We start from the raw sequence: 57,671 nt of genomic DNA on the forward strand, positions 1-57,671 counted from the left end.
GTCGCCGTATCTGCCGATGGATTCGGAATACTCGTACGCAGCGCGTCACCGCGAAGCCGAGCGCGTTCGCCGCTCGCACTACATGCCGTTCGGCATGCCGCGTGACTGATCGAAGCTGAAGCGCTTCGGGCGGCGCGCGCCGTCCAACGCGTTTCTCCGGTCAGACCGCCAGGTCTTCAAGCAAGGCCGGCTCTCGCAAGAGAGCCGGCCTTGCTGCGTTTTTGGGGCGGCTGCAAGCCTCTGGCGCAACGGCAGCCGCGCGCGGCTCGTGTCATAGTGATGCCGCATCGAAATCGCTACGCCTCATCATGTCCAATACTTACTTCTACGATCCCGCCCAGGGCCATGGCCTGCCGCACGATCCGTTCAAGGCGATCGTCGCGCCGCGCATGATCGGCTGGATCGCCAGCCGCGCGAAAAGCGGCGCGCTCAATCTCGCGCCCTATAGCTTCTTCGGCGCGTTCGCCACATTTCCGCCGATCATCGGGTTCTGCAGCGAAGGCCGCAAGGACAGCATCAGCAACATCGAAGAGACCGGCGAGTTCGTCTGGAATCTCACCTCGAAGGCGCTGGCGCTGCAGATGAACCGCACCTCCGCGCCGGTCGCGGCCGACGTCGACGAATTCGCGCTCGCGGGCCTCACGGCCGCGCCGGGCCGCAGCGTCGCGGTGCCGCACGTGGCCGAGTCGCCGGCCGCGCTCGAATGCAAGCTGCTGCAGGTCGTGCGGCTCAACACGCTGGACGGCGCGCCCATGGACAACTGGCTCGCGCTGGGGCAGGTGGTGGGTGTGCACATTCGCGAGGAATTCCTGAAGGACGGCCTGTTCGACACGCACGCCGCCCAGCCCGTGATGCGCGCGGGCTATCGCGCCGACTTCGCGGAGATCGGCGAGATGTTCCAGATGGTGCGGCCGAGCGCGTAAGCCGCTGCGGGCGTGAGCAGATCGCGGCGTTGCCGCGTCCTGCCCGCCCGCCGATAATGGCCCGACAGCGCGAGGCGCGCAGGGAGGCAATCCATGCAATCTCCGACGGGATCGGTGGTGGCGCTCAGTTCTGCCGCCTCGACGATGTTTTCGATCGGCCTGATCGCGCTGGGCTACTGGGGGCTGCACGAGCCGTCGGCCTGGCGCATCGGCGACCGGGTGGTCGTCGGCATCGCGCTCGCGGGCTTCGCGTGCCTCGGCAGCGTGCCCTGGCTCGCCACCTCGCCCGCGAAACCCAACGACGAGTCGCGCTTTCTGATGGCGCGCCGCGCCTTTCTCTGCGGCGCGGCTGCCGTGTGGGTGTCGATTGCCCTGTCGCTCGTGCTGTGACCAGGAGCGTGATCAGAAGCGGGCGCGCAAGCCCACCGTGCCCACCACCTGATTGGCCGTCGTAGACGCGCCGCCCGCCGTGTTGATGAACGCCACGTAGTTGTGTCCCGAGGCGTGCTGGTACATGGCCTCGCCGTAGAGGTCGGTGCGCTTCGAGAGGCGGTACACGACCTGTGCGTCCACCTGGTTCCACTTCGGATCGGCGCCGTAAGTGGTCGTGTTGCTCACGTGGCCGTCCGTGAAGGTGTAGGCGAGGCCCAGGCTCCACGCCGGGTTCAACTGATACTTCCCGTTCACTTCGTAATTGTTGAAGCTCATGTCGCCGCCCTGCGAGCCGAACGAGCTGGTGCCCGCGTACTCGCTGCGCGTGAACACGAAGCCCGCGGTAGCCGGCCCGAACGTGTAGTTGATGCCGCCGCCGAACGAACGCAGCCGGTCGGCGCCGAGTGCGAAGCCACCCTTGCCGTTGGCCGTCGATTCCGCGAGATCCACCGCGCCCGGGCTGCTCGCCGTCGCGCCCTGGGTGCCGTTCAGCTGCAGATAGCCGGCCGCGATGGCGAGCGGCCCGTTGGTGTAGCTCGCGCCGAAGCTGTAGGCGCGGTTCACGGCGAAGTCGGTCTGGTTCGAGAACGCGTACAACGCGCCGAACTTCAGGCCGCTATACGTGTTGCTCGTGAACTTGACGGCGTTGCTCATGCGCAGCGAGTGGTTCAGGTTGTCGTTGTCGAACGGATGCGCGAAGCCCGTGTCGCCGAAGGTGCCTGCCGTGGCCGAGAGCGGCGCGACGAAATCGACGAGCGAGTCGTACTGGCGGCCGAGCGTGAGCGAGCCGAACTGGTCGCTCGCGAGGCCCACGTAGGCCTGGCGGCCGAACATGCGGCCGTCCTGGCCGAGCTTGCCGTTCTGCACGTTGAAGCCGTTTTCGAGCACGAAGACCGCATGCAGGCCGCCGCCCAGGTCCTCGCTGCCGCGCACGCCGAAGCGGCTGCCGTTCACGTTGCCGCTCGTTGCCTGCCAGAGCGCGCCGCCCGACTTGCCGCTCGCGACGTTGTTCGTGTACATGATGCCGGCGTCGATCAGGCCGTAGAGCGTGACGGAGCTTTGCGCGTGGGCCGCGGGCGCGGCGAGCGTGCCGAGTGCGCCGAGCACGGCGGCAGCGGTGGTGAGCGAGAGGGGGTTCTTCATTCGAGGTTCCTGTAGCGTTGTTGTTTCGTGGCGTGTGCAACAGCGACAGGAGTGTAGGGAGGGAAAGACTCCGGAAAAACCGGCTGTGACTGGAGAGGATTCTTCCTCGATCTGGAAGGATGATTTCATCTCCCTGTCATAAATCGACTCAGGCATCGACTCAGGCGATCGAGGGCTTGCGCCAGGCCCGAAGCAGGAGCGGCCTTGCGAGTTTGGTACGATTCACGCTTTGCCAGCCGACCCTACCTGCCGCGTGAAGCGTTACGTGCCGTTGATCCGCGATCGAATCGCGATGTCGTTGTCCCGCCTGAAGCCCGCCGCCGCGCGGCTGGGCGGGTTTATTCGCCCGCTGGGGGCGCGTGCGCTCCATCATCTGCGGCATCCCACGCGGCGCGGCGTGCTCATGACCATTGGCGCGTTGCCGGCGCTCGTCGTGCTCTACGTGCTCGTGCTGATTCCGTTCACGCCGAGCATTGGCGACATCCGCAAGGCGCGGGTGGACGAACCGGCCCAGATTCTGTCCGCCGACGGCAAGGTGCTCGCCGAGTTCAAGCCCTCGAACCGCGAATGGGTGCCGCTCGCGCAGATCTCGCCGCACATGGTCGATGCGCTGATTTCCACCGAGGATCACCGCTTCTACGAGCACCACGGCATCGACTTCAAGCGTACGGCGGGCGCGGCGCTGCACACGTTCTCGGGCGAGCGCCAGGGCGGCTCGACCATTACGCAGCAGCTCGCGCGCAATCTCTATCCCGATGAAATCGGCCGCGCGCCCACGCTCACGCGCAAGATCAAGGAAGCGATCACGGCGTTCAAGATCGAGGCGGTGTATAGCAAGCAGCAGATTCTCGAGACGTATCTGAACACGGTGCCGTTCCTCTACAACGCCTACGGCATCGAGATGGCGGCGCGCACTTACTTCGGCGTGTCGGCGGATCAGCTCGACATCCTGCAGGCCGCGACGCTCACCGGCATGCTCAAGGGCAACGCCTATTACAACCCGGTGATCAACCCCGAGCGCGCGCTCGCGCGGCGCAACACCGTGCTCGGCCAGATGGTGAAGTACGGCAAGCTCAGCGAGGCGCAGTACGCCACGCTCTCGAAGAAGCCGCTGCGCCTCGACTTCGAGCGTCAGACCGAGCCGCCCGGGCCCGCGCCGCACTTCGCGCTGCAACTGCGCAAGTGGCTGATTTCGTGGGCCGACCGCAACGACTACAACATCTATTCGGATGGCCTCGTGGTGCGCACCACGATCGATTCGCGTCTCCAGCAGATGGCAACCGCCGCGCTGCGCCAGCACACGAACCAGCTGCAGGGCATCGCCAACGGCGCATGGAGCGGACGCAACGGCTGCGTGGCCGGCAACGACCTGTTCGCGACGTTCATGCGCGAAACGCAGGACTACAAGAGCGCACGCGACGCGGGCGCGAACGACGCCGACGCGCTCAAGCAGCTCGCTGGCGACCGCACCTTCATGCGCAACCTCTGCAAGAGCAAGACCGCGGTGGAGGCGGGCTTCCTCGCCATCGACCCGCGCAACGGGCAGATCAAGGCGTGGGTGGGCAGCCGCGACTTTACCGACGAGCCGTTCGACCACGTGCAGCAGGCGCGCCGTCAGCCGGGCTCGACGTTCAAGCCATTCGTGTACGGCGCGGCCTACGCGGCGGGCGCGAAGCCGAGCGACACATTCATCGACCAGCCGGTGGAGATTCCGCTGGCGGGTGGCGAAATCTGGAAGCCGACCGACGACGTGCCGCCGAGCAATCGCCCGATGACACTGCGCGACGCGATCGCATTCTCGCGCAACCGCATCACCGCGCAACTCATGCAGACGGTGGGCCCGGACAAGGTTGCGCGGCTCGCTCGCGCGATGGGCGTGCGCGACAGCCAGCTCGACCCGGTGCCGTCGCTCGCGCTCGGCACGAGCCCGGTCACGTTGAAGGAGATGGTCTCCGCGTACAGCACCATCGCCAACGACGGCGAGTATCTCGAACCGCGCATGGTCACGAGTATCGAGGACCACAAGGGCAACGTGCTCGCGCAGTTCGAGAGCGCTTCGCCCGAGCGGGCGCTTTCGGCGGAGGCGGACCGCACGCTGCTCGACACGATGCGCGACGTCGTGAACCGCGGCACGGGCTCGGCCATCCGCACGCGCTTCGGCATTCGCGGCGACGTGGCGGGCAAGACCGGCACGACCCAGGGCAACACCGACGGCTGGTTCATCCTGATGGACCCGCAGCTCGTTGCGGGCGCGTGGGTGGGCTTCGACGACGGCCGCGTGACGCTCGACGACTACTGGGGGCAGGGCGCGCGCAGCGCGCTGCCGATCGTCGGCGACTTCTTCCAGCGTGCGTTGCGCTCGCGCCTCGTGGATCCGCGTGCGCGCTTCGACACCGAGGTGACGCCGGGCGCGTTCGAAGCCTTCCGCGAGAAGCTGCGCGCGTGGGTGGACAAGCTGTTCGGCAAGCACGAAGCGCCGCCTCCGGCCCCGCCGGTGCGGCATGCGCCGCCGCCGCGCGTGAGTGCGCCGGCAGCTGCCTCTGTGCCGGCTGCGGCTTCGGAGACGGGGGCATCGGCGCCTGCGGAGGCATCGGCGCCGTCTGCCGCTTCGGCGGCGGCCGCAGAGTCCGCCGCGCGCGCGATCATGGGCCTGCCGCCGATCATCGGGCCGTCCAGCGCGCCGGCGGCGCTTGCCCCGCAGCCTTCGTATCCGGCGCAGGCGCCGGCGCTTGCGCCGACCCCGACGCCCGACGAGGCGGACCCTGACACGCCCGGCGCGAGCGCGAGCTACACGCCGCCCGTGGCGCAGCCGCAGGGGCAATGAGCGCGGCGCCGCGCCGTTAAGAAAAAAGGCAGCGTCTCGTGACGCTGCCTTTTTTATTTGTTGGGCACTGCGAATCATGCCCTGAAGGTGCTACGCGTGCGTTACTCGCGCACCTTGAACACGGAAACAAGCTCGGCGAGCGCTGCCGCATGATCGTTGAGCGTGGCGGCGGCGCGCTCGGCGTCGCCCACGAGCGCAGCGTTCTGCTGCGTTGCCGCGCCGATCTGCGAAACCGCGATATTCACCTGCTCGATGCCGCCCGACTGTTCGCGCGAGGCTATGCTGATCTCGCCGATGATCGAGCGCACTTCATCGACGCGCGCAACGATGCCGCGCATGGTCGTGCTCGCTTCGCCGGCAATGCGATAACCCGTCTCGACCGTCGACGACGATTCGGTGATCAGCGCCGAGATTTCCTTCGCGGCCGCCGCGCTGCGCTGCGCGAGCGCGCGCACTTCGCTCGCGACCACCGCGAAGCCCTTGCCGTGCTCGCCCGCCCGCGCCGCTTCCACGGCCGCATTGAGCGCGAGGATGTTGGTCTGGAACGCGATGCCGTCGATCACGCCCGTGATCTCGGCGATCTTCTGCGACGCGCGGCTGATGTCGTTCATCGTTTCCACGACGCGGCTCACGGCGCGCCCGCCGTCGAGCGCGGCTTCGGCTGCGCTCGTCACCACGGTGTTGGCGCGCGTCGCGTGGTCGGCGTTCTGCTGCACGGTCGAGGTGAGTTCCTCCATGCTCGCCGCCGTCTCCTCCAGGCTGCTCGCCTGGCTCGCGATGCGCGAAGCGATTTCGCCGCTGCCCTGCGCGATGCGCGAAGTGTCCTCGCTCATCTGCGCCGTGGCACTGCGCACCTGCGCGACGATCTGCGCGAGGCCCACGCCGATGCCGTCGATGGCGCGCGTGAGGCGGCCGATCTCGTCGGCGGCCGCCGTGCCTTGCGCGTTCGCTGCATCGCCATGTCCGATGCCGTTGCGGCTGTTGTTGCCGATGCGCACCGTGAGGTCGCCCGCGGCGAGCTGGCCGGCGGCTCGCGCGGCGGCGTCGAGCGGCCGGCTCACGAGGCGGCGCGCCGCGTAGATCGACAGCGCCGCGAACAGCGCGACCAGCACGAGGCCGATGGCCGCGAAGCGGTCGCGCGTGGCGTTCACTTCCGCCATGATCTCGTCGCGCACGGCGACGCCGCCCACGAGCCATTGCCACTGCGGCACGCTGACGAACGAGACGAACTTCGCGCGCGCGTCGCCCTCGCCGCGTGTCGAGTCGGCGGAGGTGTAGTCGAGCGTGCCTTCGCGCGCTTCGAGCATGCGCGACCAGGGCGCGTCAGCGTCGTCGTAGTGCTTGCCAACGGCGCTCGGGTGCACGAGGAAGGTGCCGCGCGTCGGGCCGTTCGACGCGTCCATCACGAAGTAATAGCCGCTCTCGCCAATCTTGAGCTTGGCGATCTCGCTCTTGAGCGCGTCGATCTGCGCGCCCACGTCCACGCCGACGAAAAGCGCGCCGATCACGTGGCCGCTCGCGTCGAGAATCGGCTTGTACTGCGTGATGTACTGCTTGCCGAACAACTGCGCGAGGCCGGTGTAGGTGCGGTTGGCCATGACCGGGCCATACGCAGGGCCGTTGCGGTCTAGCAGCGTGCCGATCGCGCGCGAACCGTCCTGCTTCTTGAGCGACGTGGTCACGCGCACGAAGTCGTCGCCGCTGCGCGCGAAAACGGTGGCGATTTCGCCGCTGCGCGCGAGAAACTGGTCGGGGATCGTGAAGTCCAGGTTCAGCATGTGGTCGCCGGACTTGAAGACCGGCGTGGCCTTGCCGCCAATGTCGACCGTTTGCGTCGGGTCGAGCGCGAAGGCGCCGGGCAGGAAGCTCTCGAAGAGCTGCATGGCACGGTCGACTTCGGCTGCGAGCGCGCCGTCGATGAGCGAGATCGACGAGGCGACCGACTGGTCCTTTTCGGCAATGCGCGTGCGCACCTGTTCGCCGACCTGCGTCGCCGCCGAATGCGTGATCGCCCACGTGAAGGCGGCAAATATGGCTGCGACGAGCACGCACGATAGCAAGGCGAGACGCACGCCGACGCTCGCGCGGCTTGATAAGCGTGAAAGCATGAATTCGGTTCCGGAATAGAGCATGTGAGGAAGGAACCTGCGCCTTCGAGGCGCTGGCATGACGCATTACGGCGCGCGCGCGCGATCCTTTAGGGGCAGGTGTGAAAAACCTTACAGTCACGTAAAGATTACCGATCGGTCATGCCGTTTCGGTGTGCAGATTGTGGGATATTTCGGAATCCAAAAATAACGCCGCCACAAGGAAAAGGGCGCATGAAGCGCCCTTTCGTTATGTTTCGTGCGATACGTCGCGCCGTGAATTTCTGCGTTAGCGGCGGGCCTGCCACGTTCTGAGCAGCAGCGCGTTGGTCACGACGCTCACGCTGGAAAACGCCATGGCGGCGCCCGCGAGCATGGGATTGAGCAGGCCGAAGGCGGCGAGCGGAATGCCGATCAGGTTGTAGACGAACGCCCAGAACAGGTTCTGCTGGATCTTGCGCCACGTGCGCCGCGAAATATCGATTGCGGCGGCAACGAGCGCCGGGTCGCCGCGCATGAGCGTGATGCCAGCCGCGTGCATGGCGACGTCGGTGCCCGTGGCCATGGCGATGCCGATGTCGGCGGCGGCGAGCGCCGGAGCGTCGTTGATGCCGTCGCCGGCCATCGCGACGATGCCGCCGCTCTTGATCTTGAGGTCGCGGATCGTGCGTGCCTTGTCGTCGGGCAGCACCTGCGCGTGGACTTCGCCGATGCCGAGCTGCGCCGCCACGGCTGCGGCGCTGCCCGCGTTGTCGCCGGTCACGAGCACGCTGCGGACGCCCATCGCCTTGAGGCTCGCGATGGCTTCGCGCGCCGTGGGCTTCACGGTGTCGCCGAAAGCGAGCAGGGCGAGGACGCCGCCGTGCGGCTCGAATAGCCACGACACCGTATTGCCCGCCTCTTCGAGCGAACGCGCGCGGGCCGCGAGCGTGGGCGGTACGGCGAGCGCCAGTTCGTCGAGCCAGCGGCCGCTGCCGATTGCGAGGCGCCGGCCGTTCACTGCGGCTTCCACGCCGCGCCCTGGCACCGCGCGCGCATGGGCGGCGACAGCCAAGGCGCCTGGCGCCTGGGCTTTTACCTGGGCTTCATACGCCTGCACCACGGCTTTCGCGAGCGGATGATCGCTATGCCGCTGCACGGCGGCGGCGAGCGCGAGCGCTTCGCCGCGCGCGAGCCCCTCGGCCGCTTCGAACGCGGTGAGCGAGGGCTGGCCGAGCGTGAGCGTGCCGGTCTTGTCGAAGGCGACCACACTCACGTTGTGGGCGGTCTCCAATGCTTCGGCGTCCTTGATGAGCACGCCGTGGCGCGCGGCCACGCCGGTCCCGGCCATGATCGCGGCAGGCGTGGCAAGGCCGAGCGCGCACGGGCAGGCGATCACGAGCACGGCCACGGCATTGAGGATCGCCGTTTCGGCGCTCGCGCCCGCGAACAGCCAGCCGCCCAGCGTGATGGCCGCGATCACGAGAATCGCAGGGACGAACACGGCGCTCACGCGGTCGACGAGACGCTGGATCGGCGCCTTTTCGGCCTGCGCGCTTTCCACGAGGCGAATGATGCGCGCGAGCGTGGTTTCCGCGCCGATGGCCGTGGTGCGCACGGCCATCGCGCCTTCGCCGTTGATCGAGCCGGCCGTGACGGGATCGTCGGGCGCTTTCGGCACCGGCAGGCTTTCGCCCGTGATGAGCGATTCGTCGATGTGGCTGCGGCCTTCGAGCACGACGCCGTCCACGGGCAGGCGCTCGCCGGGGCGCACGACCACCACGGTGCCCACGCGAACCTGGGTGAGCGGGACTTCGCGCTCCTCTGTGTTGGCGCCATTTGCGCCATCGACGCGGATGCGCGCGCGATCGGGCCGCAGCGCGTTGAGGGCGCGGATCGCGTCGGTGGTCTGGCGCTTCGCGCGGGCCTCGAGCCACTTTCCGAAGCGCACCAGCGTGATGACCACCGCCGAGGCCTCGAAATACAGATGGGCCATGTCGCCGGGGTGCGCGAGCATCGCATAGACGCTCACGCCATACGCGGCCGAAGTGCCGAGCGCGACCAGCAGATCCATGTTGCCCGCGCCGGCGCGCACGGCCTTCCATGCGGCGCGGTAGAAGCGTGCGCCGAACACGAACTGCACGACGCTCGCCAGCACCAGCTGCGCCGCGGCGGGCAGCATCCAGTCGAAGCCGAGCCAGTGGCCGAACATCGGCAGCACGAGCGGGGCCGTGAGCAACGCCGAAATCAGCACGGCGCGCCACTCACGGCGCGCCTCGTCGCTGGCGGCGGCGCGTTTCGCCGGGGTGGCGGCGTCTTCGTCGGCGGCGAGCGGCGTGGCTTCATAGCCGGCCTTCTTGACTGCGGCGACGAGCAGGTCCTGCAATTCGCCCGTGAGCGGCGAGCGCGTGTTGACGGTGGCCTGCTCGGTGGCGAGGTTCACGCTCACGCCAGCCACGCCGGGTACGCGCGCAAGTGCCTTCTCGACCCGGTTCGCGCACGAAGCGCAAGTCATCCCGCCGATGGCGAGCGTGGTGGCTTCCGTGGCGACGGGCACGGCTTCATAGCCGGCCTTTTCGACGGCGGCGACGAGCGCGGCGGGCGCGACGCCGCCGCTGGCCTCGACGGTGGCCTTTTCCGTGGCGAGATTGACCGAGGCGCGCGTGACGCCCGGCACCTTGGCAAGCGCTTTCTCGACGCGCATGGCGCACGAGGCGCACGTCATGCCGTGGACCTCGAGTTCGGCCACGGCGGTATCGGTGCGCTCTGCTACGAGGGGTTCATTCATGATGGGGTGCGAGCACTGGCTGTCATCGATGTTAGGCAGTATCTACGTTCCCATCATGGGAAGGTCAAGGGGCGCGACACTACGTCCCTTTCGTTTCAGAGGGAAGTCCTGAGAGCAAGCTCTCGAGCTGTAACGCAATATTCCACGCTGCAGGCTTTTCAGGCCCATGCGCGAGCGATACGATACCAACCGGCGGCATTGGCGCCTTGCCGCGCGCATTTGACCACGGCCCTGGGGGGGCCCGCGCGCGGAGTGGCCAGCCGGTCGACGTCACTTCATGGACCGCCCGCACCGAATACAACCAACAAATGACAACAATACATCGAGCATTCTCTACGTACCGTAGCTGCTCCGCGCTTGCCTGTCTTGCCCTGATCGCCGGATGCGCCTCGGCGCCGGGCGACGTTGCGCCGAAGAGCAACGGCTGGATGAAGGACGAAGTCTCCGACTCCTATGTGTTCGGCTATCCGCTCGTGCTGATGGACGTGGCGCGCGAAGCCGCCACCGGCAGCGGGCCCGGCCAGGCCGCGCCGAACACGCTGCGCCACGCGCAGTCGCTGCCGCCCGTCGGGGCTTCGAGCCCGCCCGAACCCAACCTCGACACGCTGACTTCCAGCGGCTGGCTCGACGTTTCGAGCGAGCCGGTGCTCGTCACGCTGCCCGATACGCACGGCCGCTACATGGACGCGCGCGCGCTCGACATGTGGACGAACGTCGTCTGGTCGACGGCTGCCGCGCAGACCGGCGAACGTGTCAGCGGTCTGAAAGCGCAAACGATTGCATTTGTTCCGGCCGGCTGGAAGGGCACGCTGCCCGCGCGCGTGAAGCGCGTCGATGTGTCGACACGCTACGTGTGGTTCCTCGCGCGCATCCAGACGCGCGGCGGCGGCGACCTCGCGGCTGTGCGGCGGCTGCAGCACGGCCTGCAGGTCACGGCGCTTTCCGGGTGGGACGAGCGCGGCGCGCGCGGCAAGGCCGGCGCTCGCGGCGGCCGCGGCAACGAGCCGACCGGCGCCACGCAGAGCGGCGATCCGGTCGCGCCGGGCACGCCGTCCGCCCAGGTTGCGTCGCTCGACGCGAACGGTTTCTTCGACCGGCTCGCCCAGGCGCTGGAAGACAACCCGCCCACGGCGGACGACGCACACGCGCTCAAGATTCTCGGCGACATTGGCGTGCACCCGGGCGACCCGGCGCAGTTGCCCACGGGCGCGAAGGACGCCGCGGTCGTCAAGGCGGGTCTCGCCGATGGCCGCACGCGCGCCGCGACGCCGCCGGCCAACCTGCTGGCGGGCAACGGCTGGCTCTGGGTGGGCGACGACGCGGGCAACTACGGCCCCGACTACTCGCTGCGCGCCTATGCGGCGTACACGTCGCCGGGTCTGCCGACGACCCGCGACGAAGTGCGCGCCCGCGTGAGCCAGGACAGCGACGGTCATGCGCTCAACGGCGCGAACCGCTACACGATCCACTTCACGGCCAAGCAGTTGCCGCCGGTGCGCGGCTTCTGGTCGATCACGGCCTATACGACCGACGGCGCGCTCGATGCCGACGCGCCCGTGCGCGTGGCGTTCGGCGACCGCAGCGGCGCACGGCGCAACCGTGACGGCTCGCTCGACGTGCACGTGAGCGCCGAGCGGCCGCGCGGCGGCGCGAACTGGGTGCCGGCGCCGCATGGCGACTTCCGCCTCGTGATGCGCCTCTACGCCGCGAAGCCGCAGGCGACCGATGGCAGCTGGCAGCCGCCCGCCGTCGAGCGGCAGTAATCGCTGAGCCGGGCTGAACCAGGCGTTGGCGGGCCGCTGTCCCGCCAACGCTTTTTTTGCGCCGCATAAGCCCGCTCAAGCGCCACGCCCGGCTTTTCCGCCCGCATTTCATGCATTGCGCAACACGCGCGACGGACACCCCGCAATCGCCGGGCCATCGCCTTTGCGCTGTTACTTCTTGTTGCGCAATACCTGCGCCGCGGGCGGCGTTTTCCCGCCGTCCGATCTTCTATCGGACCTATACTTCCGGCTGTCGGCATCCCCGGATTTCCGACATCAGACCCACATCCCGCGGCGGGCCTGTTGCCGCCTCATCCGCAAGCAAGCATGGCAAGCCTCAACAAAGCGTCGCTCAACTCTTCCTTGCAAACGGTGCGCGCAGTCGCGCGTGCGCCCCGCACCCGGCGCATCCTCACGGGCGTCGTCATCTTTCTGATTGTGTTCGGTCTGGTCGGCTTCTTCGCCGCGCCGCCGATCATTCGCCACGTTGCCGAGCAGCAGTTGAGCAAGCAGCTCGACCGGCCCGTCACGATCGGCCGCATCGCGCTCAATCCGTACACGCTGCGTCTCGAAGCGGACCGCGTGCATATCGGCGAGCGCGGCGGCAACGGCGACTTCTTCGATGTCTCGCGCGCCGTCGTGCAGGCGTCGTGGTCGTCGATCTTTCGCGCGGCGCCCATCGTCGACGAACTGCGGCTCGACTCGCCGCGCGCCACGATCGTGCGGCTCGACGCCCAGCACTTCAACTTCTCGGACCTCATCGAGAAGTTCTCGACGCCCTCGAAGCCCAGCAGCAAGCCCACGCAATTTTCGGTTTCGAACATCCGCATCGAGAACGGCCAGATCACCTTCGATGACCGCCTGCTCAACGAAAAGCACGTGATCGACCGCTGGTCGCTCGGCATTCCGTTTATCGCCACGCTGCCTTCCAAGACCGATATCTTCGTTCAGCCGATGCTGCGCGCGCGCATCGACGGGGCGAGCACGCTCGCCATCGACGGCAGGACCAAGCCCTTTTCCGCGACGCGCGAGTCGGAAGTGGAGCTGCGCCTGACCGACCTCGACGTGCCGAAGCTCCTCACCTATGCGCCGACGAAGCTGCCCGTCACGGTGAAGAGCGGCAAGCTCTCGACCAACCTCAAGCTCGATTTCGTGATGTCGGGCGAGAAACCCACGCTGCGTGTGACGGGCACGACCGACCTGAACGACTTCGACTCGACCGACAACGCCAACGCGCCGTTCTTCGGCGCGCGCAGCCTGCACGTGGCGGCGGCCTCGCTCGAACCGTTCAGCAATGTCTATCGCTTCGACGACATCCGCCTCGACGCGCCCACCGTGTGGGTCGCGCGCGACAAGCAAGGCGTGCTGAGCGTCGAGAAGCTGATGGGCGCGCCGGCCGCGCAAAATGCGCCGGCCGCGAACGAGGCCGCCGGCAAGGCCGCGAGCGCCGCCGCGCCAGCCTCGGGCGCCTCGGGCGCCCAGAGCGCGCAGGCGGCGCCCGAGGAAGCGAAGCCCGCGCCGCTCGATCTCTCGATCCGCCAGTTCGCGCTCACGAACGGCACCGTGCACGTCGCTGACGATGTGCCGGCGCGGCCGGTGAACGTCGAGCTCACGCAGCTTTCCACCACGCTTACCAACTTCTCGACGACCGCTAAAGCGGGCGCGCCGTTCACGTTCGCGACGAACGCGAATGACGGCGGCACGGCCAAGGCGTCGGGCACGTTCAGCATGGCGGCCAAGAACGCCGAAGCCAACATCGCGCTCGAGCGCGTGAGTCTGCCGCAGGCGCAACCGTATATCGACAACCTGAGCGGCGCGCAGATTCTGGACGGCAAGCTCAATCTCACGTCCACGCTCAAGGCCGACTGGGCGCAGCAGCCTGCCGTCGTGCAGGTCGGCCAGAGCACGCTCGGCCTCGAATCGCTCAAGCTCGCGGCGCGCGGCGCGAAGGCGCCTGCCATCGCGCTCGCCCAGGGCACGGTGCAGGTGAGCGGCATCGACCTCAACGCGCGCAAGGCGCAGATCGCTTCGGTTGACGTGACCGGGCTCGTGGTGAACGCCGAGCGCCAGAAGGACGGCAAGCTCGACCTCGCGCAACTTGCCTCCACGCATCAGGCGGCGCCCGAGCGCACGGCGATTCACGCAGCCCAAAAGTCGGTGCAGGAAGGGCCGGCCTGGCGCTACACAATCGACGCTTTCACGCTGAACAACGCCACGATCAACTTCACGGACAGCTCGACGCCGCGCCCGGTGAAGCTCGCGATCACGCCGTTCGACCTGAAGATCCAGCAGATCAGCGACGACCTGCGGCACCCGCTGCCGATCGACCTGAAGGCGACCGTCAACCGTAAGGGCACACTCGCGCTGAGCGGCAAGATCAACCCGACGCCGCTCACGGCGCAGTTGAAGATCGACGCAAACCAGCTCGACGCCGCCGCGTTCGAGCCTTACTTCGGCAATCAGCTCAACGCGGTGATCGCGAGCGCGCTGCTCAACATGAACGGGCAGCTTTCGGTCGAGCAGGGCAAGGCGCTCAAGGCGAACTATCGCGGCGACGCGGCGCTCGTGGACGTGCGCATGCTCGACAAGGCCACGTCCGGCCCGTTCGCGGGCTGGCGCTCGCTCGCGCTCACGAACCTGAAGGCGAACTACGACGACGCGCGCGGCACCGACGTGGACGCGAGCCGCGTGACCTTCGCCGGCTTCTATGGCCGCGTGCTGCTCGACGCGCAGGGCAAGCTCAATCTCAAGGACGTGGTCGCGCATCAAACCGGCGCGGCGCAGTCGCTCACGCAGGACACGAGCGGCAAGCCAGGCGCGCACGAGCCGGTTCCGCTCACGCCGCAGGCGGCGAGCGCACCCGTGCAGACGGCGTCCGCACCCACGCCCGCTTCCGCGCCTGCCACGGTCGTGGCCGCACAGGCGCCGAAGAACCCCGTGCGCCTGCACTTCGGCGAGCTCGTGCTGCAGGACGGCCGCGTGAACTACACCGACAACTTCATCAAGCCGAACTACACCGCCGATCTCGTGCAGATCCACGGCACGGTGGGCGCGTTCGGCACGCAGTCGACGACGCCCGCGCCCGTGGATGTCTCCGCGAAGCTCGCGGCGAACGGTCCGCTCTCGATCAAGGGCACGGTGAACCCGCTCATCGAGAAGCCGTCGCTCGACCTCACGGCGAGCGCGCACGATATCGAGCTTACGAACCTCACGCCGTATTCGGCGAAGTACGCGGGCTACCCGATCACGAAGGGCAAGCTCAACGTCGATCTGCATTACCAGCTCGCGAACGACCAGCTCTCGGCGAACAACCATATCTTCATCGACCAGCTCACGTTCGGCGATCACATCGACAACGACACGGCCACCAAGCTGCCGGTGCGGCTCGCGATCTCGCTGCTCAAGAACCGCAAGGGTGAGATCGACGTGAATATTCCGGTGTCGGGCTCGCTCTCGAACCCCGAGTTCAGCCTGGGCGGCCTGATCTGGAAGGCGGTGCTCAACCTCATCGCGAAGGCGGTGACCGCGCCGTTCACGCTGCTCGCCAACGCATTCGGCGGCGGCGGCGAAGACCTGGGCTATGTCGAATTCGCGGCCGGCACGGCAACGCTGACCGATGCCGACCAGAAGAAGCTCGACACGATCATGAAGGCGCTCGACGACAAGCCTTCGATCAAGATCGATCTGATCGGCCGCGTCGATCCGGCCGTGGACACGCCCGCGCTGCGCGAGCAGTACGTGGATCGCCTCGTGCGGCTTCAGAAGGTGAAGGACACGGTGGGCAACGGCGAGAGCGTCGATACCTCGCAGGTCAAGGTGGACGACAAGGAGTACGAGAAGTACCTCACCAAGGCCTATAAGGATGCAGACTTCAAGAAGCCGCACAACATGATCGGCCTCACGAAGACGCTGCCCGTGGACGACATGAAGCAGGCGCTGGCCGACCACGCGCCGGTTGACGACGCCACCTTGCGCAACCTCGCTCAGGACCGTGCGCAAGCGGTGCAGCAGTACTTCGAAGGCAAGGTCGATCCGAGCCGCGTGTTCATCGTGGCGCCGAAGCTCGACGCCAAGGGCATCGACGACAAGGGCGCGACGACGCGGGTGGATTTCGGTCTGAAATAAGCGGCGCGCTTCTATGCAAAGGCGCAACTCGATGCAGCGGCGCGCTTGGGTCTAACCGGCGCGCCGCAGCTTTTTCGGGTTCGCAAACGCATGTTCCTCGATGACCTGCGCGAGCGTCGCAAAGGCCGGCGCGATTTCCTCGTGCGGTACGCACGCGTAACCCGTTAGCAATCCTTTTCGGTCCTGGCGCACGCTGTAGTAGGCCGCGAGCGGGCGCACGATCACGCCCGCGTCGTAGGCGGCCGCAGCGATGACGCGATCGTCGGTGTGGTCGGGCAGGCCGAGCACGAAGTGCAGACCCGCTTCGTCGCCCATGACGGGCAGCGCATCGCCGAAGTGGCGCGTGACCGCGTCGATCAGCAGCTGGCGCCGCTCGCCATAGAGCGTGCGCATGCGGCGCACGTGCGAAGTGAGATAGCCATCCATGATGAATTCGGCGAGCACGGCCTGCTGCATGAGCTGGCCTTCGCGATACAGCTCCGCCACGCCCGTGCGGAACGTGGCCGCGAGCCGCTCGGGTACGACCATGTAGCCGATGCGCAGACCCGGAAACAGCAGCTTGCCGAGGCTGCCCACGTAGATCACGCGGTCCGACTCGTCGAGACCCTGCAGCGACGCGAGCGGCCGGCTGCCGTAGCGGAACTCGCTATCGTAGTCGTCCTCGATGATCCACACCTTGTGCTGGCGCGCGTATTCGAGCAGCGTGCGGCGGCGCGCGAGGCTCATCACCATGCCGAGCGGGTATTGATGCGAAGGCGTGACGAGCGCGATGCGCGGCGGGTCGCGCAGGTCCTGCTCACGCGGATTGAGCCCTTCGTCGTCGACGGGAATCGGCGCGAGCTTCAGTCCCGAGGACTGCAACACACTGCGCGCGCCCCAGTAGCAGGGCTCTTCCACCCAGGCGCGGTCGCCCACGTCGGCGAGCAGGCGCACGGCGAGATCGATGGACTGGTGAATGCCGGTCGTGATGATGATCTGGTCCGGCGTGCAACGCACCGAGCGCGCCACACGCAGGTAGTCCGAAAGCGCCCGCCGCAGCGGCCGGTAGCCGCCGCCGGGCGCGTAGGTAAGCAAACCATGATTGGCCGATTTCCACAGCCGGGCCTGCAGGCGGCTCCACGTGCGCGCCGGAAATTCGGCCACGTCGGGCACGCCCGGCATGAAGGCGCCCCACTGCCTGGCGGACACGCCCGCCTCGTCGATGAGCCGTTGGCCGCGCATCGACATGTCGCCGCGCGGGGAAGCGCCGTTCGCGTCGTCATCCTCTTCGGCGGGGGCGGCGGCTGGCGTCGGCGTGCTCACGGCGGCCGAGTCGGGGCGCGTGTCGGCGACATAGGTGCCGCTGCCCGTGGTCGAGATCACGTAGCCCTCGGCGCTCAGCTGGTCGTAGACGTGCAGCACGGTATTGCGCGCCACGCCGAGGTCGCCCGCGAGCGTGCGCGAGCTGGGCAGCTTGGTGCCGGGCGCGAGCCGGCCCGTCAGGATGGCCTGCTGCATGAGCTGCAGCAGCTGACGGTAGGCGGGCTCGGCGCTTTCCTTGTCGAGTTGCGCCGCGAGCCATTCGGACAGGATGACCATGGCCAAGTGGTTCCATCGATAATAATGAAATGGCTCCATTGAATAGAGCCGGGACCATCTATAGTAATTCGCACGTCAGTTTCGGTTAATGCCTGCGACAGGATTTATTTAATCGCGTCAGAAGGGCCGGCCGGGAAAAAGAGCAAGCAAAGGAGACAGGGCGAATGAAGACCTCGGATGTGATCGTCAGCTTTCGCGGCGTGCGCAAGACCTACGACGGCGAAACGCTGGTCGTCAAACAACTTGATCTTGATATCTATCAAGGAGAGTTTCTGACGCTGCTCGGGCCGTCCGGCTCGGGCAAGACCACCTGCCTGATGATGCTCGCCGGTTTCGAGTTTCCCACCGGCGGCGAGATCCGCCTCGAAGGCAAGCTGCTCAACAACGTGCCGCCGCACAAGCGCGACATCGGCATGGTGTTCCAGAACTACGCGCTCTTTCCGCATCTCACGGTCGAGCAGAATGTGGCTTATCCGCTGGGCGTGCGCAAGGTGCCCACCGCCGAGCGCGCGCAGCGCGTGAACGACGCGCTCAAGACGGTGCGCATGGAAGGCTTCGCGAAGCGCTATCCCGCGCAGCTCTCGGGCGGCCAGCAGCAGCGCATCGCGCTCGCCCGCGCGCTCGTGTTCCAGCCCAAGCTCGTGCTCATGGACGAGCCGCTCGGCGCGCTCGACAAGCAGTTGCGCGAACATATGCAGTACGAACTGAAGTCGCTGCACGAAAAGCTCGGCGTTACGTTCGTCTATGTCACGCACGATCAGGGCGAGGCGCTCACGATGTCGGACCGCGTGGCCGTGTTCGACAAGGGCATCGTGCAGCAGCTCGACAGCGTGGACCGGCTCTACGAGTCGCCGTGCAACGAGTTCGTGGCGAACTTCGTCGGCGACAGCAACCGGCTGCGCGGCACCATTGCCGCCGTGGACGGCGAGTACTGCGAAATGCATCTCGCCGACGGCACGCGCCTCAAGGGCCGCAATGTGGCGGGTGCGCAGGCGGGTGCCGCGGCCATCGCCTGCATTCGCCCCGAGCGCATGAAGCTCGCGAACGGTTCGAAGGGCAACGGCGCGAACGCGCTGGCGGGCGAAGCGCGCGGTCTCATCTATTTCGGCGACCACGTGCGCATGCGCTGTGGCCTGCACCAGCAGGACGAGTGCTTCGTGAAGGTGCCGCTCGGCACCGAGGCGCTCGATGGCTTCGCGCCCGGTCAGCCGGTCGCACTCGAATTCGCGCCTGAGCATCTGCGCGTGTTCGCTTGAGGCGCGCGGGCGCGGCGCGCAATCTCGCGCGCCGTTGCCTCGCGAAGCAGGCGTCTCGACGATCGGGCCGCGTATCTCGCATCGAAGGGCCCGGCAAGACAAACCACCAAGGAGAAGGGACTCAACCATGAAGCAGATCGGCAACATGCGCGTTGCAGCGGTCGCGGCCGCGCTCGCACTCTCGTTCGGCGTGGCGAACGCCGCGGAACTGACCGTCGTGAACTTTGGCGGCGCCAATGGCAATGCGCAGAAGGCGGCGTTCAACGAGCCGTTCCAGTCGCAGACGGGCAACAAGATCACCGCTGTCGAGTACAACGGCGAGCAGGCCAAGGTGAAGGCCATGGTCGACGCGAAGCACGTGGACTGGGACGTGGTGGAAGTCGAAACCGGCGACATCGCGCGCGGCTGCGACGAAGGTCTCTACGAGAAGCTCGACTGGGCCAAGCTCGGCAACAAGGGCGACTTCATGAAGGCGGCGCAGCAGCCCTGCGGCGCAGGCTTCTTCGTGTGGTCCACGGCGCTCGCTTATAACGCCGACAAGCTCAAGACCGCGCCCACGAGCTGGGCCGACTTCTGGGACGTGAAGAAATTCCCGGGCAAGCGCGGCATGCGCAAGGGCGCTCAGTACAACCTGGAATTCGCGCTGATGGCCGACGGCGTGCCGCCGCAGGACGTCTACAAGGTGCTCTCGACCAAGGCCGGCCAGGACCGCGCGTTCAAGAAACTCGATGAACTGAAGCCGAACATCCAGTGGTGGGAGGCAGGCGCGCAGCCGCCGCAGTTCCTCGTCGCGGGCGACGTGGTGATGTCCACGGCGTTCAACGGCCGTATCGACGCCGCGCAGCGCGAAGGCAAGAACCTCAAGGTGGTCTGGAACGGCAGCATCTACGACCTCGACTACTGGGCGATCCCGAAGGGCGCACCGAACAAGGCGCTGGCCGAGCAGTACATCGCCTATACGCTCTCGCCGAAGCCGCAGCAGGCGTATGCGCAGCACATCGCGTACGGCCCGGTGAACGCGAACGCGATCAAGGCGCTCGACGCGAAGACGCTCGGCAATCTGCCGAACTCGCCGGACAACGGCAAGAACGCGGTGCAGCAGAACCTCACGTTCTGGACCGACCACGGCGACGAGCTGGAGCAGCGCTTCGCCTCGTGGGCCGCGAAGTAAGGATGAGGTAGACGCTCCGGGGCGCGAGCCCCGGAGCGGTTTGGCTGCATGGCTGGAGACCGGATGTGACCACAATGACGACCGTGACGAACGTTGCCGGCGCGGCACGCGAAGAGAGCGCGCGCCTGAAGCGGGAACTGCGCGTAGCGCAAGCGAAGAAGCGCACGATGGCGCTCATGCTGATCGCGCCGCTCGCGATCTTTCTGCTGCTGATCTTCGTGGTGCCGATCGCCGCGCTGCTCACACGCGCGGTGCAGAACCCCGAAGTGGCGACGGCGCTGCCGCATACCATCACGGCGCTGCGCGCCTGGGACCGCAAGAGCGCGCCGCCCGACGCGGCCTACGCGGCGCTCGCGCAAGACCTGGTCGTCGTGCAGGATGGCGATGCGATGGGCGCGCTGGCGCGCCGCCTGAACGTGGAAATCGCGGGGTTCCGCTCGCTGGTCGCGAAGACGGCGCGCGCCATGCCGCTCGCCGGCGACGACGGCAAACCGCTTACGCTGACCCCCGCGCAAACGCGCGCCAAGATCGTCGAACTCGACGACCGCTGGAGCGACGTTACCTACTGGCAAGCGATCGCGAAGAATAGCTCGCGCTATTCGCCGTTCTACCTGCTCGCGTCGCTGGACCACCGCCAGGATGCATTCGGCAACATCGTGGCCGCCGATCCTGAGCAGCAGATCTATCTCGACGTGTTCGGCCGCACCTTCGTCATCAGCGTGTTCGTGACGGTGTTCGCGTTGCTGCTCGGCTATCCGCTCGCTTACTGGATCTCCACGCTCTCCGAGCGCCGCGCGAATCTCGTGATGATCCTCGTGCTGATTCCGTTCTGGACGTCGATTCTCGTGCGCGTGGCCGCGTGGATCGTGATTCTCCAGGGCGAGGGTCTCGTCAACAAGGCGTTGCTGGGCACGGGCCTCATTTCGCAGCCCTTGACGCTGCTGTTCAACCGCGTGGGCGTCTACATTTCGATGACGCACATCCTGCTGCCGTTCATGGTACTGCCGCTCTACAGCGTGATGAAGTCGATTCCGCCGACTTACCAGCGCGCGGCCGTCTCGCTCGGCAGCCATCCGTTCGCGGCCTTCTGGCGCGTGTATGTGCCGCAGACGTACCCGGGCGTGGGCGCGGGCGTGCTGCTCGTGTTCATTCTCTCGATCGGCTACTACATCACGCCGGCGCTGCTCGGCGGCCCGGGCGACCAGATGGTCAGCTACTACGTGGCGTACTTCACCAACGTGTCGATCAACTGGGGCATGGCCTGCGCGCTCGGCGCGCTGCTGCTCGCGGCGACCACGGCGCTCTATTTTGTCTACGGGCGCTTCACGCGCACGCAACTGAGCCTCGGCTGAGGAAGGCGCAACCATGAAATTCGCCAAACCGCTTTTTGCGCCGCATACGTCGGCCGTCGAACGCGTGTGGTACTTCGCGCTGCGCGCGCTCGTCGTGCTCACGCTGCTGTATCTGATCCTGCCCGTGCTCGCGATCGTGCCGCTGTCGTTTTCGTCGAGCACGTTCCTTGTGTATCCGATTCCGGGCTGGTCGCTGCGCTGGTATGAAAACCTCGTGATGTCCGACGAATGGCGCATGGCCGCGAAGAACAGCTTCATCGTGGGCCCGGCCGCAACCTTCGTGGCAACCGTGCTCGGCACGCTCGCGGCCATCGGCATCACGAAGGCCGATTTCCGCGGCAAGGCGCTGCTCATGGCCGTGCTCATCTCGCCGATGATCGTGCCCGTGGTCGTGGTGGGCGTGGGCATGTACCTGTTCTTCGCGCCGCTCGGACTCGCCAATACGTATCTCGGGCTGATCCTCGCGCATGCGTCGTTGGGCGTGCCGTTCGTCGTGACCACGGTCGCGGCCACGCTGCAGGGCTTCAATCACAATCTCGTGCGTGCGAGCCTTTCGCTCGGGGCGAATCCGGTCACGACGTTCTTCCGCATCACGCTGCCCGTCATCGCGCCGGGCGTGATTTCGGGCGCGCTGTTCGCGTTCGCCACGTCGTTCGACGAAGTCGTCGTGACGCTGTTCCTCGCGGGCGCCGACCAGACCACCTTGCCGCGCCAGATGTTCACGGGCATCCGCGAAAACATCAGCCCGACGATCGCTGCGCTCGCAACGATCCTGATCGTGTTCTCCACCTGTCTGCTGCTCGCGCTCGAATGGCTGCGCGGCAGGAATGCGGCGCGCGCGGTGAAGGCATGACGGCGTGAGGTGTCGATGGAAAAAAGGCAGCGCTGCGGCGCTGCCTTTTTGCTTCCAGGCGTTACGCCTGAAGCAGCGTCGGCACACGCCGCTTGACCCACTGCGTGGCCTGATCGTACGTGTGGGCGAGTTGCAGCACCGAGAGATCCGCCTGCGGCTTGCCGATCACCTGCAGCCCCATCGGCAGGCCTTGCGCATTGAAGCCCGCAGGCACGCTGATGACAGGCAGCCCCGCGAGACTGCCGCCAATCACGACTTCCATCCAGCGGTGATAGGTATCCATCGTGCGGCCCGCGATCGACTTCGGCCATTGCTCGCTTGCGTCGAACGGGAAGAGTTGAGCGCTGGGCAGCACGAGGTAGTCGTAACGCTCGAAGAGCGCGAGCAGCGCGTTGTACCACTGACTGCGCGTGACCGTGGCGTTCCACACGTCTTCGCCCGAGAGCTTCAGGCCGCCTTCCACTTCCCATTGGGCTTCGGGCTTGAGCAGCGCGCGCTTTTCCGTGTCGCGATAGAGCGCGCCCAGCGTGCCCGCGCACGAGAAATGGCGCAGCGTGAGCCACGTTTGCCACACGCGCTCCATGGCGAAGTCGGGGCGCGCGGCTTCGACCTTGCAGCCTATCGATTCGAAGTCCTTGAGCGCCGATTCGCAAAGCGCGAGCACGCCGTCTTCCATGGGCAGATAGCCGTCGTAGTCGCCTAGCCAACCGATGCGCGCGCAACCAAAGTCGCGTCCGAGCGGGCCCGCGAACTGCGCAGGATCTTCGGCAATGGAAAGCGGAGCACGCGCGTCGTAGCCGGCCTGGGTGGCAAGCAGCATCGCGAGGTCGGGCACAGCGCGGGCCATCGGTCCCGCGTAGCCGAGCTGGTGGAAGAACAGTTCGTGCGCCGGCACCGAGGGCACGCGGCCTTGCGAGGGACGAAAGCCGAATACGTTGTTCCAGCCGGCGGGATTGCGCAGCGACCCCATCATGTCGCTGCCGTCCGCCACGGGCAGCATGCGCAGCGCCAGCGCCACGGCCGTGCCACCGCTGCTGCCGCCCGCGCTGCGCGTGGGGTCGTAGGCGTTGAGCGTGGTGCCGAAGACCGTGTTGTAGGTGTTCGAGCCAAGGCCGAATTCCGGCGTGTTCGTCTTGCCGATGAAAATCGCGCCCTGTGCGCGCATGCGCGCGGCCATCAGGGAATCTGCCGTGGGCACTTCGTTGCGGAACAGCGGCGAGCCTTGCGTGTACGGGATGCCGGCCGTGGCCGTGAGATCCTTCGGCGCTTGCGGCATGCCGTGCATCCAGCCAAGGTACTCGCCTCGCGCGAGCTGGGCGTCGCGAACGCCCGCCTCGGCCAGCAGCGTGGCGCGCTCGCGCAGCGAGACGATGGCGTTGGCCGGCGTATTCACACGCTCGATATGGTCGAGAAACGCGCTCATCACTTCGCGGCAGGACACCTTGCGCAGGCGTATCCATTCCGAAAGCTGAAGTGCGTCGGCCGCGACGAGATCGTTGGGGGACAGTTCTGCGGGGGACAGCGATGCCTGGTTCATACGTGTCTCTCGTTTGCGGATGGAGCAGGGGGAGGGTCATTGTCGCGCACGCGCGGCGCAAGCGAAAGGAAACGAATGGTTGCCGCAGCAGGGTGCCGGTTGCCGTGTGGGGCGGCCAGGCTACCGAACGGGCGCGGCGGGTGCCGACGTGTCGTTGCCCTGCGCAGGCGGCGCTGTGCCGGGGAGTGGGGCGCCACCAAGGGCTTGATAGAGCGCAGCGGTGTCGGTTAGCCGATCCGCATGAACGCGCGAGCGGTCGAGCGTTGTCTGGAGTGCCTGGCGTTGCGCATCGATCAACGAAAACTCGCTCACGCCGCCTGCGTTGTAGCGCGTTTGTGCGATCGCCGCGTTGGCCTGCGCCTCACGAGCGGCGTCGTCGCGCGCCTGCAGTTCGGTCGCATCGTTCTGGAGCGACTGGAGCGAGTCGGCGACCTGCTGCAACGCTTGCAGGACCGTCTGACGATAGTCGGCGAAAGCGGCTTCATAGGCGGCTTGTGACGCACGTTTCTTCGCGCGCAATTCGCCGCCATGGAACAGCGGCTGTGTGAGGCCGAGTCCGACGTTCCAGATGTTCAGCCCGCTGATGACGTCCTCGATACGCGTGCGCTCCGAGCCGATACTCGCCGAGAGCGAGATCTGCGGATAGAGGTTTGCCGTCGCCACGCCCACGTTCGCGCCTGCCTGGTGCAGCAGCGCCTCGGCGGCGCGTATGTCGGGACGCTCGCGTGCCAGCGTGGAAGGCACGGTGAGCGCAACCGTATCGGGCAGATGCAGGGTATCGAGTGAAAGGGCGTCGAGCGGCGCGGCGAACTGCGCAGGCGCGACGCCCAGCAGGGTGGCGAGCTGATGCTCCGCAGCCTCGCGCTGCGTTTCGAGCGGTGGCAGCGAGGCGCGCGTTTGCGCGAGCAGGGTGCGCTGGCTGCGCACGTCGATCTCCGCTACGCCGCCGGCAGCAAAGCGCGCCTGCATGATCGCGAGCTGGCGCGCCTGCGTCTGCGCGAGTTGCATGGTGAGATCGATCTGGCGTTGCAGCGACGCGCGACGGATGGCAGTGGACACCACGTTGGCGGCCACTGAAAGTCGCGCGGCCTCCATTTCGTACGCCTGATAATCGACTTGCGCGAGCGTGGATTCCAGCGCGCGACGGTTGGCGCCGAACAGGTCGAACACGTACGAGACGCTGACCGAAGCGTTGTAAAGCGTAAACGGCGGTGGGTTCGGCACTTGCGTAATGCCGAAAGCGGCGAGATCGACCTTCTGGCGCGTGCCGGAGAGTTTCAGATCCACGGCGGGAAAGTTCGTCGCGCCGGCCTGCGCGTTGTAGTTTTCGCGAGCTTCCACGAGCCTGGCGCGCGCCGAGTCGAGCGTGGGGCTCGCGCGCAAGGCCTGATCGACGAGTTCGTTCAACTGCGCACTGCCAAACTGAATCCACCAATCGTTTGGAGCGTGTTCCGCGGCCGTGAAGGTCTGCGCGCCGCCGCCGGGGCCGGTGGCGCTGGCGGTGGACGCCGGCACAGGCTCGCGCGTCCAGCCTGTGGCATCGGGCGCGGCGGGCGGGTGGAAATCGGGACCCACGGTGCAGCCCGCGAGCATGAGCACAAGCAGGCAGGCAAGGGTGGCGTCGCGCTTCATGGTCGTGGGCCTCGCGCTAGTCGAGCGTGCGCCGGTAAAAGCGCACGGCGATCGCCATGACCGCGACCGTAAATACCGCGAGTGGCCACACCGCGGGCCACAGGTCGGTCCAGCCGTTGCCCTTGAGCAGGATGCCGCGCACGAGCCGGTTGAAATACGTGAGCGGCAGCAGATTGCCGAGCCACTGCGCCCAGCGCGGCATGCCGCCGAACGGGAACATGAAGCCGGAGAGCAGCAGGCTTGGCAGGAAATAGAACATCGTCAGCTGCATGGCCTGCAACTGGTTTTGCGCGAGCGACGACAGCGTGATGCCCACCGTGAGATTCGCGGCGATGAATAGCAGCGCCGAAAGATAGAGCGTGACGAGACCGCCCGCGAACGGCACGTGAAAGACGTAGCGTGCAGCGAGCACGATGATGGTCGCCTGGATCAGCCCGATCGCCACGTACGGAATGATCTTGCCCGTCATCACCTCGATGGGCAGCACCGGCGTGGCGAGCAGGTTCTCCATCGTGCCGCGCTCGCGTTCGCGCGTGATGGCGAGGCCCGTCATCATCACCATCGTCATGGTGAGGATCACGCCCATGAGGCCGGGTACGACGTTGTATTGCGTGATGCCCTCGGGGTTATAGAGGCGGTGCACCTGCACGTCGAACGCGGCGGGCGTGCCGTTCAGATGCGCGAGCGGGCCGGTGAGGTCCTTCGCGGCCACGGGCGCGACCAGCCCGGGCAGCGCCGCGAGCGCGGTGGTGATGGCAGTGGGGTCGCTCGCGTCGGCTTCGACGAGCAGCGAGGGTCGTTCGCCGCGCAGCAGGCGCCGCGAAAAATCGACAGGAATACTGAGCACGAACTGCACCGTGCCGCGCGCGAGCGCATGACGCGCGGAGGCTTCGTCGGGCAGCGTTTCGATCACGTCGAAATAGGCGGAGTTACGCATGCCCGCGACGAAGCTGCGCGCGAACACGCTGTCCTCGCCCACGACGATGGCCGTGGGCAGATGCTTGGGGTCGGTGTTGATCGCATAGCCGAACAGCGTGAGCTGGATGATCGGCAGGCCAACGATCATCGCGAACGTGATGCGGTCGCGCTTGAGCTGCAAGAACTCCTTGAGCACGATGCTCCACCAGCGCGCCACGGAAAACGGGAACGACGCGCTCACGACTTGACTCCGTAATTGTCCTGAGCATGGCTCATCAGGTAGATGAAGACATCTTCGAGACCGGTGTCGATGCGTTCCGCGCGCAGCGGCTGGCCTTCCACGGCGCGCTCCACCGCTTTGGCAAGCGCTGCATGATCGCGTCCGCTCGCATGCAGCGCGGAGCCGAACACGACCGTCTGCTCGATGCCCGGCGCGTCGCGCAGCTGCGCGGCGAGTGTGCTCAGCCGCTCGCCATGAATCGCCCACGTTTCGAGGTTCTGTTCGGCGATGACCTCGGCGGCGGTGCCCTGCGTGAGCAGCTTGCCGTAGGCGATATAGGCGAGTTTGTGGCAGCGCTCGGCTTCGTCCATGTAGTGCGTGCTCACGAGCACCGAAATGCCCCGCGCGGCGAGCCGGTGCAATTCCTCCCAGAAGTCGCGGCGCGCGGTGGGATCGACGCCCGCGGTCGGTTCGTCGAGCAGCAGCAATTCGGGCTCGTGCAGCATGCAGGCCGCGAGCGCGAGACGCTGCTTCCAGCCGCCCGAAAGCGCACCCGTGAGCTGGCTCGCGCGGCTTGCGAGCCCGAGCGATTCGAGTGCGCGATCGACGGCTTCGCGGCGGTTCGGCATCTCGTAGATGCGCGCAACGAAGTCGAGGTTCTCGCGGATCGTCAGGTCTTCCCAGTACGAGAAACGCTGCGTCATGTAGCCCACGTGACGCTTGATCTGCGCGCTCTCGCGCAGGATGTCGTAGCCAAGGCAGGTGCCCGAACCGGAGTCGGGCGTGAGCAGCCCGCACATGAGGCGGATCGACGTGGTTTTGCCGCTGCCGTTCGGGCCGAGAAAGCCGAATATCTCGCCGCGCGCCACACGCAGCGACACGTCGTTGACAACATGCTTGTTGCCGAAACGCTTGTTGAGATTGCGCACGTCGATGGCGTAGTCGCCGGCAGATCGATCAGGTGTGCTCATTGCAGCGTCACCTCGACCGGCTGGCCCGGATGTAGCTTCACGGCGTCCTGTGCGGAAGGCCGCGCCTCGATCATGAAAACGAGCTTCGCGCGGTTCTCGTTGCTGTAGATGACGGGCGGGGTATATTCGGCGGCGTTCGAAATCCACGTGATGGTGGCGGGCACCAGGGCGGCGCAGCCGTCGCAGCGCACGTTCACCTTGCGGCCCGGCGCGAGCGATCCGACGATCGTTTCCGGCACGAAGAAGCGCACCTTCACGTTCTGCGGCGGCAACATCTGCACGACGGGGTTGCCCGCCTGCACCCACTCGCCCACACGAAACAACGTGTCGTAGACGAGGCCGCCGCTCGGCACGCTCACGCGCTTCTGGTCGAGCCGCCACTGCGCCTGCGCGAGCGAGGCACGCGCGGCCTCGACGTCGGCGGCCTGGGCGGCGATTTGCGCAGTACGTCCCGGCAGATTCGCCACGCGCACCTGGTTTTGCAGCTCGCGCACCTGGGCGGCCGTGGAGGCGGCCTGCGCGCGCGAGTCGTCGAGCTGCGCCTGCGCAATGCCGCCTGCGCGCAGTTGCGCCTCGTCGCGTGTGAGCTGAAGCGCGGCCTTGCGCGCGTTCGCCTCGGCCTGCGCGAGCTGCGCCTCGGTCACACGCACTTCGGGCGGACGCTTGCCGGTCTGGAGGTCCGCGAGCTGCTGCTGTGCGGCCGTCAGGCGATGCTGCGCCTCGTCGCGCGCGGCCGCTTCCTCGACGGAGTCGAGCGCGAAGGCGGGCGCATTGGCGGCCACGGTTTGCCCGCGTTGCACTTCGAGGTGCGTGAGCGTGCCCGACTGCGACGACGCGAGGTAGACGTACTCGCCTTCGGCATAGCCCTGCCAGCCAGCCGGTCCATGCCTGGAGCATGAGGCGAGCACGAGCGCCGCGACGCATATGCCGGCAATGCGGCGCTTCATGACGCGTCCTCCTTGCGGCTTGCCGTCGGGCCCGTCGCGCGGCGCGCGCGCGGGTCCTGCGGCGCAGGCCGCAAGGCCGCGCTCAACAGCGCGCTCACATGCCGATGCAGCGCCTCGCGCTCGATCTTCGGAAAGCCGCGCACACTTTGCCAGAGCTTCGAAGTGGCGAGCGGCAGCATGACGAGCGCGAGAATCGAGATGAACAGCAGCGGCGCCTCCAGTTCGGCGTTGACGCTGCCGTCGCGCTGCGCCTCACTGACGCGCGCGGCAAAGCGCTGCAACTGCTCGGTGGGCAGCCGCTTGAGCATGCGCTCGCGCAGCAGGCCACCTTCGTTGACGATTTCGCGCAGCCAGAGCGGCGGCAGCCAGGGCATGCGCGAGGTGACGTCGAAGAGCCGCGCGACCAGTTCTTCCACGAGCGCGTGAGGGTCTTGCGCGAGATCGCCCTCGGTGCTGTCCACACTCTCCCACACGAAGGCGATCGAGCGCGCAATGCGCTCCTCGACCACGGCGTCGAGCAGCTTTTCGCGGTTCGTGAAGTAGTAGTGAACCATGGCGGACGTCACGCCCGCGGCCTCGGCGATCTGCGCCATGGTGGTGGCCGCGATGCCCTGCTCGCCGAACAGTTGCGTGGCGCTGGCGAGCAGCCGCTCGCGCATGTCGAGGTCGGCGGCGGCGCGGCGCCGGCCGCGCGGGCGGGGCGCAGCAGGAGCGGTGCGGGTGCGCGCGATCATCGTTCTACTTTAATTCACGCGTTAGTTAAATTCAAACTGCGCGCGCAGTGGGTTAACCCTGCGACAGTTCCTTGCGGGTTCTTTCAGAACTTTCCTATACAAATGTGCTGGCAGGTCGTTCACGCTGTGAGATTCACGCTGAAGGGACAAACAAATCACGCCACCATGGAACAAATAATGAAACGCGTCGTTGTCATCGACGACCATCCGATCGTGCTGAAGATGCTCGCCAACGTGCTGAATACGGAGTACGAACTGGTGGGCGAGTGCAGCGACGGCGAAGCGGGCCTTCGCCTCGTCCAGGAATTGCGTCCCGATCTGGTGATTCTCGACCTCGAGTTGCCGAAGCTCGACGGCCTTTCCGTCATCCGCGGCATTCGCGCGCACCAGCCCGGCGCGCGCATTCTCGTGCTCTCTGCGAAGCCCGAGTTGGTGATGGCCAATCACACGCGCATCGCGGGCGCGAACGGCTATGTCAACAAGAATCGCGGTGTGGAGGAACTGTGCGGTGTGGTCAAGGCGGTATTGCTCGGCTACGACTGCTTCCCGGCGGGCAGCTGCGGCGGCGGCCGCGACGTGGCGCTCAACGGGCTGTCGCCTCGCGAAGTCGAAGTCCTGCAGTATCTCGCGCGCGGTTTGAGCAACAAGGGTATCGCGGCACGGCTCGGGCTTTCGGATAAAACCGTCAGCACCTATAAGACCCGCGTGCTGGACAAGCTCGGCGTGTCGTCACTTGCGGCGCTGATCGAGTTTGCGACGTTGAACAAGCTGATCGAATAGCCCGACTCAAAGCCCAGTCGAAAAAAAAGCCCGACTTGCGTCGGGCTCCAAGTGTGACCGCACCCGTTGCCGGGCGCGGCACCTGCAAAAAACTGCGTACTTACGCCGCGAGCAGCGAGCGCAGCACGAACGGCAGTATACCGCCGTGCTTGTAGTAGTCGACTTCGATCGGCGTGTCGATGCGCAGCAGCACCTGCACGCGCTGATCCTTGCCGTCCTTGTGGTGGATCACGAGCGTCAGGTCTTGTTGCGGCTTGAAGTCGTCCGTCAGGCCTTCGACATCGAACGTTTCTTCGCCGGTCAGGCCGAGCGACTGAACGCTGTCCGAACCCTTGAACTGCAGCGGCAGAACGCCCATGCCAACGAGGTTCGAGCGGTGGATACGCTCGAAGCTGCGTGCGACCACGGCCTTCACGCCGAGCAGCTGCGTGCCCTTGGCTGCCCAGTCACGCGACGAGCCCGTGCCGTACTCTTCGCCTGCGAACACCATGGTCGGCGTGCCGGCGTCGATGTACTTCATCGCTGCATCATAGATCGAAAGCTGTTCGCCGCTCGGCTGATGGATCGTCAGGCCGCCTTCCACGCGCGTGCCGTCGGCCTTCGCCGGGATCATCAGGTTCTTGATACGCACGTTCGCGAAGGTGCCGCGCATCATCACGTCGTGGTTGCCGCGGCGCGAGCCGTAGCTGTTGAAGTCGGCCTTCTGCACGCCGTTTTCCTTCAGCCACTTGCCTGCGGGCGAGTCTTCCTTGATCGAACCGGCCGGGCTGATGTGGTCGGTCGTGACCGAGTCACCGAAGATGCCCAATGCGCGCGCGCCCTTGACTTCGGCTACCGACGACGACGGCGTCATCGAGAAGTCGCTGCCGAAGAACGGCGGTTCGGCGATGTAGGTCGACTTCGGCCAGTCGTAGACCTGACCTTCTTCGCCTTCGATCTTGCTCCACAGGTCGCCCTTCTTCGTGAGCTGGCTGTAGTTCTTCTGGAACGCGTCCGGATCGAGCGCGAACTTGAGCAGCGCGTTGACTTCGTCGCTCGTCGGCCAGATGTCGCCGAGGTAGATGTCACGGCCGCCCTTGCCCTTGCCCACCGGTTCCGTCATCAGGTCGCGCGTGATGTTGCCCGCGATCGCGTAAGCGACGACCAGCGGCGGCGAGGCCAGGAAGTTCGCGCGGATGTTCGGATGGATACGCGCTTCGAAGTTGCGGTTGCCCGAGAGCACCGCAGCCGCGACGACGTCGTTCGTGACGATCGATTCGTTCAGTTCGGGCGTCAGGTCGCCGGCGTTGCCGATACAGGTCGTGCAGCCGTATGCCGCGAGTTCGAAGCCGAGCTTCGAGAGGTACGGCAGCAGGCCCGTCTTCGTCAGGTATTCCGTGACGATGCGCGATCCCGGCGCGAGCGAGGTCTTGATGTGCGGTGCGACCGTCAGGCCCGCTTCGATGGCTTTCTTCGCGAGCAGACCGGCGGCCAGCAGCACGCTCGGGTTCGACGTGTTGGTGCACGACGTGATCGCGGCGATCAGCACGTCGCCGTTGTGCAGCTTGACCTTGTCGCCCGCTGCGTATTCGGCGGAGAGGTCGGCGGCCTTCTTGTTGAAGCCGTTTTCCGCGACCGGCTTCGAGAACAGGTCCGTGAAGGTCGACTTCACGTTGCCGATTTCGATGCGGTCTTGCGGGCGCTTCGGACCGGCCAGCGACGGCGCGACCGTGCCGAGGTCGAGGACGAGCGTCTTCGTGTAGTCGATGTCGCCGGCCTTCGGCACGCCGAAGAGATCCTGCGCCTTGAAGTAGTTCGCGAATGCCGCGATTTCAGCTTCCGTGCGGCCCGTGCCCTTGAAGTAGTCGATCGTCTTTTCGTCGACAGGGAAGAAGCCCATCGTCGCGCCATATTCCGGCGCCATGTTGCCGATGGTCGCGCGGTCGGGCACGCCGATCGACGCCGTGCCTTCGCCGAAGAACTCGACGAACTTGCCGACGACCTTCTCCTTGCGCAGCATTTCGGTGATGGTCAGCACGAGGTCGGTGGCCGTGCAGCCTTCGCGCAGCTTGCCCTTGAGTTCGACGCCCACCACATCAGGCGTGAGGAAGTACACCGGCTGGCCGAGCATGCCGGCTTCCGCTTCGATGCCGCCCACGCCCCAGCCCACCACGCCGATGCCGTTGATCATCGTGGTGTGGCTGTCGGTGCCGACGAGCGTGTCCGGGTAGTAGACGGTATCGGCGCCTTCCGCCTTCTTGTGCACGCCGCGTGCGAGGTATTCCAGGTTCACCTGGTGGACGATGCCGATGCCCGGCGGCACGACCTTGAACGTGTCGAACGCCTGCATGCCCCACTTCATGAACTGGTAGCGCTCGTTGTTGCGCTGGAATTCCAGTTTCATGTTCAGGTCGAGCGCGTCCTTCTGGCGGAAGTAGTCGATCTGGACCGAGTGGTCGACGACGAGATCCACCGGCACGAGCGGCTCGATGACCTTCGGGTCCTTGCCGACCTGCTTGGCTACGCCGCGCATGGCGGCGATGTCGGCGAGCAGCGGCACGCCCGTGAAGTCCTGCAGCACGACGCGGGCGACCACGAACGGGATTTCGTCGACGCGCGAGGCGTTCGGCTTCCAGTTCGCGAGTTGCTCGATGTGCTCTTCCGCGATCTTCTTGCCGTCGTAGTTACGCAGCACAGACTCGAGCACCAGACGAATCGAGACCGGCAGACGATTGATCTTCACGCCAAGCTGCTTGCCGAGTTGCGGCAGCGAGTAGAACTTGCCTTTGCCGGAACCGCTGTCGAATTCTTTTAGCGTTTTGTGGAGATTGTGGGCCATAGTGTTTTCCTTCGTTTAATCGCGGAAATAACGCTTACTGCTCGTTTGCTGCTGTCACGGATACCTGCCTGATTGCTCAGATCACGTACATGTCGACGTACTCGTTGACGGGCAGGGCGCAAAGCCGGGCTTCGTCGAGCGAGACATCGAGAATCGCCTGCTGCTGCTTCGCGGGGAAGCGGCGCGCGAGGTTGATTCGAAACTTTTCGATCAACAGCGGAATGCCTTGTTCGCGGCGCCGCTTGTGGCCGATCGGGTACTCGACTACGACCTCGTCGAGCGTCGTGCCGTCCATGAGCTCTATGGTGAGCGCATTCGCGATCGAGCGCTTGTCCGGATCGTGATAATCCTTCGTGAACTGCGGGTCTTCCACGCATACCGTCTTCGCGCGCAGCGCGTCGATCCGCGGGTCGCCCGCGATGTCGTCTTCGTAGTCGGAGGCGGTGAGGCGGCCGAAGATCAGCGGCACGGCGACCATGTACTGGATACAGTGGTCGCGATCGGCCGGGTTGGCAAGCGGGCCGCTCTTGTCGATGATGCGGATGGCCGCTTCATGCGTGCGGATGGTGATGCGCTTGATGTCCCCAGCCGTCCTGCCTTGCTGCGCGAGCACGCCGTGCAGCGTCATCGCGGCTTCGGCGGCGGTCTGCGCGTGGAATTCGGCGGGGAACGAAATCTTGAACAGCACGTTTTCCATGACATACGTGCCGTAGGGGCGCTGAAACCTGAACGGCTGTCCCTTGAACGAGACGTCGTAGAAGCCCCACGTTTTTGCCGTGAGCGCCGAGGGATAGCCCATCTCGCCCGTTTTCGCCATGAGCGCGAGACGCACGGCGCGCGAGGTGGCGTCGCCTGCGGCCCACGACTTGCGCGAGCCCGTATTGGGCGCGTGGCGGTAGGCGCGCAGCGACTGGCCGTCGACCATCGCGAGCGAAACGGCGTTGATCAGCTCGTCGCGGGTGAGCCCGAGCATTTGTCCGACCACGGCGGTCGAGGCGAGCTTGACGAGCAGCACATGGTCGAGACCGACCTGGTTGAACGAGTTTTCCAGCGCAATGCAGCCCTGGATTTCGTGCGCCTTCACCATGCCTTCGAGCACGTGCTTCATGGTGAGCGGCGCTTTGCCCTGAGCGATGGCGGTGCGCGAGAGCCAGTCGGCGGTCGCGAGGATGCCGCCCAGGTTGTCCGACGGATGGCCCCATTCGGCGGCGAGCCATGTGTCGTTGAAGTCGAGCCAGCGGATCATCGCGCCGATGTTGAACGCGGCCTGAACCGGATCGAGCTGGAATGGCGTGCCCGGCACCTTCGCGCCGTGCGGGACGGTCGTGCCCGGCACGATCGGTCCCAGCAACTTGGTGCAGGCGGGGTAGGAGAGCGCCTCGAGTCCGCAGCCGAGGGTATCGATCAGGCAATGCCGGGCCGTCGTCAGCGCGAGCGCGCTGTCAACCCGGAAACCGAGCACATAGTCGACGATATCGACCAGTACCTGGTCCGGCTGCGGCCTGACGTTGGAGATCAGGGCGGACATCGAGGCGATCCTGCGGTCCTTACTGGCCCGCGGCGCCGCTGGCGGCTGCCGGAGCGCGGTTAGCCGGGTTCAGCGCTTGAGCCTGGGTCGGCGCCATTGCGCCTTGCTGCATTGCAACAGTCTTGCACTCGTCGGCCAGACGCGAGCTGTCCTTGTCCGAGAACAGCATGGCCTTCGTCGGGATCACGACGAGGTCGAGGCCGGTGGCGGCGTCGTGGAAGCGGTCGGCGCCCGTGGTCGTGACCTGACGCGGCAGGTTGTAGTTCTTGTTCGCCCAGTGAACGGTGACGATCTGGTCACGCGCCATGTCGCCCTTCAGGTCGAATTGTGCGCCTTCAGCGCAGCTCCAGTGCTCCGAGCCGTCCGGGACCGGATCGACCTTCGCTTCCTTGGCCGGGTTGGCCTTGCGCTTGATGATGCGATGCTTCGGAGCCGGCTTCTTGGCGGTCGTGGTCGACGTGCCTTGTGCGGCGGCGTCGGTGGCGGCCAGCATCAGCGTCGAGGACAGGGTGCCGATGACAGCGGCGATCAGCAGTTTCTTCATGAGTGTCAAACCTTTATCTATCTAAAAGCGGTTGATCAGTGCGCGGTTGAACAGGCAACCGCCGTTTGCACTGCGCGCGCCCCGAAAGCACGCAGCGGACGCTATTTTCACCTATTTATCGCCATGAACTTCATTTTCTCCGGCCCGGTGTTGTTTGCGCCTTGGTTCGCAAGTAACTGCCTGTAACTGTCCGTGACTGACGTTGCTGCGCTATGCGGCGCGAGATCCGTTTCGTTGCCGTGGCGCAATACGTTGAAAACGTTTTCGTCGTCCGTTCGCGGCGCGCATCAGGCCGACTCCTGCGTCAGGTCGCCCGGCGTATCGACGCCCGACGCGAACAGCGGCGCCGCGTCGACCGGCACCGCGCGGCCCGTGGCTGGCGCGCGGCGCAGAACCGACCAGTAATAGCGGTAGCTCGCGCGGTCGTGCAGCGTGTCGCCGTGACGTGTCGGACCCCATTGCGCGTGTTGCGCGGCCAGCAGGATTTCGGCGGCCAGGACGATTTCTTCGTCGCGCGGCGCGAAAGCGGCCACGATCGCGGGAATCTGCGCCGGGTGAATGCTCCACATGCGCGTGTAGCCGAACTCGTTGCGTGCGCGGCGCGCGTCGTTCGCTACCACGTCCATGTCGCGCACTTCCGTACTCACGTTGTGCGAGGGCACGCGGCCGAACGCGTGGCACGCGGCCGCGATTTCGAGCTTCGCGCGGCGCACGAGCGGGTGGTCGAACTGTCCGGGCGAGCGCATGGCCGTGTCGGGAATCGCGCCGTCGTGCGCAGAGACGAAGTCCATCAGCCCGAAGCTCAGCGACTCCACGCCGCGCAGCGCGGCGAGGTCGAACACGCGCGCGAGGGCGCCATGCGTTTCGACGAGCAATTGAACGGGAATGGGTTTGTCGATGCCCATCTCGACGCGCGTGGCCTCGATGAACGCCGTCATTTCGGCGGCGTCGCCCACAGCGCGGATCTTCGGCAGGGTGACGAAGGCCGGCGCGCGCTTCGCGGCGCGCAGGATCATGCGCACGTCGTCGCGCCAGTGCGGGTGATGGAAATCGTGGATGCGCACGCCGACGCGGCCGAAGCGGTCGTGTTCGCCGCCGATGAGCGACGCCACGAGTTCGGCGTGTTCGGCCTCGCGGCCGACCTGCGCGCCGTCTTCGCAATCGAGCGTGATGTCGAATACCGGGCCCAACTGCTGCTGCAGCGCGAGCGATTTGAGCATCAGCTTCTCACTGCCCGCGTAGTGGTCGCATGCGGGCAGGATGGCGGGCGGCGCTTCGCCGTCAAACAGCACTTCTGCTGGGAGAATGGCGCGCATCTTCGGCGTCGGGAGTCGAGTTTTGTAGGAGATACCGGATTCGGATGCGTCCTGCCGGCAACGTGGTCAGGGCAAGGCGCATGCGGATCGGGTGGGGCGCATAGCCGGGCCCGCCTAGGGGGCCCGCCAAGGGCGGCCCGCATGGAACGGGCCGCGCGGGCTGGGCCACGGAGGCTGCCCCCGCGTACCCATCCAGCAGAACGGAACGGGCGTCAATCGCGCGTTCCGTTCGTACAGTTGGCTTACTTGCCGAGCAGGTGAGCCACGCCTTCGCGCTCTTCGAGCAGCTCGTTGAGCGTGCCGTCCATCTTCTCGCGCGAGAATGCGTCGATTTCGAGGCCTTCCACGCGCTTGTATTCGCCGTTTTCGCAGGTCACCGGCACGCCGTAGATGATGTCTTCGGGAATGCCGTACGAGCCGTCCGACGGGATACCCATCGTGACCCACTTGCCGTTCGTGCCGAGGACCCAGTCACGCACGTGGTCGATCGCTGCGTTGGCGGCCGATGCTGCCGACGAGAGGCCGCGCGCTTCGATGATCGCCGCGCCGCGCTTGCCGACCGTCGGGATGAACGTGTTGCGGTTCCATTCGTCGTCGTTGATCAGCTGGGTCAGCGACTGGCCTTCCGCCGTTGCGACACGGAAGTCGGGGTACATCGTCGGCGAGTGGTTGCCCCACACGGCGAGCTTCTCGATCGACGCGACCGGCTTGCCCGACTTGGCGGCGAGTTGCGAGAGCGCGCGGTTGTGGTCCAGACGCAGCATGGCGGTGAAGTTCTTCTTCGGCAGATCCGGAGCCGACTTCATGGCGATGTAGGCGTTCGTGTTGGCCGGGTTGCCGACCACCAGCACCTTCACATCGCGGCTGGCGACGTCGTTCAGCGCCTTGCCCTGAACCGTGAAGATTTCGGCGTTGGCCGAGAGCAGGTCCTTACGTTCCATGCCCTTCGAGCGCGGACGTGCGCCAACCAGCAGGGCGACGTCGGCGTCCTTGAACGCGACCTTCGGGTCGTCGGTGATGACCACGCCCGCGAGCAGCGGGAATGCGCAGTCGTCGAGTTCCATCACGACGCCCTTGACGGCGGCTTGCGCCTGCGGCAGGTCGAGCAGTTGCAGGATAACGGGCTGATCCTTGCCGAGCAGGTCGCCATTCGCAATGCGGAACAGCAGGGAGTAAGCGATCTGACCTGCGGCGCCGGTGACGGCAACGCGCTTTGCGGGCTTAGCCATTGAAAATCTCCAGGAAGATGCGTTAGACGCCAGGGTAAAACGCCATTCTATATGCGCGATACACGAAGCGTAGGTGAAACAGGCGGTCTTTCCCGCCGGCGTGCGCGCTTCACTGGAACAACCATGACTGACAAGCCGTGAAGCGTGCGCCGCCGGCGCGGACCGCCGTGCCGGTAACCTGTGCAACATGGCAAGAGGTGAACGGGGCGCCCTTCGAGGGACACCAGACGCTGGCCGCTTCGCGTGTGCCGACTCCTGCAACAGCTCGCTCGGGCTCTCCCACAGACGCGCGGCGCGCAACGACTCACGCGTGCCGGCTGGGCGGATCGAAACCTCTACTGCGTTTACTGCGTGAGGGAACAGCATCGTGCAAGGCGGCTCGCGGCGCATTCGCCGCGAGGTGGATGCAGCCGGCGGCTCCTCTTCGTCATGCCGGTTTCATGTCCTGAAACTAGCATGCAGCCCGCCCGCAAACCCTTGCTCGATCGGGAGTGTAGGAGTCGTCAGGGTCAAAGTCAACAGTATCTTATGTCTTATATAAGACATAACTATTGCAGGCAAAATGCTTGATGCGTAGGGGGGTTTATGTTGAAATGCGCGCCATGAGTGCAAACCCGGCCAGCAACGCGAATTCCACCGCTCCCGAGAGCGGGGCTCCAGCGTCTGCGCCCGCGGTTCCACCGTCCCCCACCTTCAGTCCGCTGTACCAGCAGATCAAGGGGCTCATTACACAGAGCCTCGAGTCCGGCGAATGGAAGCCCGGCGAAATCATCCCCAGCGAAGTCGAACTGGCCGCCCGTTACAAGGTGAGCCAGGGGACCGTGCGCAAGGCGATCGACGAGCTGGCTGCCGACAATCTGCTGGTGCGCCGCCAGGGCAAGGGCACGTTTGTTGCAACGCACAACGAAGAGCGCGCCCAGTTTCGCTTTCTTAGATTACTCGCCGATGACGGCGCGGAGCACCCGCACGTGAGCAGGCTGCTCGAGTGCCGGCGCCTGCGCGCTTCGGCCGAGATCGCGCGCCAGCTCGACCTCAAGCCCTCGGATCCGGTGGTGCTGATCCGGCGTCTGCTGCAGTTCGACGGCGAAAGCACCGTGCTCGACGAGATCTGGCTGCCCGGCGGCGTGTTCCGCGGGCTCACGAGCGAGCGTCTCGCCGAGTACAAAGGCCCGCTCTACGCCATGTTCGAGGCGGAATTCGGCACGCGCATGATTCGTGCGACCGAGAAGATCCGCGCCGTGGCCGCGGAGCCCACGGTGGCCGACCTTCTCAAGGTGCCTGCAGGTTTTCCTTTGCTATCGGTCGAGCGCGTGTCCTATACCTATGGAGACCGGCCGGTCGAGGTGCGCCGCGGATGGTATGTCACAACCGGGTACTACTATCAGAATGATTTGAGTTGACGGGCGGCCGCGCGAAAAAGGCGCGGAGCCCTTCCCCAGAGTGCCTTTGCTTGCGCGCACCACCAGCCGTACCCGACGTGGATTTCGCTGCAGCGCGATATAAAAAGGCGCTAAAATTGCGAATTAGTGTTAACACATAGTAGGGGTCTAGCATGGCAGAAGCCGCAAAAAAACCGAGGCCGGAATACCGGAACATCGGGCTTGGGCAGATATTGTTCGCATACCGCCTGCCTCTGGCCGGTCGTGTGTCGATCGGCCACCGCATCAGCGGTGTGTTGTTGTTCCTGTTCCTGCCTTTCATCTTGTTCCTGTTGGACCAGAGCCTCACTTCGGAGCTGAGCTTCGAGGTATTCAAGGGCTTCCTCTCGAACATCATCATCAAGCTCATCGTGCTGGTCCTCGGATGGGCGTTCCTGTTTCACTTCTGCGCTGGCGTGCGTCACCTGTGCATGGACTTCAACCATAGCCTCGTGAGCAAGGAAAAAGGCAAGTCGACCTCCCTGGTCGTCGTGATCATCTCCACGGTCCTCACGATCGCCTTTGCGGCAAAACTCTTCGGAGCGTTCTAAAAAATGTCGGCTAAAAACGGTATCGGTCCGAAGCGCCTTGTCGTCGGCGCTCACTACGGCATTCGCGACTGGATCGCGCAACGCGCCACCGCCGTGATCATGGCGATCTACACGATCGTGCTGCTCGTCCTGTTCTTCGGCGCGCACGACTTCTCGTATGACGGCTGGGCCTCGATCTTCGCCGCGCAGTGGATGAAGCTCGCGACGTTCGTCACCCTGATCGCGCTGTTCCTGCACGCGTGGGTTGGCGTGCGTGACATCTGGATGGACTACATCAAGCCGGTCGGCCTGCGCATCACGCTGGACGTCCTCACGATCGCATGGCTGCTGGGCAGCCTCGGCTACGCCGCTCAGATTCTCTGGAGAGTGTAAAAGAATGGCTGCAATCAAGAATTCATTGCCGCGTCGCAAGTTCGACGTGGTCATCGTCGGTGCTGGCGGCTCGGGGATGCGCGCTTCGCTGCAACTCGCGCGCGCCGGCCTGTCGGTTTGTGTGCTCTCGAAGGTGTTCCCCACGCGTTCGCACACGGTGGCGGCGCAGGGCGGCATCGGCGCCTCGCTCGGCAACATGAGCGAAGACAACTGGCACTTCCACTTCTACGACACGATCAAGGGCTCCGACTGGCTCGGCGACCAGGACGCGATCGAGTTCATGTGCCGTGAAGCGCCGCACGCCGTGTACGAACTCGAACACATGGGCATGCCGTTCGACCGTAACGCCGACGGCACGATCTACCAGCGCCCGTTCGGCGGCCACACGGCCAACTACGGCGAGAAGCCGGTCCAGCGCGCCTGTGCTGCTGCTGACCGTACCGGCCACGCGCTGCTGCACACGCTGTACCAGCAGAACGTTGCGGCGAAGACCACGTTCTTCGTCGAATGGATGGCGCTCGACCTGATCCGCGACGCCGAAGGCGACGTGCTCGGCGTGACCGCGCTCGAAATGGAAACGGGCGACGTCTATATCCTCGAAGGCAAGACCACGCTGTTCGCCACGGGCGGCGCGGGCCGGATCTTCGCGGCATCGACCAACGCGTTCATCAACACCGGTGACGGCCTTGGCATGGCGGCCCGTTCGGGCATCGCGCTGCAAGACATGGAGTTCTGGCAGTTCCACCCGACCGGCGTGGCCGGCGCGGGCGTGCTGATCACGGAAGGCGTGCGCGGCGAAGGCGGCATTCTGCGTAACTCGAACGGCGAGCGCTTCATGGAGCGTTACGCGCCGACCCTGAAGGACCTGGCGCCGCGCGACTTCGTTTCGCGTTCGATGGACCAGGAAATCAAGGAAGGCCGTGGCGTGGGTCCGCACAAGGACCACGTGCTGCTCGACCTGTCGCACATCGGCGCCGAGACGATCATGAAGCGTCTGCCGTCGATCCGCGAAATCGCGCTCAAGTTCGCGAACGTGGACTGTATCAAGGAGCCGATCCCGGTCGTGCCGACCATCCACTACCAGATGGGCGGCATCCCGACGAACATCAACGGCCAGGTCGTTGGCACGCCGAAGGGTCACGAGGAAGTCGTCAACGGCTTCTACGCCGTGGGCGAATGCTCGTGCGTCTCGGTGCACGGCGCAAACCGTCTGGGCACGAACTCGCTGCTCGACCTCGTGGTGTTCGGCCGTGCGGCTGGCAACCACATCGTCAAGCACGTCAAGGAACTGCGCGATCACAAGCCGCTGCCGGCCGACGCCGCCGACTTCGCGCTCTCGCGCCTCGCCGAGCTCGACAAGTCGACCTCGGGCGAGTACGCGCAAAGCGTCGCGAACGACATCCGCGGCTCGATGCAGAAGCACGCAGGCGTGTTCCGCACCTCGAAGCTGCTGGAAGACGGCGTGAAGGACATCGCGCAGATCGCTGAGCGCGCGAAGCACATCCACCTGAAGGACAAGTCGAAGGTGTTCAACACGGCGCGCGTGGAAGCGCTCGAAGTGGCGAACCTGGTCGAAGTTGCGCGCGCAACGATGGTTTCGGCGGAAGCCCGCAAGGAAAGCCGTGGTGCGCACGCACAGAGCGACTACGAACACCGCGACGACGAAAACTGGCTGCGCCATACGCTCTGGTTCAGCGAAGGCGACCGACTCGAATACAAGCCGGTCCACATGCAACCGCTGACCGTCGAGTCCGTGCCGCCGAAGGCGCGTACGTTCTAAGGCACACGCCAGTCAAAAGGAATTGGAAATGGCCAAACGCATTTTTGAAGTCTATCGCTACGACCCGGACAAGGACGCGGCGCCGCGCATGCAAACGTACGAGCTGGAACTCACGCACGAGCGCATGCTGCTCGACGCGCTGCTCAAGCTCAAGGAAGTGGACGAAACGCTGTCGTTCCGCCGTTCGTGCCGTGAAGGCGTGTGCGGTTCGGACGCCATGAACATCAACGGCAAGAACGGTCTCGCCTGCCTGACGAACCTGAACGACCTGCCGGCGAAAATCGTCCTGCGTCCGCTGCCGGGCCTGCCCGTCGTGCGCGACCTGATCTGCGACTTCACGCAGTTCTTCAACCAGTACCACTCGATCAAGCCGTACCTGATCAACGACACGCCGCCGCCCGAGAAGGAGCGTCTGCAGTCGCCTGAGCAGCGTGACGAACTCGACGGCCTGTACGAGTGTATTCTGTGCGCAAGCTGCTCGACCTCGTGCCCGAGCTTCTGGTGGAACCCGGACAAGTTCGTCGGCCCGGCAGGTCTGCTGCAGGCTTACCGCTTCATCGCGGACAGCCGCGACGAAGCGACCGGCGAGCGCCTCGACAACCTCGAGGACCCGTACCGTCTGTTCCGTTGCCATACGATCATGAACTGCGTCGACGTTTGCCCGAAGGGCCTGAACCCGACGAAGGCGATCGGCAAGATCAAGGAACTGATGTTCCGCCGCGCGGTTTGATGTTGCTGTTCTGAAATGGAATCGCACCAGTCTGACCCTCATCGCCGCGCGCGCCTTCGCTGGCGCGCGCGGCGCGGCCTGCTCGAAAATGATCTGATTTTTGAGCGGTTTTTCGAGCGCTATGAGCATGAACTCAGCGACGCCGATGTGGGCGCTCTCACGCGTCTGCTCGAGCTGAGCGATAACGACCTGATGGACTTGCTGCTCGCGCGCAAGGAACCAGAAGGCGACCTTGCCGACCCGGACGTGAAGCGGGTGCTGGAGCTGCTTCGGAACGTCTGAGCGCGGCGGCGCGCAGTGATGTGGACTGCCGCCGCTCCGGACGTACAAAACTATCGAATCCCGTGTTTATCTTCGATTGAGGATGTGCTATGACCCCGTCTGATGTAAAAGCCACGCTATCGTTCAGCGACAATTCGCCGAGCGTCGAAATGCCGATCTACAAGGGCACGATGGGCCCCGATGTGATCGACATCCGCAAACTGTACGGTCAGACCGGCAAGTTCACGTACGACCCTGGCTTCATGTCGACGGCGTCGTGCAACTCGGCGATCACGTATATCGACGGCGACAAGGGCGAGCTGCTGTACCGCGGCTACCCGATCGACAACCTCGCGCAAAACGCCGACTTCCTCGAAACCTGCTACCTGCTGTACCGCGGCGAACTGCCGAACGCGGCGCAGAAGGAAGAGTTCGTGAAGACCGTCACGCAGCACACGATGGTTCACGAGCAAATGCAGTTCTTCTTCCGCGGCTTCCGCCGCGACGCGCACCCGATGGCGATCCTCGTCGCCGCAGTCGGCGCGCTGTCGGCGTTCTATCACGACTCGCTCGACATCAACAATCCGAAGCACCGTGAAGTTTCGGCGATCCGCATGATCGCGAAGCTGCCGACGCTGGTCGCCATGGCGTACAAGTACTCGATCGGCCAGCCGTTCGTGTATCCGCAGAACGACCTCTCGTACAGCGCGAACTTCATGCGCATGATGTTCTCGAACCCGTGCGAAGAGTACAAGGTCAACGACGTGCTCGTGCGCGCGCTCGACCGTATCCTCATCCTGCACGCCGACCACGAGCAGAACGCTTCGACNTCNACNGTGCGTCTGGCNGGNTCGTCGGGNGCGAANCCGTTCGCGTGTATCGCNGCCGGTATCGCTTGCCTGTGGGGCCCGGCGCACGGNGGNGCGAACGAAGCCGCNCTGAACATGCTNGAAGAAATCGGCTCGNNNGANAANATNCCNNAGTTCATCNAGCAGGTGAAGGACAAGAACTCGGGCGTGAAGCTGATGGGCTTCGGCCACCGCGTGTACAAGAACTACGACCCGCGTGCGAAGCTCATGCGCGAGACGTGCTACGAAGTGCTGAACGAACTCGGCCTGCACGACGACCCGCTCTTCAAGCTCGCCATGCAGCTCGAAAAGATCGCGCTGGAAGACGAATACTTCGTGTCGCGCAAGCTGTATCCGAACGTCGACTTCTACTCGGGCATCGTGCAGCGCGCGCTGGGCATCCCGACCTCGATGTTCACCTGTATCTTCGCGATGGCGCGTACGGTGGGCTGGATTGCGCAGTGGAACGAAATGATCGCCGACCCCGAGCAGAAGATCGGCCGTCCGCGTCAGCTGTTCATCGGCGAAACGCCGCGCGAAGCGAAGCCGATCTCGCAGCGCTAAGCGGGTTTGCTTTGCCACGCCGCGCGCTCGATGGCGCGCCGCGTGCAAGCCTTCATGCAAACGCCCCGACGGGTTCTCGCCCGTCGGGGCGTTTTCTATTTGCGCCCGCGGTCGCGTTCAGATCCAGCCGTCGATCTTCAGCCCGCTCGCCGCTTCCGCTTCTTCGCGCGTAACCTCGCGCACTGTTTCGCCAAAACTCCACACGTGGCCTTCGGGGTCGCATGCCACATAGACGCGGTCGCCGTAGAACTGATCGGCCGGCTCGCGGAGGATCCTTGCCCCGGCGGCGCGGGCTCGTTCGCAATGCGCGTCCAGGCCGCTTTTCAACTGCACGTGTACCGACTGCGTGTTCTTGCCTTCCAGTTCGGCGGGGGTCGTGTAGGGCATGCCGGGCCAGCCGCCACAAATCATGACGTAGCCGTCGCCGAAGCGCATCTCGGAGTGGCCGAGCTTCCCGTCCGGCGACGTGACGACGAACTGGCGCGTGAAGCCGAACGCCTTTTCGAGCCAGTCGAGCGCGGCGAACGGATCGCGATAGTAGATGGCAGACCCGAAGGCCGGACGCGGCGAGGTGTTGCTCATGCTTGTCTCCTGGGCGGTATGTGTGATGAATCTAGCACCAGCGTAGTGCGATTGCGCGCAGCGCGCTCACGCGTCCTTACCGCCCACGCGCGGCCATTACCTCCGACGTAATCGTCAGCACGCACGGCATCGACGACTCTATCGCTCATCGGCACACCCCACCCGCAAGGAGCGACGACCATGGCAACTTTCAACGCCCGCCAACCCGGCTACATCCGCATCGACGACGATACCGCGCTGCACTATCGCGACTGGGGCGATGGCGCACCGCTCGTGTTCCTCTCGGGCTGGACGCTCAACGCCGACATGTGGAACTACCAGTGCGCGCCGCTTGCGGCCGCGGGTTATCGCTGCGTGGCATACGACCGGCGCGGCCATGGGCGCTCCAGCGACCCGGGCCGCGGCTACGACTACGACACGCTCGCTGACGATCTCGAAGCCGTCCTCGCCGCCCGAGGTCTGGAGCGAGTCACGCTGGTCGGCCATTCGTTCGCGAGCGGCGAGATCGTGCGCTATTTGAGCCGCCACGGCTCGCGTCGCGTGGCGGGCATCGTGCTGGTTTCGCCGGCGTCGACGCCCTGCTTGCTCAAGACTGCTGACAATCCCGGCGGGCTCGATGCGAGCCTCTTCGAAGCGTCCATCGAAGAGATGCTCACGTCGTTTCCCGACTGGATCTCGCGGCGCGCCGAAGCCTACTTCAGCCCCGGAACTTCGCACGCGGTCATTCAGTGGACGGCCGACATGATGCTGGACACGTCGCTCTACGCCGCAGCGCAACTGTCGCGCGTGCAGATGGTCACCGACTTCCGCCGCGAACTGGCCGCGATCGACGTGCCAGCGCTCGTGCTGCACGGCGACTGCGATGCCTCGGCGCCGCTCGAGATCACCGGTCGCCCCACGGCGGCCGCGCTCGAACACGCGACGCTGAGGGTTTATGAGGGCGGCACGCACGGCATGTACTTCAACCACGCCGCGCGTGTGAACGACGATATCCGCGCGTTCGTGACGCGGTGGCAGGCGTGAAACGCGACTCGGCCAGCTGGCGGATAGAAGTCGCGGATACAAGTCGTAATCAGGGCCCGGCCATTCGCGCCGGGCGCAAAGGAATAGCGCCCCTGCGCCCCTCGTTTTGCAGATGACACGCGGCTCGCGCGAGCCCACTCACGCGCCGCGTGCCAGGCGTACCGATGGAGTCTTCACGGCCAAGGCGCACAGCCCGTGCGCCGCGAGGCCGGTCCGTCGAGAGGGGCGACATCATGCGCAAACTTCTCGTCTTCACGGCGCTGGCCTGTCTGGGCGCTTGCACGACACCGGTCGCGTCGCAGCAGCCCGCGGACGCATCGTATTACCCGCCGCCCAACTGCCGCACCGTCACTGGCACTGCCGAGATCGACGGCGCGCCGCAGGTGATCAGCGGTCTCGCCTGCCTGCAGCCCGACGGCACCTGGCAGATCGTGCAGGGTAACGACGGCACGCAGGTCTACCCCGTGGCATGGACCGACGCGACGACCTGGTACGCCGGCCCATGGTACGGCTGGTGGCCGCCGGTGTTCGTGGGCGGCGCGTTCGTGTTCGTCGATCACTTCCATCACTTTCATCACATGGATCACGTCTTCCCGGGCGGTCCGCACATGCATCCGGCGCCAGGCATGCACGGCGGATTTCATGGCGGCTTCCACGGTGGTCACGGCGGCGTCTGGAGCGGTACGGGTGGCATGCACGGCGGCTCGCATCGCTGAAACACACTGCACGGCCTGATTGACGCACGACGAATCCTTTATGATGGAGCGCGCCTTCCCACCCGAGACGCTCCATGTTTTTCGCCGCGCATTCCCTGCATCGCCGCCTGAGCATTGCGATCGGCACGCTCGCGATCCTCGTCGGCGTGCTGGGTGCGCTCGGCACCTTCCTCGTCGTGCGCAGTCTCGCCGCCGAGTTCAATACGACGCTGCGCGACGCCGCCGCGCACGTGCAGACCGGCGTGCCGCATCGCGCGATCGAGCCGCGCGGCGACAGCGAAGCCGCCGACAATTTCGTCGTGCAGATCTGGTCCGCCGACGACGGCGCGGTCCCGAGCCGCACGAGCAACGCGCATATCGCGCTGCCGCGCGCGCAAAGCGGCTTCTCGTCGGTCGAATACGACGGCGAGTCCTGGGACGTGTTCGCGCTCGCCGCCGGCGACGAATACATCCAGGTGGCCGAATCGCGCAGCATGCGCAATCGCAACGCGTTGCGCGTGGCGTTCTGGAGCCTGCTGCCCGTGCTCGCGCTGCTGCCGCTGCTCGCGCTCACGATCGCGGTGACGGTGCGCGTTTCGCTGCGGCCGCTCGAGCGCGTCGGGCGGCGTGCGGCGAAGGTCGATCTGCACGACCTCGAGCCGCTCGAAGTGGGGCAGGCGCCCGTCGAGCTGCGGCCCTTCGTCGAGTCGATCAATCGCATGATCGAGCGCCTTTCCGTGCTCGTGAATGCCGAGCGTATGTTCATCGCCGATGCCGCGCACGAACTGCGCTCGCCGATCTCCGCCATGCAGTTGCAGATCGACAACCTGCGCAACGCGCCGCCCGAACAATACCCCGAGCGCTTCGAGGAGCTGCGCCGCGGCATCGTGCGCACCGGGGCGCTCGTTTCGCAACTGCTCGGTCTGGCGCGCGCCGAAATCGGCAGCACGCAACGCGTGCTGGCGGAGGTGCCGCTCGCGCAAGTGGTCACGGACGTGCTGGCCGACCTGCTGCCGCTCGCCGACGCGCGCGGCGTCGATCTGGGCGTGACGCGCCTCGACGACGTGACGGTGCGCGCCACCGAGACCGACATGCGCGTGCTCGTGCGCAATCTCGTGGACAACGCCATCCGCTATAGCCACGCAGGCGCGAACGTGGACGTGGCGGTGCGCCGCGATGAGCAAGGCGTCGTCATCGACGTGACCGACAATGGGCCCGGCATTGCCGAGGCCGATTTGCCGCGCGTGTTCGACCGGTTCTTCCGCGCGGCCGGGCATCGGGGCGACCCGCGCGGTGAGCATGACTCGCACGGCAGCGGCCTCGGCCTCGCCATCGCGCAGGCGGTGGCGCGCAGCTATCGCGGCTGCGTGACGCTCGCGAACCGGGGCGACGGGCAAAGCGGCATCGTCGCGCGCATCGAATTACCGCGCGAGTTGCCGCGCGCGTGAGCGCCGCGCCAGTTTAGCGAACACAGGTCAGGCAAAATCCGGGGAAGCATGCGAAACAAAGGACGGACACGATGCGCATTCTGCTGATCGAAGACGATCTGCTGATCGGCCCTGCGCTGCTGCGCGCGTTGAAGGACGCGTCGTACAGCGTCGACTGGGTGCGCACGGGCGAGAGCGGCCGCGACGCCATTCGCGACGGCTCGTACACGGCGGTGCTGCTCGACCTGGGCCTCGGCGACATGAGCGGGCTCGACGTGCTGCGCGCGCTGCGCGAGTCGCAGGACGCCACGCCCGTGCTCATCATCACCGCGCGCGACGACGTGGACACGCGCGTGGAAGGCCTCGATCTCGGCGCCGACGACTATCTCGTGAAGCCATTCGAGAGCAAGGAACTGCTCGCGCGCATCCGCGCCGTGGTGCGGCGCAAGTCGGGCTTTGCCTCGCCGACCATGGGCAGCGGCCGCGTCACGCTCGACATGAACGCGCGCCGCCTCACGTTCGACGGCCAGTCCGACGATCTCTCCGCGCGCGAATATGCACTCATGCTCGCGCTGCTCGAGCGGCCGGGCGCGATCCTGTCGCGTCAGCAAATCGAGGAGCGGCTCTATGGCTGGGGCGAGGAAGTGGAAAGCAACGCGGTGGACGCGGTGATCTACAGTGTGCGCCGCAAGTTCGGCCACGCGGTGATCCGCAATGTGCGCGGGCTCGGCTGGGCCGTGTGCGTGTGAGCGCAGGAACCATCGAAGAAAAGAGCGCGCAAAAAAGCTGCGCGCTGTAAAAACCGCGGCGAGCACGGGGCTCGCCGCGTGGCGCGATGCGCGGGGGAAGGCACGCCTCGCGCGCTAACTTACGCCAGCAGGCGCTGCCAGGGTTCCTTCTGCCACGCACGGCTAAGCGAGGCGAGCAGCGCGACTTCGCTTTCGGCCACGTGCCGGTCCGAATACACGGCCACGTGGCACAGATTCAGCACTTCCGCACGCAGCGCGGGATCGTCGAGCTCGCGCATCACCTGCTGCATCACGTCGGAGTCGAGCTTGCACGCATCGCTCCAGTTCAGGTGCGAAGTGGTCTGCAAGTCTTCACACAGACCCTTGAGGATGTCGCCGAACTCGCCAGGCGCGAGGCCGAGCCGGTCGGCCAGGCGCGCGCGATGGACGGCTGCGAGCTCCTCGCTGCTCAGGTGGCCGTCTGCGAGCAGTGCGACGGCGACGATCCGGCCCGCGGCTTGCGGGCTGTTGCAGGTATAGGTGCGCATGATCAGGAATCCTCTTGAAACGTGATATCGATGGGATAGCAGGCGTAGCCGTGGCTCAGTCGAAGATGTCCTGCAGCCACGACTTGCGGCGATGGCCATTGCCGCGGTAGCTTTCGTGAGCGCGGCGCGGGGCGTAGTCGCCGTGTTGCGCGCCGTGCTTCGAATCGTGCTGGCGCAATGCCTGTGCATCGCCTTCGTTGCGATAGTGCCGGTTGCCGCTGCGTTCGATCAGCTTGTCGAGTTCGCCGCGATCGAGCCAGACGCCGCGACACTGCGGGCAGTAGTCGAGTTCGACGCCCTGACGCTCTGCGAGCGAGAGGGTGACGTCAGGGCAGTTGGGGCATTTCATGATGCGCTCCGTGATGAGTGACAGGTCATCGAGGCCCTTGCCGTCTTGCGTGGAGGGCAGTGCGGCCTCGATGGAAACCATCCTGGCAGAGCAAAATGAGCGAAGAATGAGGAGCGCGGGGGGCGCTCCGTCTGAGTCGGGTTCGGCTTCAGGACGTGCCGAGCGTGTCCTTCGGCTTTTGCGTCTTGACGAGCGACACCACCACGCCGCCCGCGAGCAGCGCGGCGGTCACGCCAAGGCTGAACAGGGCGGGAATCTTGCCGATGATGCCCACCAGAAAGATCTTCGCGCCGATGAACACCAGCACGAGCGCGAGCGCATGCTTGAGGTAGTGGAAGCGATGCGCCATGGCCGCGAGCGCAAAGTAGAGCGCGCGCAGGCCGAGCACGGCGAAGATGTTGCTCGTATAGACGATGAACGGATCGGTCGTGATCGAGAAAATCGCGGGGATCGAATCGACGGCGAAGATCAGGTCGGCGAACTCGATCATCAGAAGCGCGAGCAGGAGCGGCGTGGCGAGCAGCGCGGGCTTGCCGGTGCGCGGATGCGCCTGGCGCACGAGGAACGCGCGGCCCTCGAGATGCGGCGTGACGGGCAGCTTGCGGCGCAGCCAGCGCAAGAGGGCGCTGTCGTTCACGCCGGGCTCTTGCTTCGGGCCCAGCAGCATCTTCACGCCGGTCACGGCGAGAAATACGCCGAACACGTACAGCATCCACTCGAAGTGCGTGACGAGCGCGGCGCCGAGCCCGACCATCAATGCACGCAGCACCAGCACGCCGACGATGCCCCAGAACAGCACGCGATGCTGAAGCTGGCGCGGCACGGCAAGCGCGCCGAAAATCGACGCGATCACGAACACGTTATCGAGCGATAAGGACTTTTCGATCAGATAGCCGGTGATGTACTCGGTAGCGGGCTGCGCGCCGAGCTGCCACCAGACGAAGCCGCCGAACAGGACGCCCACGGCGACATAGCCGAGCGAGAGCCAGAGACTTTCGCGGATGCCGATCTCGTGGTCGTCACGATGCAGCACGCCGAGGTCGAGTACAAGCAGCACGATCACCACCGCGAGGAAGGCGATCCAGAGCCACGCGGGCTGACCGAGGAAGGAGGCCGTGGCGATCGGCGCGAGCATGGTCGATCCTTTGAACGTAGAGGGAAACGTGGCCCGGCTGCGCGTTTTATGCGGGCGCAGCCGGCCGACTGGGCCTGGCGCCCATACGGTCAAGGATAGTGGCGAAGAATGAGCGGTGAATGAGCGGTGGCCGGGCAGGCGCCTTCTCTCGCGACGTGCGCCGGCCTGACGCCGGTCAGGCGGCCGGCCGCGCTAGAACTGGTAATTGATCGAGACGTCGCAAACGCCGCCCGTCTTCGACTGGATGATCGGGCTGTGCGAGGCGCTGCCGAGCAGGCGCTTGATGGCGCCGTCCGCGCTCACGAACCAATGTTTGTTGACGAAGTACACCATCGTGATGCCGAAGCCGGCCGACTTGAGGCCCGCGCTCGCGTCGTACTGACGGTAACCCGATGCGGCCGCCTGCTGCGGCGTCACGCCAAACCAGCTTTGCATGTAATTGGAGTCGGCGAACGTGACCGAGGGGCCGGCGAACCAGTAGAAGTTCTGGTTGCTGCCCGGCAGCGGCATGTAGGCGCCGAGGTCCGCTATCCAGCCATTCGAGCCGCCGAAGCTGCGCGTGAAGGCGGTGCGGAACACGAGCGGAAAGTCCTTCGAAATCACATACTCGCCGGCGATCTTCAATTCTGGCGCCGGGTTGATGTTGCCCATGCCGTGCAGCCGCGTCGGGTCGTCCTGGCCGCGCCGCCCGAGGTCGTACACGGCTGCTACGCTCACGCGCCAGTTTTCGCCCTGCAGGACGTTGGCGCCGAAGCCTTCACCCGTCGAGCCGAACAGGATGTCCCTGTAGCGCAGATCGATGCTCGGCCCAACCTGCGTGTGATAGCGGTCCGAGCCGTCGTAGCGCGGCTCGAAGGTCGCGCCCACGCCGAGCCGCGCCTCGAAGTCGGGACGGTTCGGCTGAAACATCTTTTCGAGCGGAATGCCTGCGGAATATTGCCATTCGCCGAGCGGCGAGGGGGTCTGCGCCTCGGCGCGCGGGGCGAGCGCGGCGAGGGCGCATGCCGCGGCGGCGAGAGACGCACGCTGCGTGGCCCGCGAGCGGCGCGGCGCCGGTGGTTTTATTCTGCTTTTTCGTGGTTGCGCAGTGCGGATTGCGAGTGGCATGAAGCCTCCGGTTTTGCCTGGTCGGCCGCGGCGTCGTTTGTTGGGCGTGACGCAATCACAAAGTGGAATCGGCGCGGCGTGGCTCGTCTCGCAAACCTCGTGCCTGGCTTGTGCATGGCCGGCCGGCGTCCGCCCCGGCGATTCGCCGCGCTCCCCGGCGGCTATGGCCGTCAAACGCGGGAAATGAAACTAAATAATCAGGAAAACTAACAGAATTGCAGGGGCTCCGGCGCACCGTTTTGGAGCACCGCATTCGCCCCGATTAAACCTTGGCGCCGATTTGCCGTTAGACAGCCATGGACCTCGGCGATGCGGCCCCCCCTGTGTCGCGGAACCCGAAGCCCATGTTGCACCGTTCTCACAGCGGTCACCAACTTGCGCCGGTCGTGGTCGGGCCGGCGCATCTCCTTTTTGCCTTCCGAATCCTTGCAACGCGCGGCCGAGCGGCGCTCGCTACGCCGCGGCACCCATGCGCGACGATCCGCGCGCGCGCCGGGTAACGCTGATACAGGTATCGCGACTACCACCCAACTCCCTGTTTTTTATCGCTTTTTTTTACAGGAAAGGCCCTGTGGCGAGCGGGTTTCGCGTGGCATAATCGATTCACACCGTATTGCCCCGCAGTCAAACATTTCCCCGCACATCATGGCAAAGACGCTCTACGACAAATTGTGGGACACGCATGTGGTCCACACGGAAGACGATGGCACGACGATTCTCTACATCGACCGTCATCTGTTGCACGAAGTCACCAGTCCGCAGGCTTTCGAAGGCCTGAAGCTGCACGAGCGCCCGGTGTGGCGCATCAGCGCGAACCTGGCCGTTTCCGACCATAACGTGCCGACCACGGACCGCAGCCACGGCATTGCCGACCCGGTCTCGAAGCTGCAGGTGGACACGCTCGATTCGAACTGCGATTCTTTCGGCATCACGCAGTTCAAGATGACCGACCAGCGCCAGGGCATCGTGCACATCGTCGGTCCGGAGCAGGGTGCAACGCTGCCTGGTATGACCATCGTTTGCGGCGACTCGCACACGTCCACGCACGGCGCGTTCGGTGCGCTCGCGCACGGCATCGGCACCTCTGAAGTCGAGCACGTGCTGGCCACGCAAACGCTCCTGCAAAAGAAGAGCAAGAACATGCTCGTGAAGGTCGAGGGCCAACTGCCGCGCGGCTGCACCGCGAAGGACATCGTGCTCGCCATCATCGGCAAGATCGGCACCGCGGGCGGCACGGGCTACGCCATGGAGTTCGGCGGCTCGATGATCCGCGGCCTCACGATGGAAGGCCGCATGACCGTGTGCAACATGGCGATCGAAGGCGGCGCGCGCGCCGGCATGGTCGCCGTGGACGACACCACGATCGAATATCTCAAGGGCCGTCCGTTCTCGCCGCAAGGCGCGGAGTGGGAGCAGGCCGTCGAGTACTGGAAAAACTTCCGCACCGACGAAGGCGCGCACTTCGACCGCGTGGTCGAACTGAGCGCGGCCGACATCGTGCCGCAGGTCACGTGGGGCACGTCGCCGGAAATGGTCACGGCAGTCGACAGCCGCGTGCCGGATCCCGAGCGCGAGAAGGACCCGGTCAAGCGCGACGCGATGGAACGCGCGCTGCAGTACATGGCGCTCGAACCGAATACGCCGATCGAGTCGATCAAGCCGGACAAGATTTTCATCGGTTCGTGCACGAACGCGCGCATCGAAGACCTGCGCTCCGCCGCTTACGTCGTGAAGAAGCTCGGCCGCCGCGTGGCGCCGAACATCCGCCTCGCGATGGTCGTGCCGGGCTCGGGTCTCGTGAAGGCGCAAGCCGAGCGCGAAGGCCTCGACAAGGTGTTTACCGAAGCCGGTTTCGAATGGCGCGAGCCGGGCTGCTCGATGTGTCTCGCGATGAACGCTGACCGGCTGGAGCCGGGCGAGCGTTGCGCGTCCACCTCGAACCGCAACTTCGAAGGCCGCCAGGGCGCGGGCGGTCGCACGCACCTCGTGAGCCCGGCCATGGCAGCCGCCGCGGCAATCGAAGGCCATTTCGTCGACATTCGCAAGCTGGGCTGAGCTGAGGCTACACGGATCATGGAAAAATTCATCGTACACACCGGCGTCGTGGCGCCGCTCGATCGCGAGAATGTCGATACCGACGCGATCATTCCCAAGCAGTTCCTCAAGTCGATCAAGCGTACCGGCTTCGGCCCGAATGCCTTCGACGAATGGCGCTACCTCGACCACGGCGAGCCGGGCCAGGACAACTCGAAGCGTCCGCTGAACCCGGACTTCGTGCTGAACCAGCCGCGCTATCAGGGCGCCTCGGTGCTGCTCACGCGCAAGAACTTCGGCTGCGGCAGCTCGCGCGAGCACGCGCCGTGGGCGCTCGACCAGTACGGCTTCCGCGCGATCATCGCGCCGAGCTTCGCGGACATCTTCTATAACAATTGCTTCAAGAACGGCCTGCTGCCGATCGTGCTTTCCGAAGCGGATGTGGATCACCTGTTCAACGAGACGTACGCGTTCAACGGCTTCCAGCTCACGGTCGATCTGGACAAGCAGGTCGTGCGCACGACGGATGGCTCGAAGGAATATCCGTTCGAAGTGGCCGCGTTCCGCCGCTTCTGCCTCCTGAACGGCTTCGACGACATCGGCCTCACGCTGCGTCACGCCGACAAGATCCGCCAGTACGAAGCCGAGCGCCTCGCGCGCCAGCCGTGGCTGAACAACCGCGTGCTCTGATACTTGCACACACGCACACTGAACAAACAGCGAGGAATCACAGGATGAAGATTGCAGTGCTGCCGGGCGACGGCATCGGTCCCGAGATCGTCAAGGAAGCCGTGAAGGTGCTGAACGCACTGGGCGATAAATTCGAGCTGGAAGAGGCGCCTGTTGGCGGCGCGGGCTACGAGGCAAGCGGCCACCCGCTGCCCGAGGCAACGCTCGCGCTGGCCAGATCCGCCGACGCGATCCTGTTCGGCGCCGTGGGCGACTGGAAGTACGACAAGCTCGAGCGCGCGCTGCGTCCCGAGCAGGCCATTCTCGGCCTGCGCAAGCATCTGGAGCTGTTCGCGAACTTCCGCCCGGCGATCTGCTATCCGCAGCTCACGGGGGCGTCGTCGCTGAAGCCGGAAATCGTTTCGGGCCTCGACATCCTGATCGTGCGCGAACTGAACGGCGACATCTACTTCGGCCAGCCGCGCGGCACGCGCGAAGCGCCGGACGGCAACTTCAAGGGCGCGCGCGAAGGCTTCGACACGATGCGCTATGCGGAGCCCGAAGTGCGCCGCATCGCTCACGTGGCGTTCCAGGCCGCGCAAAAGCGCCAGAAGAAGCTCACGTCTGTCGACAAGGCCAACGTGCTCGAAACGTCGCAGTTCTGGAAAGACATCATGATTGATGTCTCGAAGGAATATCCGGAGGTCGAGCTGTCGCACATGTATGTCGACAACGCGGCCATGCAGCTCGTGAAGGCGCCGAAGGCGTTCGACGTGGTGGTGACCGGCAACATGTTCGGCGACATTCTCTCGGACGAAGCCGCGATGCTCACGGGCTCGATCGGCATGCTGCCTTCGGCCTCGCTCGACAAGAACAACAAGGGTCTGTACGAGCCGTCGCACGGTTCGGCGCCGGATATCGCGGGCAAGGGCATCGCCAACCCGCTCGCCACGATCCTCTCGGCGGCCATGATGCTGCGTTACTCGCTGGGCCGCCCGGAGCAGGCGGACCGCATCGAGAGCGCGGTGAAGAAGGTGCTGGAACAAGGCTATCGCACCGCCGACATCGTCACGCCGGACTGCAAGCAGGTTGGCACGGTGGCAATGGGCGATGCGGTGATCGCAGCGCTGTGAGTCGCACGAAGGGCATGCCGTTTCCGGCGTGCCCTTTTTTTGTTTCGCGCGCCTGAAGAACGGGCGTTGCAAATAGCGGAAAGTAGGTTTTTGCCGCGCAAATTAACCGTTTCGTGTATATTGCTTCGATGGCGAAGATCCCCCAGATCACGACTGTTACGAACATCCACGGCATGAAAGCCCGTGCGATTTCGCTCGCCATCACCACGAAAACGACGATTATCAAAACGATCACCATTCGTTGATCGCTCGTCGTGCCCGCTCATCTTCCCCGCGCGGCCACGCCGGGCGAGCGAAGCGGGGAAGTGTCCATCTCAAGGGTTAGTCATGAACGTAGGTCTCGTAGGTTGGCGCGGCATGGTCGGCAGCGTGCTGATGCAGCGCATGCAGGAAGAACGTGATTTCGACCTGATCGAACCGGTGTTTTTCAGCACCAGCAACGCAGGCGGCGCGGCTCCGTCGTTCGCCAAAAACGAGACAAAGCTCAAGGACGCGAACAGCGTCGACGAGCTCAAGAAGTGCGACATCATCATCACTTGCCAGGGCGGCGACTACACCAACGAGGTGTACCCGAAGCTGCGCGCGGCAGGCTGGAACGGCTACTGGATCGACGCGGCCTCTGCGCTGCGCATGAAGGACGACGCCGTCATCATCCTCGACCCGGTCAACCTCGACGTTATTAAAGACGCGCTGGTCAAGGGTCAGAAGGACTTCGTCGGCGGCAACTGCACGGTCAGCCTCATGCTGATGGCGCTCGGCGGCCTGTTCCGCGAGAACCTCGTCGACTGGATGACGGCCATGACGTACCAGGCCGCTTCGGGCGCGGGCGCGCAGAACATGCGCGAACTGCTCTCGCAGATGGGCGCGCTCAATGCATCGGTCGCAAGCGATCTGGCGAATCCGTCGTCGGCGATCCTCGACATCGACCGCAAGGTGCTGGCCACCATGAACAGCGACGCCATGCCGACCGAACACTTCGGCGTGCCGCTCGCGGGCTCGCTGATTCCGTGGATCGACAAGGATCTCGGCAACGGCATGTCGAAGGAAGAGTGGAAGGGCGGCGCGGAAACCAACAAGATTCTCGGCAAGCCGGCCATGGGCCAGCCGGGCTCGATTCCGGTCGACGGCCTGTGCGTGCGGATCGGCGCGATGCGCTGCCACTCGCAGGCGCTCACGATCAAGCTGAAGAAGGATGTGCCGCTCGACGAGATCGACGGCATCCTCGCCTCGGCCAACGACTGGGTCAAGGTCGTGCCGAACCAGCGCGAGGCTTCGATGCGCGATCTGTCGCCGGCCGTGGTCACGGGCACGCTGTCGGTGCCGGTGGGCCGTCTGCGCAAGCTGGCCATGGGCGGCGAATATCTGTCGGCCTTCACGGTGGGCGACCAGCTGCTGTGGGGTGCGGCTGAACCGCTGCGCCGCATGTTGCGCATTCTGCTCGACAAGTGAATGAATTAAACTACGCGGCTAATGACGCGTAGACCGGGTGAAAAGCGCCGCGCCAGTCGCGGCGCTTTTTTTATTGCATGCTTTCTATTGCATGCATCGATGCAATCGCCCCGAAGCACACTCCTATTTGATCGACAGCCGCAAGAGCGGTATGCCAGGGCAACTGATGATCGTTCGATTTGATACTGATTCCGCCGCGCCTCGCGCGAAGCGCGCCCAAGGGCGGCGCGCCATCCGCGCCACCGTGGCGGCGGCGAGTTTCCTGTTCTGCGGCCTCGCCGCTGCGCAGGGCGGCGCGAGTGCGGCGCAAGGCGCTGCCGCCAGTGGTGCCAGTGCCGCGTCTTCCGCCGCGGCGGCGCTGAGCATCGCGGGGCAGTACACCGTTCATCCCGGCCAGTCGTTGCACGACGTGGCCGTCGATGTCACGCAGTCGCACGACAAGGGCACGCTCGCACGCATGAGCCAGGCGCTCTTCGATGCGAACCCCAATGCGTTCATCAAGCAGGATCCCAGCCGCATGCGCGTGGGTGCGGCACTGAACGTGCCGGCCACGCCGGATCTTTCCAGTGCGGCGGAGGGCATGACGGCGGCATCGGGCGGGGCGGCTTCGGCTTCGGCGGGTGCTTCGGCTGCCGCCAGCGCGCCCGCCACGGCGACGGCTGCGCCTGCCAGCACACCGGCCGCTGCTTCGAGCGCTGCTGCCGAGGCTGTGGCAGCTGCATCGTCGGCGGCTGCCGCCGCAACGGGCGGCGCGAGTTCGGCCGGTGCTGCCGCGACGGCAGCGGCAACGGCTTCGGCAGCCGCAGCGAGCGGCCCCGAA

General features: G+C 65.7%; 46 protein-coding genes and 1 pseudogene (2 of these 47 only partly in view). 27 read left to right on the plus strand and 20 right to left on the minus strand.

Annotated elements, in window-relative coordinates; genetic code table 11:
* From A3CW_RS53240 to A3CW_RS0106760, 3 genes are all read left to right on the plus strand, one after another.
* A protein-coding gene (locus A3CW_RS53240; RefSeq protein ID WP_169739096.1) for a hypothetical protein crosses the window boundary here: on the plus strand, positions 1-109 show its 3' portion. 47 nt of this gene lie to the left of the window's left edge; only the last 109 of its 156 coding nucleotides appear in the window; its start codon lies off the left edge, out of view; its stop codon occupies positions 107-109.
* 199 nt (positions 110-308) lie between these two features.
* Positions 309-923 (plus strand): flavin reductase family protein, encoded by a 615-nt coding sequence (locus A3CW_RS0106755; RefSeq protein ID WP_028202876.1) that lies wholly within the window; start codon positions 309-311, stop codon positions 921-923.
* Positions 924-1,016: 93 nt separating this feature from the next.
* Positions 1,017-1,313 carry a hypothetical protein gene (locus A3CW_RS0106760; RefSeq protein WP_028202877.1) on the plus strand — a complete coding sequence of 99 codons (297 nt, stop codon included), beginning with the start codon at positions 1,017-1,019 and terminating at the stop codon, positions 1,311-1,313.
* Between the two features lie 12 nt (positions 1,314-1,325).
* Here the strand turns inward: A3CW_RS0106760 and A3CW_RS0106765 are convergent, their stop codons facing one another.
* A complete protein-coding gene (locus tag A3CW_RS0106765; RefSeq protein ID WP_028202878.1) occupies positions 1,326-2,498 on the minus strand; it encodes a porin in 1,173 nt (390 codons plus the stop codon).
* A gap of 292 nt (positions 2,499-2,790) precedes the next feature.
* On the opposite strand from A3CW_RS0106765, the gene A3CW_RS45505 reads away from it, so the two are divergent.
* A complete protein-coding gene (locus A3CW_RS45505) occupies positions 2,791-5,322 on the plus strand; it encodes a penicillin-binding protein 1A (protein ID WP_081771549.1) in 2,532 nt (843 codons plus the stop codon).
* 101 nt (positions 5,323-5,423) lie between these two features.
* On the opposite strand, the gene A3CW_RS0106775 is transcribed toward A3CW_RS45505, so the two are convergent.
* Together A3CW_RS0106775 and A3CW_RS0106780 are read right to left on the minus strand one after the other, a co-directional pair.
* On the minus strand, positions 5,424-7,430 hold the full coding sequence (locus A3CW_RS0106775; RefSeq protein ID WP_028202879.1) for a methyl-accepting chemotaxis protein: 2,007 nt from the start codon (positions 7,428-7,430) through the stop codon (positions 5,424-5,426).
* 268 nt (positions 7,431-7,698) lie between these two features.
* Positions 7,699-10,176 (minus strand): heavy metal translocating P-type ATPase, encoded by a 2,478-nt coding sequence (locus tag A3CW_RS0106780; protein ID WP_035512502.1) that lies wholly within the window; start codon positions 10,174-10,176, stop codon positions 7,699-7,701.
* A gap of 308 nt (positions 10,177-10,484) precedes the next feature.
* Here A3CW_RS0106780 and A3CW_RS0106785 point away from each other — a divergent pair, with 308 nt between their 5' ends.
* Together A3CW_RS0106785 and A3CW_RS0106790 are read left to right on the plus strand one after the other, a co-directional pair.
* A complete protein-coding gene (locus A3CW_RS0106785) occupies positions 10,485-11,939 on the plus strand; it encodes a DUF1254 domain-containing protein (protein ID WP_028202881.1) in 1,455 nt (484 codons plus the stop codon).
* Between the two features lie 327 nt (positions 11,940-12,266).
* Entirely contained in the window at positions 12,267-16,064 is a 3,798-nt protein-coding gene (locus A3CW_RS0106790) for a DUF748 domain-containing protein (RefSeq protein WP_028202882.1), read from the plus strand.
* 51 nt (positions 16,065-16,115) lie between these two features.
* Here A3CW_RS0106790 and pdxR read toward each other — a convergent pair whose 3' ends face one another.
* On the minus strand, positions 16,116-17,648 hold the full coding sequence (pdxR, locus tag A3CW_RS0106795; RefSeq protein ID WP_028202883.1) for a MocR-like pyridoxine biosynthesis transcription factor PdxR: 1,533 nt from the start codon (positions 17,646-17,648) through the stop codon (positions 16,116-16,118).
* Positions 17,649-17,806: 158 nt separating this feature from the next.
* Here pdxR and A3CW_RS0106800 point away from each other — a divergent pair, with 158 nt between their 5' ends.
* The 4 genes from A3CW_RS0106800 (at position 17,807) to A3CW_RS0106815 (ending at position 22,274) form a co-directional block, all read left to right on the plus strand.
* Complete coding sequence (locus A3CW_RS0106800; protein ID WP_028202884.1) at positions 17,807-18,898, plus strand: ABC transporter ATP-binding protein; 1,092 nt, start codon at positions 17,807-17,809, stop codon at positions 18,896-18,898.
* 127 nt (positions 18,899-19,025) lie between these two features.
* On the plus strand, positions 19,026-20,069 hold the full coding sequence (locus tag A3CW_RS0106805) for an ABC transporter substrate-binding protein (RefSeq protein WP_028202885.1): 1,044 nt from the start codon (positions 19,026-19,028) through the stop codon (positions 20,067-20,069).
* A gap of 74 nt (positions 20,070-20,143) precedes the next feature.
* On the plus strand, positions 20,144-21,421 hold the full coding sequence (locus A3CW_RS0106810; protein WP_028202886.1) for an ABC transporter permease: 1,278 nt from the start codon (positions 20,144-20,146) through the stop codon (positions 21,419-21,421).
* Positions 21,422-21,434: 13 nt separating this feature from the next.
* A complete protein-coding gene (locus A3CW_RS0106815; protein WP_028202887.1) occupies positions 21,435-22,274 on the plus strand; it encodes an ABC transporter permease in 840 nt (279 codons plus the stop codon).
* A gap of 61 nt (positions 22,275-22,335) precedes the next feature.
* On the opposite strand, the gene A3CW_RS0106820 is transcribed toward A3CW_RS0106815, so the two are convergent.
* The 6 genes from A3CW_RS0106820 to A3CW_RS0106845 all read right to left on the minus strand — a co-directional run bounded on the left by A3CW_RS0106820 (position 22,336) and on the right by A3CW_RS0106845 (position 29,233).
* A complete protein-coding gene (locus A3CW_RS0106820) occupies positions 22,336-23,811 on the minus strand; it encodes an amidase (protein WP_051481284.1) in 1,476 nt (491 codons plus the stop codon).
* Between the two features lie 120 nt (positions 23,812-23,931).
* Positions 23,932-25,443: an efflux transporter outer membrane subunit gene (locus A3CW_RS0106825; RefSeq protein ID WP_028202889.1), complete on the minus strand. Its 1,512-nt coding sequence runs from the start codon at positions 25,441-25,443 to the stop codon at positions 23,932-23,934.
* Between the two features lie 16 nt (positions 25,444-25,459).
* Positions 25,460-26,602 (minus strand): ABC transporter permease, encoded by a 1,143-nt coding sequence (locus A3CW_RS0106830; RefSeq protein ID WP_028202890.1) that lies wholly within the window; start codon positions 26,600-26,602, stop codon positions 25,460-25,462.
* The gene (locus tag A3CW_RS0106835) at positions 26,599-27,552 is read right to left on the minus strand and encodes an ABC transporter ATP-binding protein (RefSeq protein ID WP_028202891.1); all 954 of its coding nucleotides are present in this window, start codon (positions 27,550-27,552) and stop codon (positions 26,599-26,601) included. Before A3CW_RS0106835 ends, A3CW_RS0106830 begins: the two co-directional genes overlap by 4 nt.
* On the minus strand, positions 27,549-28,499 hold the full coding sequence (locus A3CW_RS0106840; RefSeq protein ID WP_028202892.1) for an HlyD family secretion protein: 951 nt from the start codon (positions 28,497-28,499) through the stop codon (positions 27,549-27,551). The genes A3CW_RS0106835 and A3CW_RS0106840 overlap by 4 nt, the downstream gene beginning before the upstream one ends.
* Complete coding sequence (locus tag A3CW_RS0106845) at positions 28,496-29,233, minus strand: TetR/AcrR family transcriptional regulator (protein ID WP_028202893.1); 738 nt, start codon at positions 29,231-29,233, stop codon at positions 28,496-28,498. The genes A3CW_RS0106840 and A3CW_RS0106845 overlap by 4 nt, the downstream gene beginning before the upstream one ends.
* A gap of 177 nt (positions 29,234-29,410) precedes the next feature.
* Between A3CW_RS0106845 and A3CW_RS0106850 the strand changes: the two genes are divergently transcribed.
* The gene (locus A3CW_RS0106850) at positions 29,411-30,013 is read left to right on the plus strand and encodes a response regulator transcription factor (protein WP_028202894.1); all 603 of its coding nucleotides are present in this window, start codon (positions 29,411-29,413) and stop codon (positions 30,011-30,013) included.
* Positions 30,014-30,113: 100 nt separating this feature from the next.
* Here A3CW_RS0106850 and acnA read toward each other — a convergent pair whose 3' ends face one another.
* The 5 genes from acnA to A3CW_RS0106875 all read right to left on the minus strand — a co-directional run bounded on the left by acnA (position 30,114) and on the right by A3CW_RS0106875 (position 37,448).
* Entirely contained in the window at positions 30,114-32,831 is a 2,718-nt protein-coding gene (gene acnA / locus A3CW_RS0106855; protein WP_028202895.1) for an aconitate hydratase AcnA, read from the minus strand.
* Positions 32,832-32,907: 76 nt separating this feature from the next.
* Positions 32,908-34,359 carry a bifunctional 2-methylcitrate dehydratase/aconitate hydratase gene (locus tag A3CW_RS0106860; RefSeq protein ID WP_028202896.1) on the minus strand — a complete coding sequence of 484 codons (1,452 nt, stop codon included), beginning with the start codon at positions 34,357-34,359 and terminating at the stop codon, positions 32,908-32,910.
* A gap of 19 nt (positions 34,360-34,378) precedes the next feature.
* The gene (locus A3CW_RS0106865) at positions 34,379-34,903 is read right to left on the minus strand and encodes a hypothetical protein (protein WP_028202897.1); all 525 of its coding nucleotides are present in this window, start codon (positions 34,901-34,903) and stop codon (positions 34,379-34,381) included.
* Positions 34,904-35,190: 287 nt separating this feature from the next.
* Complete coding sequence (locus A3CW_RS0106870; protein ID WP_028202898.1) at positions 35,191-36,219, minus strand: HpcH/HpaI aldolase/citrate lyase family protein; 1,029 nt, start codon at positions 36,217-36,219, stop codon at positions 35,191-35,193.
* Between the two features lie 242 nt (positions 36,220-36,461).
* Positions 36,462-37,448: a malate dehydrogenase gene (locus A3CW_RS0106875; RefSeq protein ID WP_028202899.1), complete on the minus strand. Its 987-nt coding sequence runs from the start codon at positions 37,446-37,448 to the stop codon at positions 36,462-36,464.
* Between the two features lie 602 nt (positions 37,449-38,050).
* Here A3CW_RS0106875 and A3CW_RS0106880 point away from each other — a divergent pair.
* The 7 genes and pseudogenes from A3CW_RS0106880 to gltA all read left to right on the plus strand — a co-directional run bounded on the left by A3CW_RS0106880 (position 38,051) and on the right by gltA (position 43,972).
* Positions 38,051-38,848 carry a GntR family transcriptional regulator gene (locus A3CW_RS0106880; RefSeq protein WP_035512539.1) on the plus strand — a complete coding sequence of 266 codons (798 nt, stop codon included), beginning with the start codon at positions 38,051-38,053 and terminating at the stop codon, positions 38,846-38,848.
* Positions 38,849-39,000: 152 nt separating this feature from the next.
* Positions 39,001-39,417, plus strand: coding sequence for a succinate dehydrogenase, cytochrome b556 subunit (gene sdhC, locus A3CW_RS0106885; RefSeq protein ID WP_028202901.1), 417 nt, complete (start codon positions 39,001-39,003; stop codon positions 39,415-39,417).
* A gap of 3 nt (positions 39,418-39,420) precedes the next feature.
* Positions 39,421-39,789, plus strand: a complete 369-nt coding sequence (gene sdhD, locus A3CW_RS0106890) for a succinate dehydrogenase, hydrophobic membrane anchor protein (RefSeq protein WP_028202902.1) — start codon at positions 39,421-39,423, stop codon at positions 39,787-39,789.
* 4 nt (positions 39,790-39,793) lie between these two features.
* On the plus strand, positions 39,794-41,569 hold the full coding sequence (gene sdhA, locus A3CW_RS0106895) for a succinate dehydrogenase flavoprotein subunit (protein WP_028202903.1): 1,776 nt from the start codon (positions 39,794-39,796) through the stop codon (positions 41,567-41,569).
* 28 nt (positions 41,570-41,597) lie between these two features.
* Positions 41,598-42,299 (plus strand): succinate dehydrogenase iron-sulfur subunit, encoded by a 702-nt coding sequence (locus tag A3CW_RS0106900; protein ID WP_028202904.1) that lies wholly within the window; start codon positions 41,598-41,600, stop codon positions 42,297-42,299.
* Between the two features lie 15 nt (positions 42,300-42,314).
* Complete coding sequence (locus A3CW_RS0106905; protein WP_028202905.1) at positions 42,315-42,581, plus strand: FAD assembly factor SdhE; 267 nt, start codon at positions 42,315-42,317, stop codon at positions 42,579-42,581.
* Positions 42,582-42,670: 89 nt separating this feature from the next.
* Positions 42,671-43,972, plus strand: a pseudogene (gltA, locus tag A3CW_RS0106910) (citrate synthase).
* Positions 43,973-44,089: 117 nt separating this feature from the next.
* Here gltA and A3CW_RS0106915 read toward each other — a convergent pair.
* Positions 44,090-44,554, minus strand: a complete 465-nt coding sequence (locus tag A3CW_RS0106915) for a VOC family protein (RefSeq protein ID WP_028202907.1) — start codon at positions 44,552-44,554, stop codon at positions 44,090-44,092.
* 180 nt (positions 44,555-44,734) lie between these two features.
* Between A3CW_RS0106915 and A3CW_RS0106920 the strand changes: the two genes are divergently transcribed.
* The 4 genes from A3CW_RS0106920 to A3CW_RS0106935 all read left to right on the plus strand — a co-directional run bounded on the left by A3CW_RS0106920 (position 44,735) and on the right by A3CW_RS0106935 (position 48,448).
* On the plus strand, positions 44,735-45,577 hold the full coding sequence (locus A3CW_RS0106920) for an alpha/beta fold hydrolase (RefSeq protein WP_028202908.1): 843 nt from the start codon (positions 44,735-44,737) through the stop codon (positions 45,575-45,577).
* 233 nt (positions 45,578-45,810) lie between these two features.
* A complete protein-coding gene (locus tag A3CW_RS45510; protein ID WP_035512505.1) occupies positions 45,811-46,293 on the plus strand; it encodes a hypothetical protein in 483 nt (160 codons plus the stop codon).
* A 74-nt stretch (positions 46,294-46,367) separates the two neighbouring features.
* On the plus strand, positions 46,368-47,720 hold the full coding sequence (locus A3CW_RS0106930) for a sensor histidine kinase (protein WP_028202909.1): 1,353 nt from the start codon (positions 46,368-46,370) through the stop codon (positions 47,718-47,720).
* 71 nt (positions 47,721-47,791) lie between these two features.
* Complete coding sequence (locus tag A3CW_RS0106935; RefSeq protein ID WP_028202910.1) at positions 47,792-48,448, plus strand: response regulator transcription factor; 657 nt, start codon at positions 47,792-47,794, stop codon at positions 48,446-48,448.
* Between the two features lie 119 nt (positions 48,449-48,567).
* Here the strand turns inward: A3CW_RS0106935 and A3CW_RS45515 are convergent, their stop codons facing one another.
* From A3CW_RS45515 to A3CW_RS0106955, 4 genes are all read right to left on the minus strand, one after another.
* Positions 48,568-48,975 carry a tellurite resistance TerB family protein gene (locus A3CW_RS45515; protein WP_035512506.1) on the minus strand — a complete coding sequence of 136 codons (408 nt, stop codon included), beginning with the start codon at positions 48,973-48,975 and terminating at the stop codon, positions 48,568-48,570.
* Between the two features lie 55 nt (positions 48,976-49,030).
* The gene (locus A3CW_RS0106945; RefSeq protein ID WP_028202911.1) at positions 49,031-49,324 is read right to left on the minus strand and encodes a TFIIB-type zinc ribbon-containing protein; all 294 of its coding nucleotides are present in this window, start codon (positions 49,322-49,324) and stop codon (positions 49,031-49,033) included.
* Between the two features lie 148 nt (positions 49,325-49,472).
* Positions 49,473-50,459, minus strand: a complete 987-nt coding sequence (locus tag A3CW_RS0106950; protein ID WP_028202912.1) for a TerC family protein — start codon at positions 50,457-50,459, stop codon at positions 49,473-49,475.
* A gap of 192 nt (positions 50,460-50,651) precedes the next feature.
* Positions 50,652-51,566, minus strand: coding sequence for a MipA/OmpV family protein (locus A3CW_RS0106955; protein WP_081771550.1), 915 nt, complete (start codon positions 51,564-51,566; stop codon positions 50,652-50,654).
* A gap of 645 nt (positions 51,567-52,211) precedes the next feature.
* Between A3CW_RS0106955 and leuC the strand changes: the two genes are divergently transcribed.
* The 5 genes from leuC to A3CW_RS0106985 all read left to right on the plus strand — a co-directional run.
* On the plus strand, positions 52,212-53,621 hold the full coding sequence (leuC, locus tag A3CW_RS0106960) for a 3-isopropylmalate dehydratase large subunit (protein WP_028202914.1): 1,410 nt from the start codon (positions 52,212-52,214) through the stop codon (positions 53,619-53,621).
* An 18-nt stretch (positions 53,622-53,639) separates the two neighbouring features.
* A complete protein-coding gene (gene leuD / locus A3CW_RS0106965; RefSeq protein ID WP_028202915.1) occupies positions 53,640-54,290 on the plus strand; it encodes a 3-isopropylmalate dehydratase small subunit in 651 nt (216 codons plus the stop codon).
* A 44-nt stretch (positions 54,291-54,334) separates the two neighbouring features.
* A complete protein-coding gene (gene leuB, locus A3CW_RS0106970; protein WP_028202916.1) occupies positions 54,335-55,402 on the plus strand; it encodes a 3-isopropylmalate dehydrogenase in 1,068 nt (355 codons plus the stop codon).
* Between the two features lie 327 nt (positions 55,403-55,729).
* Positions 55,730-56,851, plus strand: a complete 1,122-nt coding sequence (gene asd, locus A3CW_RS0106980; protein WP_028202917.1) for an aspartate-semialdehyde dehydrogenase — start codon at positions 55,730-55,732, stop codon at positions 56,849-56,851.
* Between the two features lie 166 nt (positions 56,852-57,017).
* On the plus strand, positions 57,018-57,671 hold the start of the coding sequence (locus tag A3CW_RS0106985) for a FimV/HubP family polar landmark protein (RefSeq protein ID WP_063750816.1). The gene runs 1,689 nt beyond the window's last position; only the first 654 of its 2,343 coding nucleotides appear in the window; its start codon is at positions 57,018-57,020; its stop codon lies off the right edge, out of view.

The organism is Paraburkholderia nodosa DSM 21604 (assembly GCF_000519185.1).
Classification (GTDB): domain Bacteria; phylum Pseudomonadota; class Gammaproteobacteria; order Burkholderiales; family Burkholderiaceae; genus Paraburkholderia; species Paraburkholderia nodosa.

Bases quoted from the DNA above. Each gene is read 5' to 3' on its own strand.
- A3CW_RS0106755 (WP_028202876.1), top strand. From the start codon at position 309: ATGTCCAATACTTACTTCTACGATCCCGCCCAGGGCCATGGCCTGCCG.
- A3CW_RS0106760 (WP_028202877.1), top strand. From the start codon at position 1,017: ATGCAATCTCCGACGGGATCGGTGGTGGCGCTCAGTTCTGCCGCCTCG.
- A3CW_RS0106765 (WP_028202878.1), bottom strand. From the start codon at position 2,498: ATGAAGAACCCCCTCTCGCTCACCACCGCTGCCGCCGTGCTCGGCGCA.
- A3CW_RS45505 (WP_081771549.1), top strand. From the start codon at position 2,791: ATGTCGTTGTCCCGCCTGAAGCCCGCCGCCGCGCGGCTGGGCGGGTTT.
- A3CW_RS0106775 (WP_028202879.1), bottom strand. From the start codon at position 7,430: ATGCTTTCACGCTTATCAAGCCGCGCGAGCGTCGGCGTGCGTCTCGCC.
- A3CW_RS0106780 (WP_035512502.1), bottom strand. From the start codon at position 10,176: ATGAATGAACCCCTCGTAGCAGAGCGCACCGATACCGCCGTGGCCGAA.
- A3CW_RS0106785 (WP_028202881.1), top strand. From the start codon at position 10,485: ATGACAACAATACATCGAGCATTCTCTACGTACCGTAGCTGCTCCGCG.
- A3CW_RS0106790 (WP_028202882.1), top strand. From the start codon at position 12,267: ATGGCAAGCCTCAACAAAGCGTCGCTCAACTCTTCCTTGCAAACGGTG.
- A3CW_RS0106800 (WP_028202884.1), top strand. From the start codon at position 17,807: ATGAAGACCTCGGATGTGATCGTCAGCTTTCGCGGCGTGCGCAAGACC.
- A3CW_RS0106805 (WP_028202885.1), top strand. From the start codon at position 19,026: ATGAAGCAGATCGGCAACATGCGCGTTGCAGCGGTCGCGGCCGCGCTC.
- A3CW_RS0106810 (WP_028202886.1), top strand. From the start codon at position 20,144: ATGACGACCGTGACGAACGTTGCCGGCGCGGCACGCGAAGAGAGCGCG.
- A3CW_RS0106815 (WP_028202887.1), top strand. From the start codon at position 21,435: ATGAAATTCGCCAAACCGCTTTTTGCGCCGCATACGTCGGCCGTCGAA.
- A3CW_RS0106820 (WP_051481284.1), bottom strand. From the start codon at position 23,811: ATGAACCAGGCATCGCTGTCCCCCGCAGAACTGTCCCCCAACGATCTC.
- A3CW_RS0106825 (WP_028202889.1), bottom strand. From the start codon at position 25,443: ATGAAGCGCGACGCCACCCTTGCCTGCCTGCTTGTGCTCATGCTCGCG.
- A3CW_RS0106835 (WP_028202891.1), bottom strand. From the start codon at position 27,552: ATGAGCACACCTGATCGATCTGCCGGCGACTACGCCATCGACGTGCGC.
- A3CW_RS0106840 (WP_028202892.1), bottom strand. From the start codon at position 28,499: ATGAAGCGCCGCATTGCCGGCATATGCGTCGCGGCGCTCGTGCTCGCC.
- A3CW_RS0106845 (WP_028202893.1), bottom strand. From the start codon at position 29,233: ATGATCGCGCGCACCCGCACCGCTCCTGCTGCGCCCCGCCCGCGCGGC.
- A3CW_RS0106850 (WP_028202894.1), top strand. From the start codon at position 29,411: ATGAAACGCGTCGTTGTCATCGACGACCATCCGATCGTGCTGAAGATG.
- acnA (WP_028202895.1), bottom strand. From the start codon at position 32,831: ATGGCCCACAATCTCCACAAAACGCTAAAAGAATTCGACAGCGGTTCC.
- A3CW_RS0106860 (WP_028202896.1), bottom strand. From the start codon at position 34,359: ATGTCCGCCCTGATCTCCAACGTCAGGCCGCAGCCGGACCAGGTACTG.
- A3CW_RS0106865 (WP_028202897.1), bottom strand. From the start codon at position 34,903: ATGAAGAAACTGCTGATCGCCGCTGTCATCGGCACCCTGTCCTCGACG.
- A3CW_RS0106870 (WP_028202898.1), bottom strand. From the start codon at position 36,219: ATGCGCGCCATTCTCCCAGCAGAAGTGCTGTTTGACGGCGAAGCGCCG.
- A3CW_RS0106875 (WP_028202899.1), bottom strand. From the start codon at position 37,448: ATGGCTAAGCCCGCAAAGCGCGTTGCCGTCACCGGCGCCGCAGGTCAG.
- A3CW_RS0106880 (WP_035512539.1), top strand. From the start codon at position 38,051: ATGAGTGCAAACCCGGCCAGCAACGCGAATTCCACCGCTCCCGAGAGC.
- sdhC (WP_028202901.1), top strand. From the start codon at position 39,001: ATGGCAGAAGCCGCAAAAAAACCGAGGCCGGAATACCGGAACATCGGG.
- sdhD (WP_028202902.1), top strand. From the start codon at position 39,421: ATGTCGGCTAAAAACGGTATCGGTCCGAAGCGCCTTGTCGTCGGCGCT.
- sdhA (WP_028202903.1), top strand. From the start codon at position 39,794: ATGGCTGCAATCAAGAATTCATTGCCGCGTCGCAAGTTCGACGTGGTC.
- A3CW_RS0106900 (WP_028202904.1), top strand. From the start codon at position 41,598: ATGGCCAAACGCATTTTTGAAGTCTATCGCTACGACCCGGACAAGGAC.
- A3CW_RS0106905 (WP_028202905.1), top strand. From the start codon at position 42,315: ATGGAATCGCACCAGTCTGACCCTCATCGCCGCGCGCGCCTTCGCTGG.
- A3CW_RS0106915 (WP_028202907.1), bottom strand. From the start codon at position 44,554: ATGAGCAACACCTCGCCGCGTCCGGCCTTCGGGTCTGCCATCTACTAT.
- A3CW_RS0106920 (WP_028202908.1), top strand. From the start codon at position 44,735: ATGGCAACTTTCAACGCCCGCCAACCCGGCTACATCCGCATCGACGAC.
- A3CW_RS45510 (WP_035512505.1), top strand. From the start codon at position 45,811: ATGCGCAAACTTCTCGTCTTCACGGCGCTGGCCTGTCTGGGCGCTTGC.
- A3CW_RS0106930 (WP_028202909.1), top strand. From the start codon at position 46,368: ATGTTTTTCGCCGCGCATTCCCTGCATCGCCGCCTGAGCATTGCGATC.
- A3CW_RS0106935 (WP_028202910.1), top strand. From the start codon at position 47,792: ATGCGCATTCTGCTGATCGAAGACGATCTGCTGATCGGCCCTGCGCTG.
- A3CW_RS45515 (WP_035512506.1), bottom strand. From the start codon at position 48,975: ATGCGCACCTATACCTGCAACAGCCCGCAAGCCGCGGGCCGGATCGTC.
- A3CW_RS0106945 (WP_028202911.1), bottom strand. From the start codon at position 49,324: ATGAAATGCCCCAACTGCCCTGACGTCACCCTCTCGCTCGCAGAGCGT.
- A3CW_RS0106950 (WP_028202912.1), bottom strand. From the start codon at position 50,459: ATGCTCGCGCCGATCGCCACGGCCTCCTTCCTCGGTCAGCCCGCGTGG.
- A3CW_RS0106955 (WP_081771550.1), bottom strand. From the start codon at position 51,566: ATGCCACTCGCAATCCGCACTGCGCAACCACGAAAAAGCAGAATAAAA.
- leuC (WP_028202914.1), top strand. From the start codon at position 52,212: ATGGCAAAGACGCTCTACGACAAATTGTGGGACACGCATGTGGTCCAC.
- leuD (WP_028202915.1), top strand. From the start codon at position 53,640: ATGGAAAAATTCATCGTACACACCGGCGTCGTGGCGCCGCTCGATCGC.
- leuB (WP_028202916.1), top strand. From the start codon at position 54,335: ATGAAGATTGCAGTGCTGCCGGGCGACGGCATCGGTCCCGAGATCGTC.
- asd (WP_028202917.1), top strand. From the start codon at position 55,730: ATGAACGTAGGTCTCGTAGGTTGGCGCGGCATGGTCGGCAGCGTGCTG.